Genomic DNA, 48,491 nt, shown 5'->3' with positions numbered 1-48,491 from the left:
TCCGCGTCATCGAGGGCCCCCGCGGCATCTGAGCCCGAGCCCGAACCGCCCGGAACCCCCACCCGGAGAACACCATGACGCTCTCGATCCGCACCATCAGGACCCTTCGCCGCCTTCGTCCGGTCACGGACCCCGGTACCGGCCGGCACCGCGGACAGCCTTCCCCCGAGCGCCCCTCCGCCCCGGACGCCCCCGCAAGCGGCCGCCACCGCCGCACCCAGACCCTCGCCCTTCCCGCGTCCGCCTGACACGCCCCGCCCCGCCCGGCCGACGGTGCGATGAGCCCCCGCCGCGCACGCCCGGCGCCGCGAAGCACCAGGGCCCTCGACACGACACGGCAGCGCCCGACCCTGTGAACAACACCGCCGACCACCGCCCGCGAGCCGAGCGACACGGACACCCCATCACCCGGCCGGCACCCTGCTGAGCGTCAAGCCCCGAAGGGCGCGCACCTTCGCCTCCTCCTCCACGGCGGGAGCGGACCCGGGCAGCGGTCGCCCCGCGGACTTCGCCGTGAACCACCTGGCCGCGCCGCCGATGGCTGCGGCCGCCATCCTGCAGCAGGCGGGCACCGTCATATCACCGGCCGCGCCGATGAGGGCCGTGAGCACCAGCGGCGTCGAAGGGTCAGACCGACCCGTCGAAGCCGGCGCGCAGCAAGCCACAGCGGACGCAGGTGGGCAAGAGAGAGCCAGGACAGCCGACGGTATCGCCGCGGTGCAGCAGACCGAAGCGGCCCCAGCGCACCCACGCCGAACCCGACGGCGAACAGACCGCCCGTGCGGACCAGCAGCAGCGCGGGTACGGGCAGGCGGAAGCAGCCCGCGCAGCCGGCGGCGTCACCGCTACCACCGACGCGGTCGGCGACGTCACTGGGCTAACCACGAGGCGGCCGACGGGACAGCCCTGGCGCCGCCAGTGAGCGGTGCTACGCACGCCGGCGGTGCCGAGCGCCGTCCACGTCTCTCGGCGCAGACCAACGGGGTTTCTGGCATGGCTGGTCGACTCGCCACGGCGACCGGTACCCAAAGCCGGCCTCGTCACGTTTATTCGTCGTCGAAGCCGTAGGGCGGGATGGTCCACCGCATCACCGTCTCTCCCGCCTCGCCGGCTTCGAGCGTGACCGGATAGACCTGGCCGGTGTGCCGCTCACCGCGGTGCCTCATCGAATGGTCCCCTGGTCCCATTCGATACCGAGCAGATGGCAGCCTCCGACCTCGATCGCACCGGCACGGAGCGGATGGTGCCACCCGGCCCGCCGAAAGCGATAGTTGTCGGTGTGCTTGTCGACCAAGACCATGAGGCCCTTGCCATGGAGGCGGTCGCGCCAGGCGGTGAGTTCGGCCGCACGTGCGGCTGCCTCAGCCACCGGGAGGTCCAGCCACCCGCGTGGTCCGTCGGTGCCGTACCGCGCGATCTGCTCACCACCGAACTGCGCGTGTGCGCCGTCCGCGTACAGGCCCCGGTAGAAGACATCGGCGAGCCTGTCGGCCGGCTCGTCGTCCATGCCCGTCCAGGCGTCCAGCGCCGTGGCGTCGCCGACAACCATGCGGCACCGGTCGACGGGCAGGTCCCCGAGCCGGACCGGTACCGGCCGGCCCGCGCTCTCGGGCCACGGAGGACCGAGACCGAACTCCAAGGTCGCGATCGCCGGTTGCTTTTCGAACGGAGACGGCGAGGTGCTCGCCCGTACCGTCAACGGCCGGTCGCCGGCTGCCGGAACCGCGACCGCCTCGCACAGCCACTCACGAAGGTGGCCTCCTCCTGACGCCGCGGCCGTCCTCGCGCGCTCGGACAGAGGCTGTCCCAACTCCCGCCACTGGTCGATCCACCCGGCCATGCCGAGCACGAGCACACCCGACGGTGCATCGACGTTCCCCAGGCCGACGAAGATCTCAGACATGCGCCGATTGCGCCTCCCTCGTACGACAACAGGCCGCACAAGGCGCCGACGCCCGCCCGCAACGCGACCGGCGGGTGCTGCCACCTGCAGTGGGCATCTCCTTACCCGCAGGCGGCCCACGAGGTTGGGCCGGAACATCCAGCGAGCCTGGCAGGCGGGCAGCGCTGCATCGCGGTTCCTGTGGGACCGAGGTGGGAAGGGCCGACCCGGCAACACCGGCCGCCGAGAGGCAGAACGCACCCATCGGTCCGGAAGCCGTCGGGCAACACCTCGAGCCGGATCAGGCGGTGATCGAGTGCCGGCACCCAGCCGCGTTCACCGATGGGCGGCCAGTACGGCCGTGAAGCCCTCTTGCAGGTCCTTGACGAAATACTCGGGAACCTCCAGTGACGGGAAATGTCCCCCGCTGTCGGGCGACCTCCATCGGACGATCTGCCGGTACCGCTCCTGCGCCCAGGGGCGCGGACACTTCTCGATGTCGCGGGGATACATGCTGATTGCCGACGCTACGTCGACCCGAAGTTCAGGGTCCAGCGAGTTGTGGCTTTCGTAGTAGATGCGGGCCGCCGATGCGCCGGTCCGCGTCAGCCAATACAGGGTGACGTCGTCAAGAATCCTGTCTCTGGAGATCGTCTCGAACGGACTGTCTTCGGTGTCCGACCACTCGGCGAACTTGTCAAGGATCCAGGCGAGAAGCCCGACCGGCGAGTCGACGAGCGAGTAGCCGATGGTCTGTGGTCGGGTCGCCTGCTGCTTCGCGTACGCCGCGCGGTGGCGCCAGAAGTCGCGGGTTTCTTCGGTCCACTTTCGCTCGACCGCTGTCAGCCCGTCGGTCGTCAACCCTGGCGGCGCCTCCGCGAACAATGTGTGGATGCCGAGAACGTGTGCCGGGAACCTGCCGGCGAGAACCGTGGTGATGTTGCCTCCCCAGTCGCCGCCGTGGGCTACGAACTTGCTGTAGCCGAGCCTTCCCATCAGTTCCACCCATGCGGCCGCGATCTTCTCGGTTCCCCATCCGGTGGTGGCCGGCTTGTCGCTGTAGCCGAAGCCTGGTAGCGACGGAACCACGACGTGGAACGCCGGCGCGTCTGCGTCCTTCGGATCTGCCAGATCGTCCACTACGTCGATGAACTCAGCAATGCTGCCCGGCCAGCCGTGCGTCAGGATCAGAGGAGTGGCGTCTGCGCGCGCGGATCGGCGGTGCAGGAAGTGGATTCCCAGGTCATCGATGGTGGTGCGGAACTGGCCGATCTGGTTGAGGCGTTCCTCGAACGACCGCCAGTTGTACCCAGTGCGCCAGTAGTTGACGACATCGACGAGGTCGGCGAGAGGAACGCCCTGCGCCCATCGGCGAGGGTCGGGCGCGGCGCGATGGACCGTCTCGGCCTCCGGTAGTCGCGCCGCGGCCAGTCGGGCGCGCAGATCGTCGAGGTCAGCGTCAGTCGCGCGGGCTTCAAATGCTTGCACGTCGCTGGTTGGACGGGGCATGAGACCTCCTGGCCATCGTAGAACCGTCTAAGACGGTTCTAGCAGTCCTCCGAGCGGCGTTGCAACCGGCTAAAGTGGTTCCATGCGTGCTGCGTTCCCTGAATTCCGCCTCGGCAACGTGCTGGCGACCAGCTTCACCGGGACTCTGTCGGAGCGTCATGGCAACGCCGTGGAGCGCATTCCCACGCCGCAGCGACTCGTCGACTGGCTGACGGTGAACGGCCTTGCCGTGGACTCCTGCACCACTGCCCAGCTCGACCTCGCTCGGGAACTGAGGGAGTCGATTCACGCCGCCGCGACAGCGGCCGCGATCCAGGACGTTCTCCCTGCATCTGCCGTCCAAGTCATCAATGACCGCAGCGCTCAGAGCCAGGCCGCCGCGATCCTGACGCCCGAGGGCAAGCGGCGATGGCGGCTCAGCTCGCCTTCCTGCGTGGAAGATGCCCTCGGCGTGATCGCCGCCAACGCGATCGACATCATCGCAGGCGAGCGGGACGGAAAACTGGCCTTGTGCGCATCACCGACCTGCCGGGCCGCCTTCTTCGACGCCAGCCAGAGCCGCACCCGCAAGTGGTGTGACATGAACACATGCGGGAATCGCCAGAAGAAGGCGCGCTTCAATGCCAACCAGCGCAAGAACCCCGGATCAGCGGAGTGATCGTGACCTCGGTACATCCAAGTGGGCCCCACGCCTCGGGGAGAAGCGTGTCGACAGCCACATCACGGACGAGATGACGGGACCATTCCCCGCGCGAATGGGGAGCAGGATGTCTCCGGACTGGGGCCATCCCCGCGCGTACAGGGAGCAGATGGACATCCCCGACGTGGTCAGCGGCGAGTTCCGGGTACGGGACTCGGCCGAGGGCGGTCGCCATGTACGCGGGGCGGGGTCAGACGCGGGTGGTGTGTCGGTCCAGGAGGGCCCGCAGCCGGTCGACTTCGGCGGGCGTGCTCAGCCCGTGCTTGGGCAGGACCTCGAGGCACATGATGTTGGGGTCCCGGCTGAGCAGGACGAAATGGCCGCGCGTCTCCCGGTATCCCTGCAGGACCGACCACACCCCGCCGGCCGCACAGCACTTCATGCCCTGTGCCGGCGCGTGACGGTGCGGCACGAGCAACAAGGACCGCTCGTCGTAGCGGTCGTCGAGGTCGCACCCGCGCTCCGCCGATGACGGCGCCCGCGTGAACGTCCCGGCGGCCCCACCCACCGGCAGTGGAGGGAGCGTCCCCCCTCGGCGCCCGTATACGTCTCCAGACATCCGGCCACGCGTCGCCCGTGCCGGACGGCAATGCCGCGCCACGGTGCTGTCTCAGCCGATGGTGACGACACGCGCCCAGGGCGGCGGGGTGTCCGGGACGTAGTAGGGGTTCTCCTCGTCCACGGCACGCGAGGGACGGGGGAAGAGGCCGACGACGGTGCGGCAGGGCGGCTGCGCGGAGGGCCAGGGCGTCTGGCCGTCCGTGAGGGCGACGATCACGTCCGGGCGGGGACGAGAGCGCAGCGCCCGCGCGAAGCCGGAGCGCAGATCCGTTCCTCCACCGCCGACCAGTGCGATGTTCTCCGCGCGGCAGAGCTGCACGGCGACACCGGCCGCCGCGTCGCACGAGACCACCGAGACCAGGTCGCGCCGCCCGCCCACCGCCCGCGAGATCGCCGCCACCTCCAGCAGCGCGCTGCCCAGCTCGGCGTCGCTCACCGACCCGGAGGTGTCGATCACGACGCAGACCCGGGGCGGTGTACGGCGCAGGCTCGGCAGCACCACTCCGGGGATCCCGGCCGAGCGCCGGGACGGACGCCGGTAGCTGTGGTCCTCGCCCACCCCCGGCGCACCCGCCGCCGAGCGGACCGCCGCCCCCAGCAACTGCCGCCACGGCTGCGGCGGATGGAACGCCTCGTCCGCCCACCGGCGCCACCCTTCGGGCGCGTCGCCCGGTCGGCCCTTGATCCCCTCTGCGACCCGGAAACGGACCGCGTCCCGCTGCTGCCTGGTCAGCCCGTGCGCCCCGTCGGGCCCCAGCTCCCACGGGCGGTCCTGACCGTCGGCACCACTGCCGCAGTCCAGCCAGGCCAGTGACGAGTCGAGCCCGGACATCGACGCCGCCCGCAGGTACTCCTCCATCAGCAGCCCGTCGGGCAGCCGGAGCAGCGACGGCAGCACCGCCCCGGCAGGCCGGGGCAGACCGTCACCGTAGATGTCGTCGTTGATCTCGAAGTCGGCGGCGATGTTCCGCCGCAGCCTCCCCCAGCCTTCGGCCCGGGTAACCCCCGTCTCGCTGCCCTCGCCCGGCCCGTGCTCCTCGTGCTCCCGCGCGTACCGCTCGCCCCGCCCGTGGTGGTCCCGGAGCAGATGCGAGACCTCGTGCACCCAGACGCCCGCCAGCTCCTCCAACGGTGTGCGCGCCACGAAGCGAGGGGAGACGTAGCAGCGCCAGTGCGCGTCCACCGCCATCGTCGGTACCGACCGGTCCTCCACCACGTGCAGTGCGAAGAGCGCGCTGGCCAGGTAGGGACGGACCTTCACCGCGTGCAGTCGGGCGGCCAGCAACTTCTCCATGTCCAAGGGGAGTCCGGGCCGGCCGAGCGGCTCGCCGGAGCCGGCCGGGGGGCCCGGCACGGTCGGCCGCACCGGGCGCGGCGGCGCGGGCGGTGACATCGGGCGCGGCTCCGGGCGCTTCACGGCCCCCGTCATCGGGACGCCGTCGTCGCGCGCCCTGCGTCGGCCGCCGCTGCGGCCCGCACCACCGACCGGTCCGCCCGGCGGGCGAGACCGACCACGCCTGCCAGTCGCTCCACCGCCTCCGGCACCTCCCAGTCGTCGCGTCGCAGCGCGGCCAGCGCCGTCGCCGGGGCGACCAGCAGGTCCGGGGCGCCGGTCTCCAGCGCCCGGACCAGCAGCGCCCAGGCCGCCTCCCACCGCTCCCGATCCGGCCGTGCACCGACGGCGGCCACCACCGCCTCCAGCGCCGCCTGACGCAGGTCGCCCCGCACCGGCAGAGCCGCGGAGGCCGGATCGGCCAGCAACGACTGCGGATCCGGCAGGTCCATCCGGTCCAGATGGGCGAGGAGTTCGAGTCCCGGCCCGTCCCCCACCGCGCCCCGCACCAGCAGTGCCAGCACCTCCCGGGAGACGGAGGCCGCCGTGCCGAAGGCCAGCAAGGTCAAGGCGGCCTCCCAGCTCCGGGGCGAGGGCCAGGCACCGCCGCGCCGGGTCTCTGTGCTCGGCATCCGGTGGATCAGCGTCGGCCGTGCTTCGAGGAAGCCGCAGACCGCGCGCCGGGCGAAAGCCACCGCTTCCGGCAGACGCTCGTGCACCAGCCGGGGCAGCTCAGCCCGCGGCCACACCCCTCCCAGCCCGCGTACCACCACCTCCCGGTCGTGCACCCAGTACAGATGCACGAACCGGTTGGCCAGCGGCGGGCTCAGCTCCCATCCGTCCGCCGCTGACGCGCGCGGATTGGCGGCGGCCACGATCCTTACGCCCGGCGGGAGTTGAAGGGCACCGACTCTCCGTTCCAGGACGACGCGGAGCAGTGCGGCCTGGACGGCGGGGGTGGCGGTGGAGAGTTCGTCCAGGAAGAGCAGCCCCCGGCCGGCGCGCACGAGGTCCACCGCCCACTGGGGCGGTGCCATCGGCACCCCTTGCACCGCCGGGTCGTCGCCCACGATGGGCAGCCCGGAGAAGTCGGACGGTTCGTGGACGCTGGCGATCACGGTGGTCAGCGGCAGGTCGAGGGAGGTGGCGAGCTGTGTCAGGGCCGCGGTCTTGCCGATGCCCGGCTCGCCCCAGAGCAGCACCGGCAGGTCGGCTGCGACGGCCAGGGTGAGCGCTTCGAGCTGCTCGTCGGGGCGCGGCTCGGTCGTGGTTGCCCGCAGGAGGGTCAGGAGGTCGTCGGCGAGGGTGAGTTGGGTGCCGGCTCCGGATGTGTCGGCGGAGGTCGGTGCGGCCGCGCCGACGGCCGCGACCGTGGCGGGCAGGAGTGTATTGGAGGTCGTCATGGCATCACCTGGGTGCGATAAGGGAACGGGACGGGACGGCCCGTCCTGGACGGCATGGGGTGTGCGGCGCGGAAGGCGCGGCGCGGGAAAGTGACGTCGGTGGGGGCAGCCGGTCAGCGGTGCAGCCCGGTGCGGGGCCGGGCCCGACTACTGTGCTTACGGCTCATGTCGTATGGCGTACGCCGGCCGAGCCGGGGACGGTGGTCCGCCTCCGAGTGCCGCGCACCCGAGGTCCTCCCGTCCCTGACCGCACGGGCGGCTGGGTGTTCGGCGACCAGTCCCGAGCGGAAGAGGCCGTGGTCGATACGGCGGGCCGCGGCCGACTCCAGCTCCTGCCGGAGCGGTCCGTCGCGCAGGATCGCACCGGGACCGAGCAACCTTTCGACCACGTCGAGCGCCCCGGCGACGTCACCGTGGGCGAGTCGTTCCCGGACCGCGGGCAGTTCCTCCGGGTTGCGGTGCACCGCGTCGATCGCCCGCAGGCACGGCAGCGCCGGCCCGCCGAGAGCCACCAGCAGTTCTTCCCTGCGCAGTTGGGCCGGGTCGTGATCGACCGCCGTCAGCGCACCCTCCCGTAGCGCGATCCGGTGGATCTCGCCCCGGCACTCCACTCGGTGCGGATCGCCGGTTCGGTGGGCGGGGCCGGCCACCGGTGCCGTGCCGGAAGCTGCCACCGGCCCGGAGCCCTCCAGTGCCGCAGCGACGAGCGGATGCAGCCGCTCGGCCGCGACCAGCCCGGCCCGCAGCAGCTCCAGGTCCGGAAGGACCCGGACCGCCGCCTCCGGCAGCACCGGAAGCGCCGCGACCTCCTGCGGCGGCAGCGTCTCGCGCAGCGGCCGGAACGTCGGGGCATGGCTGTCGTCGGGTGCGACGAGTTCGAGCACTGTGCGGCTCCGCGCACCGAGCCGCACGGTGAACGGCCCGAGGGGGCGGCCCTCGGCCCGCAACAGCAACTCCGCCTCGGCGGCCCAATGTGCCACCGCCCACGCGGAATCGAGGAGGTCGAGCGGATCGGCCCGACCTGGCAGATCCGGCCGGTCCGGCAGGACGGGCCGGCCGGGTGCGTGCGCCCGGGCGGGCGGCGCCACGGCGGGTACTGCGCCCGCACCGCACCGCCGCGCCAGTTCGCCGCTCCGCCCGGAGTCCCAGAGGTGCCGGTGCAGGTCGAGCCGGAAACGCCGGTCGGGATGCGGGTGCGGATGGTGCCTGTGGACACCGTCCCCGGCCCCCTCCCACAGGGCCAGGGACATCCGCTGTCCGGCGTCCGCCCAGGTAGGGGGTGTCCGCACCACCAGATGCAGCGGCGTGGTGCCGGAACTCCGGTAACAGGCCAGGGAGAAGGTCAGGCCGGGCCGAAGCCGCCCGTCGGGGGCGATCCGGGGCATGTGCCAGCGGAGCAGATCCGGGGCCAGCAGTCGCAGATCTGTACGGAGTCGGGTGACGAGATCGGTGCCGTGGCGATCACGCACGGCGCGCAGATCGAGATCGATATCGAGCCGGGCGGCGGCGCAGGCCCCCGCCCAGTCGCCGACCGCACGCCGCGCGGTCGCAGTCTCGATCATGGACGGTGGCACGGCGTACTCACGTACGCGCTGCCACATCAACAAGCGGGTCGGAGCCTCGTTCGCGAAGTGATGTGCCATCAGCACTCACCTTGCGCGAACGATTCCCCCGTTCCATACGAGGAGTGATTCTTCATCGTCGGCATCGTAACCACGCCGACGACGATCTGTCAGGCCCATTTGGACGCCACCTCATGTGGCTCGATGGGGTGTCGGTCGTGGTGCGCGCCCCGAAAAGGGGGACCTGACAGGTCCGAATCATGTCGGCAGGGGTGAGCACGGTTCGAAGATCCACCTGATCACCGAGCGGACCGGTCTGCCCCTGTCCGTCGGAATCTCGGGTGCCAACGTCCACGACAGCCAGGCCCCGGTCCCGCTCGTGAAGGGTGTACCGCCGATCCGGACCTGCCGGGGCCGTGTCGTCGCAGGCCCGGCAAGCTCCACGCCGACCAGGACTACGACCACCGCCACCTGCGACAACAGCTGTCGCAGTGAGGCATCCGGCACCGCGTCGCCCACAAGGGCGCCGAGACCTCGCAGGGACTCGGCCGAGGCCGTTGGACCATCGAACGGACCATGGCCTGGCTCGTCGGCTGCCGCCGCCTCCACCGCCGCTGCGAACGCAAGGCCGCCCACTTCCTCGCCTTCACCGGCATCGCCTGCACCCTCATCTGCTACCGCAGACTCGGCGGCATCCCGCCGCGGTAATTCGATGGCGCGCCTGAAGCGGTGTGATCACCCTGGTCCAGTGATCGGCAGCGTCGCCGTCAGAACCCAAGCATCAGATCCGAGCCCTGCACACGGACTCCACGGCCACCGTCTACCAGGCGTACGCGCCGGAGATAGCTGTGGCGGCGGCCCGGGCGGGCCGCTTCCCGACGGTGTGGCAGCGGGACCGGATGACTTGGATCACCAAGCCTCGTTCATAGCCTCTCCTGGTGGAAGCCTCCGCGCCAGCCGGGACCCGAATGGGGCTACCGCAGTAGTCGTTGCTGCGGGTGCCGTGCGCGAAGTCGGGTCGGCCGCTGGGGGGGGCCGCCTCACCAGTGACTCTCGGGAACACGGGGATCCGGCTTGCGCTGTGACAGCCACAGGGCGACCTCCTTCGAGATCGGCTGCCCGGTCTCCAGCTCGACGAAGCCGAACTGGCCGCCCTGATTGCACTCCAGGAACCACCAGCTGCCTTCCTTGTCCTCGGCGAAGTCGAAGGCGGCGTACGCCAATCCGGCAAGGGCGACGTACTCATGCACCGACTTGCCGATGCGTTCGGGCACCGAGACCGCCTCCCAGGCGTGCCCGGTGTCGCCGTACCGCCCGTCGACCTGGCCGGGCTCGGCCGTCTTCCGCGCGGCGAACATCCTGGCGCCGACGCAGGTCAGACGAATGTCGGCGCGCTTGTGTATGTACCGCTGCAGCAGCGCAGGGCCGGCCGCGACGGCAGAGAAGTCCGCGTCGGGGCCAATAAGAGTGGTGGGCAGGGCCATTGCTGGGTCGCCGGGCGGCGGTCCCGAGGCGGACTTCACCACTACGTCCCGGTGCTCCTCGGTGAACTGCTGGGCCAGGCGCGGGGAGGTGGTGAAAACGGTCGGTGGTACGGCGAAGTCGCTTAGGTGAGCGACCCTCAACTGCCATGGTTTCAGGCGGGCCAGGTCGGCGCTGCGCGGATGGTTCATCCATCGCGTGGAGGCGGAGTGGAGCATGCCGAACAGCGCCTGACGGGTCTCGGCTGTCAGCCACGGTGAGGGATGTGCCGCGTGCGCGGCCGGTTCGCCGGGCCTGCGCACCCATACGGAGCGCAGGCCTCCCATGCTGAGCACATGCCCGTTCACCGACAGGTGGCCCTCGAAGTCGCCGTGGGCGTAGTCGGCGGACAACACGGCCTTGCCCGGCAGGTCGGCGGGGTCCAGCCGCATCACGGCTGTCCCCATCCCGTGCAGCTTCGCCACCACGATGTCGGCGGTCACGTCCTCTTCGGACGTGAGAATCAGTACGGTCATTTGGTTACGGATCGTCAGTCGTCGAAGTGTGTCTGGGAACCTGCGGTGGACGTCGTCGTGCCGACCGCGAGGAGGAGGTCCGGGTCACTGACGGCCGGGCGGCCGTCGGGAAGCACGTTGAGTTGACGCGACTCGTCGAAGTGGTACGGCGTCACCACGGTCGAAGGCCTTCTGGGAAAGGCGTAGTTGAGGGTGAACGGTCGCACTCGAAACCTCCACGGTCAGACAGTCCCTTGTGTGGGAAACACATAAGGAATTCATTGCTTTCTGCCACATCAGGGTGAAGGTCATCACATCGCACGTCACATCATTCGCAACGCCTGCATCAGCTGCACAAGTTGTCTGCACCTTCCCCACGAATCACACATCGGATCGAGCATCTCAAGTGTCACAGGGCCGCTGGGGGTGACTGTCTCCTTACTCTCCGGAGGTTCTTGCGGGTCCATTCGTGCGCAAAACAATGGTCATGCGACTGACGTCGGGCTCGTGGTGGCTTGGTGCGGCTGACCCGAAAAAGATCGCGAAAACGAGCTAGCACGGGTCATAATCGGAACGCCGACGAGGACGCCCTCCGGCTGAGCGCGCTCTTCGACGCCAGCCACGACGACTCCGACCACGCGGAGAAGTTGCGTGACACGGTCATAGATCTGTCTCCCCCCGATATCGGGGAGGGCTTGATCGTGGCCACGGCGCGCAAGGCCGATCCGTTCTCCGCCTTGGCTCATGCGCTGGGTCCGGTTGCGATGCTGCGCCTCCCGGGCCGGCGGTTCGGGGACCTCCCCACGAAACCCTGTGCGCAGGCTCCGCTACCTCGCGAGAAAGGTCTGTGAGCAATGCTTGACCTGGATCATCAAGCAGCGTTCACAGACCTCTGCCGTCATGTGACCGGTGGTTCATGCCAGCCGTTGTGCGGTCAGGGACACAGGTGGGCCAGTAGCTCTTCGCCGGCGGGGTATCCCTGCTCCTGGGGCAGCAGCCGGGCAGCTGAGTCCAGTTGACCGTCCTTGACGAGGGCATGGATCTCGTGCGCGAGCGGGGTCACGTCGCGGATGGACACGATCCACTCGTCCGCGTAACGCACCGATGCCTCACCCGAGAGCCCCAGTTGCAGGGAGCGGTACGGCAGGGGACGCAGGTGCAGATCGCGTTCGGGATCCCACTGGACACGGGCCGGTGCGCGCTTGAGGTCACGCTGCCAGGTGCCGCGATCGGGGTGCAGTCCGCGAACGTAACTCGACAGGCAGGCATGGCGCAGCGCCCAGTCGAAGCCGTCGCGAGTGATCTCGACGGCGAGGACAGTCTCCTGCCCCTCCTTCGTGCCCCAGCCGGAGCGGTACATCATCCACGTGAAACTGGGTTTGATCCACGTCATGCGGTCAGGCTTCCACGCGGCGGGGAAACGGCCCTTGCGGGCGGCGGGTCCGCCGATCTCCGGGCGGTACGCCTGGTACACGGTGATCGTGGACACCGTGTGGAGCGCGCGGATCCTGCGGAGCGGTTCTTCCATGGCGTACAGCGTGGGCTCGGCCAACTCGGATGACCACCGAATTTCGACCCGCTGCTCGATCCGCCGGAGCACGCCAGCCGCAAGCGGCAGGCAGTCGTCCATGCGAGCCGAAGCGCGTCCGGCGCATGGAGCGACATCTCGGCAATGCCGCATGCGAGGTGGCGGACGTCAGAGAGCCGATTATCGCAGACTCTTACGCTGCCGAATCCGACAGGACGCTTCTGTGGACGGTCACGTAATCGGTTCACCGCAGGTCAGTACGAGGCGGAGGTCCTGCGAGCCGGAGAGGACCGCAGTTGGGAGTGGCCGGCAGGAGCGGTTGCGCAGCTGCTCGAGGCTCGACTGAAGGGACGCGGGGACTGGCTCTTCAGGTGGGACTGCGAATTGGAAGGTGTCTGGGCCTCCCGCAAGGAACCCGATCGAATCCACGTCGTCCTGAGGCATCCCCGTGACCGGGCCGATTCAGATCTGCCCTGGCTCCAGTTCGGGATGGCCCTCCCGATCTCCGCGGACGCCCCATTGGACCAAGCCCAGCGCCTTGAAGCGCGGCTGACCGCAGACGATCCCCGTGCCACCGCCGCAGTCTGGGGAGGTTCGCATGATGCCGAGCAACTGGGCTACCCCTGGCCACCGGTCGACCCGCTGGTCATGTGAAGGGCAGGAAGAGGCGGGGGTCGGCCTTCCCACGCCGTTGGGCATCCACTCGCACCCGCCATCCCATGGAAAGCGTGACCGTGCGGGTGGGGAATTGCGTGACGCCGACCATGTATAGCGCGGGGAAAAGCGTGACCGCTGACAGCCCCGGCAGAAACCCGATTGCAGCGCATTTTTGTACCGTGTGAGAGTGGGACGCATGGGTAACTCCCGGGCGTATCCCGTCTTCCGCACCAGTGACGCCGTCGAGGCATGGACGCAGGCGCTGCGCCTGAAAGCTCTGCTGGAGTATCACGACGACGAGGTGACCTGATGGCCGAGGTGCTGACTGTCGAGGACACGCGGCGGATGGCGGCGGTGCTTCCCGACGCCGAGTTCCGCTACGTCGATCCCCCGATGGACCCCGTGACACATGACTACGCGGAGTTCAGCTTGACGATCGCCACCGCGGAGGACTCCGCGCTGGAGCCAGAGCTGCCTCTGGAGACCCTGCACTACGTTAAGGCAGGCACCGTGGAGGAGCGGTTCGTGCGAGCTGTCGGGAAGGGAATGGCCTCGATCGGTTGGGGCGGCAGTTGGCCGGACGACGCCGAGGCGGAGCGGCCCGGCGTCGCCAAATACGACGGCGTGGAGGTCTTCTTCAACGGCGACGAGATCGACGGGTCTCGGCCGGCCGACCACCACACCGTCTTCGTTCACGTGGATAAGTGGGGCGATCTTCCGAGGGCGGAGAAACTCGCCGCACACGTCGGCAGCACCGTGCTGGGAGACGCCCAGGTCGGCTGGTGAGGAGCGCGGCTCCATCAGTCCTGTCGACCTCTTGAAACTGCTGGACTGGAAAGGTCTGTCAACGCGGCTTGACGTGGATCATCAAGGCGCGTTCACACACCGCATCAGTGGTGCTGTAGTTGTTCGCACCCAGGAGTGGGTTCTTCCCGCCTCCAGGGCCGTGACCGATGGTCCGGCGGGCTCTGCGGGAGCGCGCGTCCATCTCGGCCAATCGGGAGCGCCGGAACCCGGCCGGAGGACTGCGGGTAGTATCCGCGAGCGCTTCTGGCCTGTTCGGGCTGGTGAACCATGTGGGTGGGGGTTTCTCGATGACGTTTCGGCTGCGCGCTGTCCGCGCGTTCGCGTTGCTGCTCGGCTTCTTTCTCATGGGCGTGGTTCTGCTGTCGGCCATGGCGGTGTTCGACTGGATGGTGATGACACGGCTGGTCACCGCGCGGGCCGCCTGGGTCGAGGGCACGGTTCTGACCCTCACCGTCCTGCTGGCGGCGGCGATTGTGCGTGGCCTCTTCGCCTTTCTACGGGCCGGCCGTCTGGGTCCGGTCCCCCACGCGGTGCCGGTCATTCCTCAGGAGCAGCCCGAGCTGTGGGAACAGGTACGGGCCGCTGCCGAAGTGACGGGGCAGCGGCCGCCGGACGAGCTCTACCTGGTCGCTGAGGTCAACGCGGGGGTTGCCGAACAGAGCCGCCTGCTGGGACTGCTGCACGGACGACGCCGTATGTTCCTGGGCCTGCCGCTGCTCGCCGGGCTGACCGTCCCGCAGCTGCGCGCCGTCCTCGCTCACGAGTTCGGGCACTACGGCAACCTCGACACCCGGCTCGGGGGTGTCACGATGCGCGGCCGGGAAGCACTGATGCACACGGTGGAGGCATTTCAGGAGGGCAGCACCCGGCTGCACCACGCGATCGGCGCCCTGTACGTCGGCTACGCCCGGATGTTTCTGCGGACCACCCAGTCCGTGGCTCGCCACCAGGAACTCGCTGCAGACCAGATGGCGGCCCGGTACGCGGGCCGTGAGGCGACGGCCGCTGCGCTACGCACCCTTCCGGTGCTCGACGGCGCGTACACCCACTACCTGGAGACGTACGCCGCGATGGGCAGCTCGCTGGGCGCGCTACCGCCCGTCGGCGAGGTGCACGGCGGTTTTCGTCGGTTGCTCGCCGCCCGGACCGGGGAGCGGCTCGCTGCGCTCTCCGCCGGTCAGCGGCCGCCGCGGCCGCACCAGTACGACTCGCACCCTCCGATAGCCGAACGGATCGCCCTGATCGAGAAGCTGCCCGCCGATGACCGACCGGATCAGTCGACCGATGAGACGGTCGGGCTGACCCTGCTGCGCGACTCGGACCGGGTGTTCGCCGCGCTGGAGGCGTGCACGCTGTCGCAGGAGTCGGCGAGGCTGCGGCGCATGAGTTGGGACGATCTCGCCATGTCCCGCGCGATCACCGACGCCGAGGTCTGGTCCCGGCCGCTGCGGGTCGCCGTGGCCAGGGCGCTTCGTTCCTCGGCGCACGACACAGACGGCACGGTGACCGTACGCCGAGATTCCACGACGGGCGAGGTGGCCGACGACCTCTTGCCCAACTTGGAGGAGATACTCGACGCGTTCGACCGCGGGCTTCTCTGGATGGAGGTCGCCGACCGCATGCCCAAACCTCATCAGGCGGCGCGACTGATCGGGCCGTCCGCCCGCAACTTCATTCGCCCCAGGATCTTCGACGGGCTCGCGGGCATGGTCCACCTGCGCCTCGCTGAGTCCGGACACGCCAAGCCTGACATCGGCTGGTCGGGGCAGCCCGGACTGATCCTCCCCGAGTCGTGGGAGAAGGGCATGGACGACGCCATCGACGCGGCCGTCGCCGACACGCCCGACACCGCTCCGCTGCGCGCCCTGCTCGCCCCCCGCCGCGTCCCTGCATAGCCGCCGTGCGACCGGGCTTCCGGTCGCAATCCTGCATTCCCTCGTCGCCGGCATGAAGCGGGACCTGGATGCGGTGACCGCCGCGCTCTCGACCCGATGGAGCTCAGGCCAGGTCACCAGGATCAAGCTCCTCAAACGCATGGGCTACGGCCGCGCGAACATCGACCTCCTTCGGCTGCGCGTTCTCAGCAGCCCGTGAGCGCCTGCTTCTGAACTGCAGGAAACCGAGGTCAGTACCAGCGGCTGAACGCAGCAGCGCCGAATCCTGTCTCTGCGGCGTGTCGAATAACCCTCAGCGGCGCCTCAATGAGTTCCACCACATCGAAATCGGGGGCGTCGCCCACTGCGGTCATCCAGGCGGTGATCCGAGTGAGGGCCACGCTTCGCGGTGTGCTGGAGAGGAGGAGGGCTTCCTCGGCCCGGGGCAGGGCGGTCCGAACCTCCTCGGCAGACAGTAGAAAGTTCCCAAACCAGCCGGGAAGCATCGCCGATCGCTGTGCGCCAAGTCCGTAGCACAGGGCCGCGACCGGGTTTGCCTTACGGGCAGTCGCGACAAAGAGGCCGACGCCCTCCGTCTCGGGCATGAGAGTCATGCTCGCGTCCCGCATGGCCTCCGCCGCCTCGGTAGGCGCGTTGGCGTCCTCAACGAAGCCCGCGAATCGCTGGGCGGCCGACGTGGGTACCAAGGGTTTTGAGGGATCGCCGGGAAGCTCGAAGAAGGGCTCTTCGTCGCCGCCGTTCGACCACCACGCAAGCGTTTCACCCGAACCCGGCGGCCTCTCCCAGTCGCCTGGCCGTATGAGATGGATGTAGCGATCCGGTAGTGCGCGGGCCTCCTCGTCAGGGATGACGCCGAACATCCACAACCCTGTTGAGCTCACCGTCACACCTCTCAGTCTGCGGGGGAACTGTATCTGCCCCGCATCACAAGATCAGCAACAGAGCCGACTTACGTAACCGTCCACACAGCCAACCCGGGCATCCACCAGAAGCGGACTTGACGCCCCCTCAGATGAGACCGTACGTCAGGGCGTACGCCACCGCGTGGGTGCGGTTGCGCACACCGGCGCGGCTGATGATGCCGTGAATGACGTTCTTCACCGTTCGTTCCGAATAGTTGAGCGCAGTGGCGATCTCAGCCGTGTCGAGGCCCTTCGCCAACATTCTGAGGACCTCGGTTTCGCGGGCGTCGAATGGCTGCAATCGTCCGCACTCCGGCATCCGGCTCTGCATGGCTCGGAGCTCCTCCAACAGGACCCTGGTTAGTTCTGCGGGGAGTTCGGCGCGTCCTGACCGTGTGCCCAGGACCGCGGCAGCGATGCGAGCCATGCCGGCGCATGACCGGAGGAGGACACTGGCCAGGCCGTAGCCGACGGCGCGTACGAGCTGTGACTCGGTGAGGGAAGCCGCCACCAGCACCATCCGCATCCCGTCGTTGGTGCTGTTCACCGCGGCCTCCCTCATCAGCACCATGGTCGCCTCCGTGACCTGACCCGCAAGCACGAGGACTACATCGGCATTTGATGCGGCTCCGGGGGACAGAACGCGGATCCGCGGCTGGGAACGCAGGTAGACGGCGGTGCCCTCCTTGCTGATCGGATCGTGCGCCCGGATAGTGACGGTGACAACGTTCTGCGCCTCCAACGAGGACTCCTCCACCATGATTCGGTGCTTCCCTGCGGACGGGTGACAACGGCCGGGACCAGGGCGGCCGTCTACGGGTGGTCAGGTAGGCAAGGGGGCACCGCGGGCGTGGCCAGCCGTCGTCAGTGTCTACTCCGGCGCCAGGCCTACCTGGGTGTGTGTCAGGCAGACTCGAAGCCCCCCGTGCTCTGGGCTCAGTCCGTTCGTCTCTTGACCGCCGGGCCTGGCGACAACGCGTGCGTACGTGGGAGAGAAGGTGGGGCCCAACACAGCGCGCTGCGCATGGCCGTTGAGCCGGGCTACGGCTTCGTCACGTGCTCTCTCCCGGATGGAGCTTGCTGACGGGTATCACCAGTGGGCCCGAAGAGGCCTCTGAAGGCGCGCGGGACCTCGCGGCGCACATGGGCGCTGCGCGACATGGGGCGAACCCGGCTTGGCCGCCGGCCGCTTGTCAGGTCCCGCGCTGACGGCTTCAGAAGCCGTCTGGCCCGTAGACCCTTCTGGCGTGCGACGCGAAGGCGCGCGGTCCCAGCATGGGCATGATGATGCGCGGCACCAGGGGGGCGGTGGACAGCATCAGGGTGACGACGGCAGGCTCTGCGAGGGAGGCCAGCATGCCGAAAATGATGGGCAGTTTCTTCTTGGGAAGTCCGTTGATCGCGTGATCGCCCAGCTCGTGCCACTCGACCGCGGACACGTACTGGTCGACGAGGGGCAGCACCTCTGCCTCTTCGACGGCCAGGTGCTCCGTCAGCGTCTCGGCAAGCGCCCGAAGGGCCCTGGCGAGTTCATCACGGTCGGATGCGCCGGCGTTCCTCCGCCACCGCGCCAGCGAGGACGAGCACTCGACGAGCAAGCCGTCGATCTGTTCGTGGTGCTTCTCCATGAGCTCCAGGGTGGGGAACAGGTCATGCGTAGCCCGTGCTGCGAGCTTCGGCCACAGCAGGACGTCCTCGCCCTTGTGGTGCAGGTGCAGGAACTCCTCGATCATCTGGATGTGGTCCGCCACAACGGCGGCGCGGACTGTGTCCCCGGGCGCGACGGCGAGGACGAGGCCGGGCATCCTGCCGTAGGCCCTGCGGAACGCCTCATGGACGACGAGCATGTCGCGGACGTCGGCGCGGTCGAGCTGGTTGGTCACAGTTCTCCTTCGGTCGGTGAGCGGTGTGGGTCCGGTCCTGCCTTGGGTCGACGGGCGGGCAGGTGGCGGTGGTGTCCCCGTAGCAGGTCGGGGGTGGACCCACGGCCGGCCGGTGAATGGCGAACGGGCCGCGGACCGGCTCTGGCCCGGTTCGGCGCCACCCCTTCACGGCCGCTGTACGGGTGTCGGGGCGGGCCGTGGACGGTCAGAAGACATAGGGGATGTCATGAATGACGTCCTGGTGGCGGATGCGCCACGTTCCGTCGGTCCGGCGGAAGGTGAAGCGGTAGTACCCGGACTCGATCGGCTTGATGGTGCCCTGGGCGCCGAAGGTGCCGGCGGGCCACCCGCCCTCGGGCGTCTTGGTTCCGACCACGTCGAAGGTGATGAACTGGGTTTCGATGCTGGCTTCGTCGCCGTCGATGGAGGCCAGGTGGTCGTAGGTGGTGTGGTGGCTCCAGCCCAGGGGCGGGTGCGGCGCCATGGCCGTGGACATGGCCGCGGCGATCTGTGCTCCCCCGGAGAGGGTTCCCAGCAGTTCCATCCCGTCGGGGCCGCGGTAGTGGATCTCGACGACTGCGTCGGCCTCGTAGAGCTTTGCCAGCGCCTCGCCGTCGCGCCAGTCCGCGGCCCGGGTGTACCGGGAAACGATCTCCCTGAGCTTGCTCTCAGTGTTCATGGTGTTGTCCGCTTCCTTGTGTGTGGGTGTTCGGGTTTCCGCGGCGAACGGCCGCGGGGTTCCTTGCGTGCCGGGCCCTTGCGCAGGTGACTGCCGGGGCACGCAATATGCATGCGTGAAAAGTACATATCCTCGGACGGAAGTGCAACTTTGATAGTTGCTAATATGGGTGCGTCGGGAACCACCCTGACCAAGCGGCGGAAGGAAGGAGTGAGGGCATGCTGGACGTGAGGTTCTCCAGTGCGCTGAAGGCCATGCTCCTGCTGGGTCATGCCGAGGAGGAGGGCAGTCCCGTCCTCAGCTCGACCCAGCTCGCCAGGAGCCTGGACACCAACCCGAGCCTGGTGCGCAAGCTGATGGTCCCGCTGGTTCGGGACGGTCTCGTCGCGTCCATCAAGGGACGCAGCGGGGGTGTCCGCCTCGGCCGGCCCGCGGACCGGATCACGCTGAAGGAGATCTACCGCTCGTCCATGGGCGACAAGCCCCTCTGGGCCCCCCGGCCGGAGGGACCGCGGGAGTGCCTGGTCACCAACCACTCCGCCGAGTACTTCGTCAGGCTCACCGACGAGACCGAGGCGGCCGTCCTGGGTGCGCTGGCAGACCGCACCCTCGCCGACAGCCTCGACGAACTGCGAGCCATCGACCGTGCTGAGGGTGCTCCCGCTTCACGCACCCGTGACGGGCGACCTGTCTGACCGCGAGCCCCGGCCGGGGACGGGACGCAGCGATCCCTCAAGATCGGCTCACCGCTGACGTGCCGGCTACCGGGGTCTCGAGCTCGAAGACGGCGCGCGCCGACGCGATGCCGTTGACCTGCAGCGCAATGGCGCGCGGGCCTGGTTGGCAGCAGCCTGTGGTGATCGGCCGGGAGGAATGTTCGCGACTCACCCCCATCGTCTCGCCGGGGGCAAGGGTGCGGGTGGTGAGCTTGAACGTCTTTGCGGTCTGCGAGCCGTTGGCCTTGCGGTGGTGGACCACGTAGTCGATCGCCAGCCGGGCCTTCTCGGCGCCGACGTTGCGGATGGTGGCGGTGAAGCGGACGTTTCCGTCGAACGGCACCGGGGTGCGGTCGAGTACGGGGCCGTCGATCTCCAGTGTCGCCGGAGTGAAGCCGAGCAGTTCCAGGGCGCCGGGATGGCCGCGTTTGACGAGGCTGCGCAGTCCGTGGCGCACGAGCCGTCCGGTGGTGGGGGCCGGGGCGGCAAGCCAGCGTCGAGCGGTCGTGACGGCAAGGTCGGCGTGGTCCCGGCTGACGTCGTGGAGGTGGTCGGCGACTGACCTGCGGACGTACTCGCTCTCGTCACCGTAGAGGGCGTCGAGAACAGCCACGGTCGCTCCGGGGAGAGTGATGAGCTCCGGAACCCGGAGTGCCCGGGGAAGGTAGGGCCGGGTGCCCTCCACGGCCAGGCGGCGCACATCGGGGTCCGGCGACCCTGTCCATTCCTCGATGATCCCGAGGGCGCGGTCGAGGTTGTGTCGCAGCAGGGTACGCAGAGCCAACTCAGAAGTCAGCCGCCCGGTGAGGCCGGCCAGGATCGCCATCGCGTCATCGAAGGCATCGTCGCTGCGTTCGGCTACGGCCTTGGTGGCGATGGCGCTCGTGACCGGCCAGATCAGCCACCCGCCGAACACCGGGGTGCCGTCCTTTGCGGCCCGCACGACCCGCGCCAGGTCACCATAGTCCCCAGGCACATCCATGAGCAGGGCGTTGGTGAGCAGATCGGCCCGTTCGCGCAGCTTGAGGGAGCCCAGTCGCTGATCGGTCTCCCGCAGCGAGGTGAGTGCCGCACCCGGGAGCGCGGCATGGACGGCACGGGTCAGGGACCGTGCGGTGTAGCCGTTGATGAGTTCGTCGGCGAAGGGAATGGTCGTCTCCTCCAGGGTGGCGGCAGGGCAGGTCACTCGACGTGCTGGAGCACGGTGGTGAATTGCCAGTCGACACTGCTGTGGTCGATCGCTTCGTGAACTGGCGAGTCGCCCATCTCGCCGGTGATTCCCGCGGCTCCGGAGCGGGCGTGCTCGACGCTGTCGTAGGAGACGATGTCCAAGATCGTGCCGTCGCCGCGCAGGACGATGCGGCGCCACTGGAAGCCCGGCTGGCGTTTCAGATACTCGTTGATGTCCGCGTTGGCCGCGACGAAGTCCTCCGGCGTAAGGCCGGGCGCGGGCCTGAGTGCGGTCACTTCCAGGATCTCGGTCATGATGGGGATTGCCCTTTTCCGATGGTGGCTGATCATGGTCGGCGGGGTATCCCCGCCGGCGTCCCCATCAGCGTGAAGGACGGATCGCCGGCCAGGAAGGCAGCGTCTTCCTGGGTGTGGGACACCTAGGAAGCGGCCGAGGACCCGGCAAGGCGACTGAAGATCAGGCCGGCCCGACTCCGAAGGCCAGCTAGACCGCAGCCTCCTGCTTCGGCTCCCCGGCTCGGGCGTCCCGACGAGCAGCAGTTGCCCCGGGGCGTCGACCACGCCGAAGGTCTGGTACGTCAGCTTGATGCGCCCCACTTCCAGGGGCACGAACACCTTGAAGGCCCGGCGCAGTCCTCCCACGCTGTGCTCCTCCCCCAGCGGGCGGAACTCCGGCGAGGTCCTCGTGACCTCGTCGGCAAGGTCACTGATGCCCGCGCCGCCGGGAACCGTCCGGCGGCCAGGCGCAGCGCGTGAACGGTGCTGCGCTGCAGCAATGGCCAGTCGGTGAACACCGTCTCGGCCCGGGGGTGGGTGAACAGGAGACCGGCAGGTTCCACTCCGCCCCGAAGGGCGACAGCAGTGCACCGGCGACGGGGTCGGTTCCAGCACGTCGAAGGCGGGGCCGAGCACGTAGGCGGCTGCTTCCGGGAACGCTTCCAGGAATCACAGGAGGAACGGGTGCACAAGATCGCGTGGGCTATCCGGCGCGAGCCGGGGGTGCAGTCCCGCCAGCCGGTGCAGATGCTCGCACCCATCGGGCGCAAGACGAAGCGCCCGTCCGATGGCACCGATCACCTGTGCGGAGGGATTGCGCTCACGCCCCGGCGCCCGGCGGGCGTAGTAGTCCGCGCTGACGCCCGGTGCGTGCGCGCCTTCGCAGCCGCCGGAGCGGAGGGGTACGGGCACGGATATCAGCGCATGCCACAACCAGTACTGTCCCGGCTGCGCCAGCCGGCCCCGCGCGTTCCGGCCGCAAGCGCAGGCATGACGGCGGGAGACGAGGCGACTGCGCTCAGCGGTGCCAGCAGCCGCCCGCGCAGGCCGGGGCCCGCGACGAGAACGCTCGTGGCCCCGGCTCGCCACGGAAGACCGTACAGGTCAGTTGCGACGGCACCGGCTTCGCGTGCGATGAGGACGCCGCCCAACAGGTTGGCGTCGTCCCGCCCCACTTGCCAAAAACCGTCCAGACGGCCCGCCGCCACGTCGGCGAGCTGCCAGGATGTCGGACCGAGGTTGCGCACAGCCCCCACGCGCGGCAGCACCGCCGCCAGCGCCCTGCCGGCCGGCTCGGCAAGCCCCGGCTCCCGGGCGGCGAGCAACGGCGGATGGCTGGTCGCGAGCACGGCCGCGGCCGGGTCCGTTTTCATCGAGGGACGGATTCGCTCACCGTTGCGGGCCGCGCCCTCACCGAAGGCGGCCGTGTAGGTCTCGCCGAGCAACGGTGCATGCAGTGCCGCAGCAACCGGCTCGCCGTCCCTCACCAGGGCCAGGCTGACGCAGAACTGCGGAAGTCCCTGCAGATACTGCACGGCGCCATCGATCGCGTCCACCACCCATACCTCACCCCGGTCGGGCACGCACTCATCGAGTTCGGCCGCCCAGGGCACCCCCGGGCGCAGCGCGTCCAGCCGCTCGCGCAGTACGGGCACCAGTGGTGCCTCGATCGCATCCAAGGCCCGGCGGAAGCCGGCCACGTCGACGGCCGGCGCGGGACGCGACGCCCGGAGCAACAGCGTGCCGGCCTCGCGGGCGGCGTCGGCGAGAACGGGGAGGACAGCGACGGGGTCAGTTGGGGTCACGGGTGGACCTGCCTTCCAGATGTGAGTGGACTGATCGAGCCGCTCACCATCCTCGGCCGCGCCCGCGGGGCTCCGTCCTCGTCCGCGTCTTCGATGAGCGAAACTGGCGTCTATGACTGCTCTACCGGCGGAATCCGACAGCCTGCTGCTCGACCTGCGCGATCAGCGACTCCTCGCCGCCCTCCAGTGTGATGGGCGCCTGGGCGCGGAGCGCGCTGCGGAGGTGCTCGGCCTCGGTGTGCGGACGGTGCAGCGGCGCTGGCGCGCGCTGCTCGACGACGGAACCATCCGGGTCCTGGCCGAGCCGCCGCGGCCGGCCGGGCTGGGGGCGACGATGCTGCGCGTCCGGGTGCTACGAGGCAGACTCGACGTCATCGCGGCGGCGCTTGCCGCGCGTGAGGACGTGCCGTTCGTCGACCTGTCCGCCACAGGGGACGAGATCCTCGCCGTCCAGTTCACCCGCCCGGCGACCGGCCACCGGGACCGCCTGCTCTTTCGTCAACTGCCCGGTGCCCAAGCCGTGACCGCCGTGACCGCGGCCACGGTCCTGCACGTCTTCGCCGAGGCCCGCGACTGGCGGCTCGACGTACTCGCCTCCGCCGAACGCGAAGCCCTCACCCCACCGCCCGTGGCGAACCCCACCGCCGGGACCCGACACGCCGACCCCACGGATCACGCTCTGCTCGCCCAACTGGCGAGCGACGCCCGACTGTCGGCGACGGCGCTCGCCGCCCGGCTCGGCCTTCCCGAGTCGACCGTCCGGCGGCACCTGGCCGCCCTCGCCCGTACCGGTGCACTGCGCACCTACGTGGCTGTGGATGTGCGGCGGCTTGGCCTCACCGTCGACGCCAACGTGTTGCTGCGCGTCGCGCCCGGCAGGCTCGACGCTGTGGGCCGCGCCCTCGCGGCGCACCCGGCCGTCCACGGCGCCGTGGCGACGACCGGCGAAGCCAACCTCAACGTGGCCGTGTGGTTCCGGGATTTGGCCGAGCTCTACGCCTTCCTCACCCGGGACCTGGGTGCACTCGGTGTCGACGCGGCCGAGACCGTGATCGTCGGAGAGGCCGTGAAGCGCCCAGGAGCGACCCGCGTTGTGGCGCGGCAATCGTGACAGGCCCGATCCGTGAGGACCACCGCGCGCAGCCCCACGGCTGTCGGACACCGCCTCTACGGTGACCGGCAGCCCCTGACATGGCCTGGCAGCGCCCCCTATGCGCGCCGCCGGCACCGGCCGTCCCCGCAGAAGTCCGCTGCGTCGTTGACGTGAATGCCGTCGATCGCCTCGACGTCCTTGCGGGTGCGGGCTGCCAGGTCGAGGGCCTGGCTCAGGAGTTCGTTGCCGTGCTGGACCATCTGCCGGCGCCAGGCGTCGATGTCTGCATAGATCAGCACGTTGGGGCTGGTGGTGCCGAGCAGGTCGGCACGGGAGGCCACTTCGGCGGGATCGATGAGGTCGCCCTGGAGGTGGAAGACAGAACCTTGTTCCAGGCCGCTGCCCATCTTGTGGATGCTGGTGACGCAGACGTCGGCGCCGGCATCCATCGCCCAGGAGGGCAGCTCGTCGTGAAAGGGGAGGTGGGCTCCCCAGGCCTCATCGACGATGAGTGGTTTGCCACGGCGGTGACAGACCTGGGCGATGGCGGTGAGGTCTGCCGCGGCTCCGTACGGCGTGGGGCTGGTGACCAGGGCCCCGTCGGCATCCGGATGCTGCCGAAAGCCCTCCTCGAAGGCCGCTGCGGATGGGGGGTGAGCCAGGTGCCTTTCGGTGTCCCACTGAGGCTCGATCCAGGCCGGCCGGACTCCCGACAGGATGAGTCCTGCGATCACGGATTTGTGCGCGCCCCGTCCGACGAGGAGCGTGTGGTGGGGGCAGGTCACAGCCAGCATGGCCGCCTTGACGGACAAGGAGCTGCCGCAGGTCGAGAAGAAGGTGTGCTCGGCGTGCACCGCATCCGCCATGAGCTCTTCGGCACGCGCAAGGACCCGGCCGCGTGTCAGGCGGTCGTCGAGGCCCCCATTGGCCAGGACATCGCCGTAGAAGACCGCGTCTCCCAGAACCTCCCTCGCTCGCGGGTCCGCGCCGCGGGCCTGTTTGTGACCGGGCGGAGTGAAACCGAGTTCGTTGGCGTCGTGGTATCGGGCGAGTGCGCCCATTACAGGCGCCTCGTCGTGGTTGGGGCCCATGCATCAGCGGTTCCCGCTCCGGGCCCGCGCATGCATCACATGCGCTCTGTCCGGGGCATCCGGGCCCGAACGGCGGGAGCAGATAGCAGGCGCAGTTTCCATTCTCCCGCCATCCCGACAAAGTCTGCGCGGATCCGGATGGAGGCCGCCGGGCAATTCGCCGCAGGTGTCTCCGACGCGGAGGTCGCCAAGGACTTGCGGGTGAACGTACGTTCGGGTCAGGCGGTGGCGACGGGCCTGGCAGGACGCCGGCGCCGAGAGACTGCGATCCGCTGGACCGGTGTCAACGCGAAGCTGAGCGACACACTGTTCGCCGCGCTGGAGGTCGAGCTGGCCACGGACGCCGTCGCTCACGGCTGGCCGGGCCAAACCCGGACCCCGGCCCGGATCAAGACGCTGTCCCCGCGAAGCGCGCGGTCGAGCGGGACGAGGCAACCATGAGGAGCCTTCGGATTCTGGGATCGGCAGCATCGCGCGTCGGCTTATCGTGTCGGGCGCTCCTATCGCGATCCGCAGGGCTCCCCCACCGCTGTCGGAGCCCTGGAGAACCCCCGTGCTTTCCGGGGGCCCGGCATGGCGGTAGCCCGCCGCATAGGTTGTCGGACTGGCAACTGCAGGCCACGCTCCGTATCTGGGTGAACACACGCCCTACACCGGGTGATTCGCCGGTCGATCAGCGCCGCCCAGGGCTGCCGGTCAGGCATGCGTGGCCTGCCCGAATCAGCCACTACTCGGGGCATCGTCGGCGCGGTCGCGACGCGCGCGTACGCAGCGGATCATCTCCTCCGCGTACGGAAGGGCGACGCACAGCCCAACCCCTGCGGCGATCGCAGTGAGGTAGCCGGCCGACAGCGGACGCTCCTTGGGTACAAGCTTCCAGTCGTCGGCCCTGCCGCCGCCTCTCAACGCTTCCCGGACCTGGTCCCAGTGCAGGCAGGTGGTGAACGCGGCAGCGGTCAGCGGCAGCACTTCGAGGAAGCTGTGCAGGTGTTGTTCGACAGGCCGCACTTCCCGCTTGTCGGTGGCCAGCGACACGTCCCACAGCGCGGTGGCTCCGTGCACGACGGCGGCCCCACCCATGAGTGACAGCACCAACGGGTTGACCTTCGCAATCAGACCCGCGACGACAGGTACACCCGCCTCGGTCATCATGAGGGCGTGAACAGCGGACTCCCGCACTCCACTGGTGTGCTCGATGTCCGAGCGGCGGTGCATCACCCAGTCGGCAACAGCAGGGACGAACCACAGCGGCAGGACGCCGTACAGCAGGAATCTGCGGTTGGCGTTTTCCACGTCGTCGGCCCCGTGGGGGATCCGCAGCGCGGGCCTGGAACGCCAGCCCTGCCAGCGGGAGAGTGTGGAACGGCGGTGGATACGCATGGATACCTTTCATCGCTACCGGTGTCGGGCCGGGTGGTGTCCGGATGAACGCAGTGACCACGCTGATGTCGAGCACCACCTTGCACTGATCACCCGTGGCGCGGCATCCGGGCGTCCGGAACGGACGGGTCTCTGCTTGCCGGATCACCCGTAGCCGGGCGGGCCGTGTCTTTCAGCCAGGGCAGGACGTGGGCGCGGTAGAACTCGAAGAAGCCCTCCTGCGCGGGGCCGACCTAGTTCGACGTAGACCTCGTCGAAGCCGGCGTCGGTGGATTCCCTTACCGCGCGAGGTGAGCGTCCTCATCTTCCCCACAGACCACGACGTCGGCCGCCATCTCCTCGATGACGAGCGCGCGGTGGCCTCCTCGACCCGGGTACCCGCCCTCAGAGGACGGCTCAGCATCCAGGCGACGCGGCAGTGGGCGGCGTCGGTGGCGCTGAGAACCTCTGCCGTGATGAGGCTGGCTCTCGGCGACGACAGGGAAAGTGGCAAGGGTGCCATCTCGGCTGGCGGAGTCAGCCGGACAGATCGCGGTGGACTCGGTCACCGATGGGGGTGCCCCTGCTCGGGATCGTCGTCGGGTGTGGTCCATCCCTCGCCTCGGCGCGGGGGATGCGCCAACTCCCGGCGCGCCTGAGCGGCTTGTGGAGTCGACGGCGATACCCGGCGTTGCGTGGAGCGTCGGCTGCCTATGAAGAATGCCACGAGCAGGACGAGGACGACAGCGATGCCGCCGACTGCCAGCCACATGGGACCAGCGATGGAGGCCGCCATGAACCTGTACATATTAGTGTCCATGAGTGCCATGTACCCCAAATAAGTCTTCTATGTCGGCATGACGCCCGGTGCCCTGAGCCGTCTCACCCGACGTCGGTTCAGCGCCCCAGTGCGTTCTTCAGCTGCTGCTTGCTCATGGACGAGCGCCCATGGATGTCACGCTTCTTGGCCTCTTCGTACAACTGGTCCTTGGTCGGCCCCTGTGCTCCGGAGTGCGAGCGCTGCCCGCCCCGCTGTGAGGCAGACTTCGGATCTCGTGTGGACGTCTTGCTGGCGGTCTTCGACTCGCCCGAGCGAGCCCGCTCCTTGTTCACCGTGCGTGCCGCGATCTCCTTGGCCCGGCTGGTTGATTCGCCCCGGTCCTCCGCGCTCTCCTTGATGTGCTCGTACTGCCGTTCCCGCTTCTTGCTCGACCCAGCAGGCATGTCGCAACCTCCTCACCTGCGGCTGCCCCGTCGGGCACACCGGATACACCTTCGGGTACCCCATGAGGCGGTCAACCCACTACCGAATGCCACCAAACCGCTCCCACGGGCCAAGCCCTGCCACCTGCGCGGAGCACACAGAAGCGTGCAGGTGTCCTGACGCCTCAACCGTCCGTGTATCCGGTCCCGTAGCGCTGTCCGGCACCGCCGTCGACACCCGCGACGTCCGCAGCAGCGCCGCAGGCGACCACCGCGGGGCCCTCGCACTCGACGTCGTCACCCACCACTGCCGACGCGCGACAGCCTCGATGGCCGCCTCCCTCGAACGGCTCGACGCTCTGGTCTTTCACCGGGGGAGATCGGCGAGGACCAGCCCGTGGTTGCGGGAGGAGGTGCGCCATCGGCTCGCCGCACTCGGCGTGGAAGCTCGGCGTGGAAGGCGGTCTGAGAACCCACATCCCTCGAGGCCCCTCGATCGTCAGCGCTCAGGAATCTGCGACTCCGGTCATCGTCGTGCCAACCGGGGAGGCCCAGCAGGTCAACCCGAGCACTGCTACGCGAGCGGTGTCGCCAACTTGGCCCTTGCCACCGCGCACGCTCGGCCCAGGCCGATGACCGTCACCACCCGCCCAAGGTCGGCCCTGGGTAGGATTCTCGTCCGCCCACTCGCTGGGGCAGGCTGATCGTGGCACATACGCAGAGGCGGTGCGTAAGCGTGAGCGGCACCGCTTCGACGGCAGCGCACCGCATTTTCGGGTGGCCTGATCAGTTCGAGACGAGCCGGATCTCCAAGTGGCCGTCTGGCGCGGTCCTGCATTCGAAGCGAGGCTGCGGGGCGGTCGCGGGACCTCGGACGTTCTCGCCGTCGGCGAGCCGGAAGCGGCTGCCGTGCAAGGGGCACTCGATACAGTCGTCGACTATCTCGCCCGAGTGGAGCGAGCCGTCCATGTGACTGCACCGGTCTGCCAGCGCGTAACAACGGCCGTCTTCATGGCGTACAGCCAAAACCGGCGTCTCCCCTGCCATGCGCCGCACCGGTTTACCTACCGGTATGTCTTCCAACGGGCCCACGTCGTACCAGTCCGTCTCCACGACGAGGGGTACGGCCGCCGCATGGTTGACTCCCGCGGCCTGCCGGTACGCGAGGTGGCCGCCCAGGACACCGCCCGCACTGGCGACGGTCAGGCCTCCGAATCCCAGCATGCGGCCCAGCATCGGACGGCCGGTGTAGCGCGCGGTCAGGGAACCCGTGTATACCGCGACAGCCGCAAGATTGGCTGCCGCGTGAACGAGGCCGGTGCGCGCAAGCCGTGGCGGCTGATCGGCCCAGTCCACCCAGCCGGCTGCGGCGGCAGGCGGCGCGGCGAGCAGGCCCGCCGCTACCAGGCGCCGCGCCGCCCGGCTCTCGCCCGGCATGAGGTCGAGGATTGCGGCTGCCGTCCAGGTGCCGATCGGTACCTGGACCAGCACCGGGTGCAGGGCGTGCCCCAGCCAGCGCCCGTGCAGGACATCCCGGGCGCCACCCAGTGGAACGGCCCGGACCACCCTGCGCACACCCTTCGCGAGGCCGTCGAGCCATGCCTGCCGCTCGACGGTATCCAGCAGGTTGGGCAGCACATTGGTCTTCGCTTTTTCATCGGACATACGGGTCGAGTGAGCGAGGCGGCGCACGATAAACGTCCCTTCGGCCCTCGGACCATGGTATGGCGGTCAGCGCGTGCTCACGGGCCGCGATGTCGGCAACGGTCCAGTTGCTGGCTGTCCGCACGAGTGGCCCACAGTTCGACGGCGTCGCGGAGGTTCTGCATGCCTTCGCCGCTGCCGACTGGCGGACTGCCACTGCTCAGGGGTCGGATGCATCGGCGCGGTTTGACCGACCTGTTCTGGCTTCGGCAGCCCGTATCACCGCCGGTGTCACCGTCGAGGTCAGCTGCCGACGGGGTACCGGCTGGTGATCGCGACGCGGTTGAAGGCGTTCATCACGGTTGCCAGCCAGGCGATTGCAGAGACCTGGTCTGCGGTGAGTACCGCCGCGGCGGCGTTGAAGTCCTCGTCGCTGACGTGTCCGTCCGCCACGCGTGTGATCGCCTCGGTCAGGCGGAGGGCGGCACGGTCCGTCTCGGAGAAGTAGCCGGTCTCCGCCCACGCGGGCAGCACGGCGATCCGGTCAGGGTTTTCGCCCTTCTTGAGGGCGTCACGGGTGTGCATGCGCAGGCAGAACGAGCAGCCGTTGATCTGCGAGGTGCGGATCCTCAGCAGTTCGATCAGGAGCGGGTCGAGGCCCGCTGCGGCGGTGGCCTCTTCCACCTGTGACGACAGGGCGATGAGGGTCTCGTAGGCGGCCGGGTGCTGCTTGCCGATGTTGACGCGCTGAGGGTCGGTCATGATTCCTTCGATTCGTTCGGGTGGCCTGCGCCGCGCACTCGGCGTGCGTGAGGGTGGCCGGTCGGGTGTGTTTGGCAGGGGTCGAGTGGTGGGCGGGGCGGTGCCGCCCGCTGCTGCCCCGGGCTACGCCGCCGGGTCGTCGACCTTGAGCTCTTCTCCGGTGTCGGAGACGAAGACGACCAGGAGCCTGGCCCGTTCGGTCGGGCTGGCGTTCTCGGTGAGGACGTGGTGGGCACCTGGCGGCTCGACCCAGTTTTCGCCCTGGTGGTAGGTACTCACGGGCTTGCCGGCGAGCTGGCTGCGCACGGTGCCTTCCAGGACGTAGGCGTAGACGAACGCCTGGCCGTGCCGGTGCGGCATCGCGCGTGCGTTTGGCGGGAAGTCGACGATCACCGAGGTGAACGTCTTGCCCTTCACATTCGGAAGGGCTTGCTGGAGCAGCGGCTTGAGGGTTTCGGTGGGGCGTGTCGATGCCATGGTCGCAGGCGATGCCACGGCCGACGTCGTGCCCTTGGCGTGGGTGGGCTGGTCCGAGGTCGAGCAGGCCGTGGCCGCAGTCAGCGTGGCGACAACCACGAGGCCAGCGGCGATTCGCAGTCCCATCACGAGCAGTCTCCTGATTCAGTCTTGCGTGACGCGGATGATCGTCATGCCAGTCGCGTCCGGCGCGATCGGTCCACGTGGCGGGCCAGTCCAGCTCGCCAGGGGTGAAGCCGGCGGCGTGCACCCGCACGATGACGTCGTTCTCGGCCGCGTGGGGGTAGGGCATGTCCATCAGGGCCAGCCCGGCGGCATGGCTTGCATACAGATCCTTACTGGAGAGGGACGCACAGCGCTCGCGCGCAGGGCTCATTGAGGCTGCGGGTGGATATATGCCGTGCCGCATGATCGATTTCACCTGTTTCTGGCGTCTTCCCTCGTCGCCCGCTGTGCGCTCTCATCAGGGAGACGAGGTGGCCCCTACATGCGTGACAGCTCAGACGCGCACGAGTTTGTCGGGATTGAGGACCCTGCGGTACGCGGTGATCAGACCGTCTGTGATCTGGACCGTGTCGACGGAGTAGACCCGGCCTTCCCGGTGGAACACGAGCGCGCGCTCGCCGCCGACCTCGGCGAAGTCGATTCGGTCCGGGTGCCACTGACGCCCCGTACGCACCATGACTTCGGCGACGCGCTCGCCGCCGTGAACGAGCTTGCGTGCCGCCAAGACCTTGCCGCCGCCGTCGGTGACGTAGACGGCGTCCGGGTGGAGGAGCCTGACCAGGCCGGCCAGGTCCCCGGCCTCGTAGGCGGCGCGGAAGACCGTGAGGACGCGTTCGCGCTCCGCCCTCGACGCCTGCGGCGTGGACTGCTTCGCCTTGGCCACCCGCCGCCGTGCCCGCGAGGCGAGCTGCCGGGCACCCGGCACGGAGACGTCCAGCACTTCGGCGATTCGGCCGAACTCAAGGCCGAAGACATCGTGCAGGACAAAGGCCACCCGCTCCGGCGGGCTCAGCTCTTCCATGATCAAGAGCATCGCCGAGCCGACGGACTCGTCGACGAGTACCGGCAGCGACGCGTCCGGCCCTGTCAGCAGCGGCTCCGGCAGCCACGGGCCGACATAGGTCTCCCGGCGGAAGCGGGCGCTCTTGAGAATGTCGTACGACCGTCGCGCGGCCACCGTCACCAGCCAGGCCCGCAGATCACCGATGTCCTGCAGGTCCGCTCCGGCCGCCCGCAGCCACACGTCCTGGGTGACATCCTCGGCATCAGCCACAGTCCCCAGCAGCCGGTAGGCCACGCCGAACACCGCTGGCCGGTGCCTTTCCCATTCGGCTCCGAGCGGGTCATCCTGCTCAGATCGTCCGGGCCCATGCCCGTCACCCATACAACCTCCTCCAGCTTGCAGATGCAGCACAGCTATTTCGACCTCGGGATCTTCGAAGACACCTCCGCAGAAGCGAGCCGACCCGCTCCGACACGGGCAGCCGCAAGTCCTGATCAAACTGCTTCGGGGACGGTGTCGGCGTATGGCGTGCGGCGCACTCAGCAGCGGGACCGTTCGCTGCGAGGTTCGCTTTCCCAGCCCGTGCGTACCGGATGGCCGGTGGGCCTGTGAGCACGTGATCGTCCGGCGTGCAGGGCCGCACCCAAGGACAGAGCCCCGACGAAGCCGACGTACAGGTAGCCCGTGGTCTCCAGTCCCCATGAGGGCGCCGCGAGCCCGGCCGAGAGGGCCGGAAGACTCAACGCCGCATAGCTGATCACTTAGACGGCCGAGAAGACCTCCGACCGCGACTTCGCGGTAGTGACCGCGCTGATGGCGCGGAGGTTGCCGTTGAACGTCAGGCCGACGCCCAGCCCTGCGACGACGGATCCGCCCACGTATACGGCCGGCGACGCAACAGCGATGGCCACCGCCAGCCCGGACGCACCCAGAGCCAGGAGAACCGCCCCCAGCAAGGTGGCGAGCCGAGCCGCATGCCGAACGGACCACAACCCGCCCACGCTGTTGGCCAGAAACAGCGCCGCGATGCTGAGCCCACCCGCAGCACCGGACCGCACATGCAGGACACTGCTCACCAGGGACGGAGTGAGCGCGAGGAACAGACCCGTGACGGACCACGCCGCGACCAGGGCGGGAATGGAGGCGAAGAACTCCGGCCGGACTTCCCGAGGAACCCGGACTCTCGGTCGCAACGACGCCAGTCCCACCGTTCGCGGGACGAGTGTCTCAGGGATCGTGAGGACGACCGCGGCCAGAACGACGAAGGTCAGCGTCAGGACGGGAAAGACATACGCATCGGGGCGTGAGGTCGACTGAACCAGCAGCCCCATCACTCCGGCGCCGGTGGCCATGCCGATACTCGTGCCAACCGCTGTCGTCGTGGGCCCCATCTGCGGACGTCTCTTGGGTGACAGCTCGACCAGTCCGGCGGCAAGAGCGGCCGTCGCCGTCCCCGTAGCGATGCCCTGCACCACCCGGGCGATCAGGAGGGAGACGACGCCGTCGGCCGTCCAGAAGATCGCCGTGCTGGCCGCCGCCACCAGAAGGGCTGCGACCAGCACCGGGCGGCGACCCAGCTGGTCGCTCAGCGATCCGACCGTCAGCAGGGCGCCGAGCAGACCCACTACATACACCGCGAAGATCACTGTCAGCATCGTGACCGACAGGCCCCAACGCTCCCGATACAGCGGGTAGATCGGGGACGGTGCGCTTGCCGTGGCCATCATCATCACATTGGCGCAGGCCAGCACGGCGAATGCCGCACCTCGCCCGAGACGACGCCCGTCGTGAGGGCCACTCACACGTCTCATCACGTTTTATGGCGCCTTGATCAGCTCGTCCAGGGGGCGCCCATGATGCGCTCGACCGTGGTTGTGCGCTGGAAGCCGGGAATGAAGTGTTCCAGCACATCCGAATTCACGGTTCCGTTCGTGGTCTCGGGGCGGTGCTTGAGTCCCTCGACGAAGGCCTGCAAGAACTCGTTCTTGAAGTCACCCCGCGGATGGACGGCGGTGATCTCGTCCACCTGGCTGCGGTTCAGCTCGTTCAGGCCCAGGCCGAGCACGTCGGTCAGAACCCCCAGATTCGTGATGGCGATCTCCGGGCCCATCCGCCCGGGAACTCCCGGGGTTGTGTGCAGCGCGATCGCCGTCCACACCACGTCGGCGGCCGTGGCCGGGAAACCGCGGTCGAGCATGAACTTGCGTGCGTGGTCGGCACCATCGACCTCGAAGCGCTGCTCAACGTCGGAAAACGGCGTCAAGAGACCCGTGTCGTGAAACATGGCGGACAGGTAGAGAAGCTCCGGGTCTGGCTCCAGGCCGAGCCTGTGAGCATGTATGGCGCCGAAGACGAAAACGCGCCGGGAGTGGTGGTAGATGAGGGGGCTGGTCATTTCCTGCATGAGGCGGGTGGCCTCGGCGACCGCCGCCGTTTCAGGAATCTCTACCCCCGCGATGATCTCGCTCATGACCTCTGCTCCTTCCGATATCGGTGTGTTACGAATGGGCGGTGCGCCCGTCTTCCACACTGCCAACCACCCGGCATCCGGCGCTCCCTCGGTCCGGCCATGAGTCACCCGAATCCGGACAGGCGGGCAGGCGGGCAGGCGGGCAGGCGGGCAGGCGGGCAGGCGGGCAGGCGGGCAGGCGGGATTGTGGGCTCCGCCACGCATCGGGTCGCGATCCTCGTCTAGGACGGGGTCAAACTCCTCGACGTCGTCGGCCCCGCGGAGGTGTTCGGGGAAGCGAACCGGCCCGGTGCCGACTACACGATCGTGCTGGTGTCACCGACCGGTGCCGATGTCACCTCGTCCATCGGGATCCGTATCGCGGTCGCCGCCGCCACGGAGCCTGCTCCTGACAGGTTCCTGGTGGCCGGCGCTGACTTCTCCCCGCGCACACCTGTGCCCCGTGATCTGATCGAGGCCGCGCGAACGCCGGCGGTCCGGGCCGGCCGGGTCACGTCCATCCGCACCGGAGCATTCATCCTCGGCGCCGCCGGCCTCCTGGACGGCAAGCGCGCGACCACGCACTGAAGGGTCGCGCACGAGCTCGCCGCCCGCTGCCGGGCCAGCCGCGTCGAACCCGACGCCATCTACGTCCAGGACGGACCACCTACACCTCGCCAGGCGTGATCGAAGGCATCGACCTGGCACTGACACACGTCGAGGAGGATCACGGCCCTGATCTGACCCGCAAGGTCGCCCGCGCCCTGGTGGTCCAATTGCAGCGTTCGGGCAGCCAAAAACAGTTCTCCGCCCCACTGCAGGGACCGCCGCCCCGATCTCCGGCCCTCCGCAGAATCACCGACGTGATCACGGCGAATCCCGGGGGAAACCACTCACTCGGCGAACTCGCCAAGCATCTCAATGGGTCCAGTCGCTGGCTGTCCGCACGAGTGGCCCTTCGACCTCACACAATGGACAGCCGGCGTGAGCCGGTGGTGGGTCAGAGCGCCGGTTCGGGAAGCTCTCCAGGCTTGACCACGACAAGCTCGACACACGTACAGCCGATTTCTTCCAGCGCACGCCGGCGCCGTGCGGCGGCCCGCTTGTCGTAGCGGCCGGCAGAGGCCTGCGGTGCACCGTCCGGGTCGGTCCACGTCAGGCTGTAGCGGCGTTTCGCGGTTGCCATCTGGCCATCCTCTCCGGCGCCCCCGGTTCGTGCGGGGCACTGCGACGGGTTCGTGCTCCGTTCGATCCAGCACCTTCACACGTCCGGGCCCGCAATGGCTAGGTCGCCTAGGTCGTCCGGCCAGGACGGCTGGAGTTTTCGCCGTGGCACGGGTGACGGCCTGGGGTTCGTCTGCCCATGAGGTCCAAGGCCGACATCCAGGCGTGGCCAGCAGACGAAGAAGAACCCTGAGTGCTGGGCTTGCGGTCAGGATTCCTCGACGCGCTGAAGCGGTGCCCCTCGGTTAGGGTGAGGGCGACGATGCGATCACTCTCAGTCACTCTTCGTTGCTGACATATCCGTCGGTCCCCCGCACGCCGGAGTCGACTCTTGGCGTCGGGACCAGTCCGCACCGGGCACCGAACTCGCGCGACCTGCGGTGTTCTGGACCGGTTTCGAAAGGAACAGCCTTCATGCCCTTCGCCACCGCCAAGGACGGCACACAGATCTTCTACAAGGACTGGGGATCGGGCCAGCCCGTCGTCTTCTCCCACGGCTGGCCTCTCACTGCCGACGCCTGGGATCCGCAGATGAAGATGATGGCCGACAACGGCTTCCGCGCCATCGCCCACGACCGGCGCGGTGGCGGACGCTCCGGCCAGCCCTGGGAGGGCAACAACCTCGACACCTACGCCGACGACCTGGCCGCGGTCATCGAAGCCGAGGACCTGCACGAGGTCATCCTCGTCGGTCACTCGACCGGCGGCGGCGAGGTCACCCGCTACATCGGCCGGCACGGCACCGGCCGCGTCGCCAAGGCCGTCCTGGTCGGCGCGATCCCCCCGCTCATGCTCAAGACGGACGCCAACCCCGAGGGCCTGCCGATCGAGGTCTTCGACGAGATCCGCAAGGGCGTGGAGACAGACCGCTCGCAGTTCTACCAGGACCTCAGCGCAGCCTTCTACGGCGCCAACCGCGACGACTCGACCGTCACCCAGGGCACCCGCGACGAGTTTTGGCTCTGGAGCATGACCGTCGGGATCAAGGGCGCCTACGACTGCATCAAGGCGTTCTCCGAGACGGACACCACCGAAGACCTCAAGAAGATCGACGTGCCCACACTCATCGTGCACGGCGACGACGACCAGATCGTTCCCAAGATCGCAGCGGGAGACAAGTCCTCGAAGCTCGTCAAGGACGCGATCTACAAGGTCTACCCGGGCGCCCCGCACGGTCTCGCGATGGTCCCCAAGTTCGCCGAGGTCTTCAACAAGGACCTCCTCGAGTTCGCCCGCAGTTGAACGCCGCACTGCCGGAGTAGCGAAACCTCCGTCACTACTCGTCCATGTCGGCAGGCGACGTGTCCCAGCCATCGCTTGCCGCATCCCTGCAAAACGCGGCGGCAGCGTAGAAGCCTCCGCCAGTCCCCTACAAGTACCAGAGGTCACTTCACCCGGACCCGTCGCCCCTACCTCCGCCACCGCTGCCGCCGGAGGTAGGGGCGACGCTGGACGTCGAGTCGGCGGTGATCAGACCCACCACGAGGACCCGTCAGTCAGCCGACCGCGTTCCAGTGGCCGCTGAGCCAGGCCCCGACTGCCCTCGTGCCGACGGATCGCGCGTCCGACACGGGCGCGACGCGCGGCGATCGCGTCCCAGGGCTCACTGGCCTTCGAGTGGTCTCCGCCAGCCTCGGCCGCAGGACGCCGACTGGCTAGCGCAACGCACAGCGTCGGTGGACTACATGACGGTCTTGCCTCCCTCAGTTGCGGTGACCCCCTTCTCCGACAAGTGGGTTCAACTCACGTCAGCAGTCGATCTCTCGGTCTTTCGCGCCGGGTCCGGATCGCAGCTCCTCCGCACCGAAGAATTCCGTGTCGAACAATGACCGAGACTGCGTCGCCAAGCTCACCGAGTGAGGATGGGTGGCTGGCTGTCAGCCGGGCAGATTTTTCCGGCCCCAGAGGAGCGGCCGCGCGATCGCCGGCCAGGGACCTCACCCGGATGTACGGATGAGACGTGCGGTACTTACGGGACGGGAGCACCGTGGAGTGCGGGCGGCCCGGCGCAGATCCTCAAGGCCTCCCCGGCCTGGTCGACGTGTCTGCCGCCCCCGGCCACGTACATCGGGCACCGCGCACCGGTCGATGCGCGAACGGTGAGGACCCGGAACCGTGACGGCACCGGGTCCTCACCACCGACTGTCGCCCCTCCCCCGCACCACGCCGATGTGGGGCTACCAGGGGCCCTTCCTCTGGATGGGGTCGACCTCATCGAGCGCGACCCCTGCTACTCGACACACACCAGCGCCCCATGAGCGCGTTAGTCGGCCAGAAGGGGCATCGAAAAGCTTGCGCCGCTGCAGCAGCCTCCCTGGCGGCCCTCAGATGCCTCGGTCAGGGCGCAAAGAGAGAGCCGCGATACCGGAGGTCATCAAGGCTGGGTGAACCGCAGGTGTCGTCGTTCGGCCAGTTCCTCTGCGCTCACCACGGTCAGAACCGGGGTACCCGGCGGCGCGAACATGGTCACCACCAGTTCCGACTGCGCGTCCGGAAGGTTGTTGGCGCCCAGGTAGTGGATCACGTCGCCCCCGGGCTCGAACACGGCGTCACCGGCCTTGAGGACCCGGGGCGGCTGCCCCTCCAGCTCGAAGAGGATCTCGCCCTGGGTCACGTAGCCGAAGAGGGGTCCGGGGTGCCGGTGAGGCGGCGCGCCGGGGTCCCCGGGCGACAGGGTGACCCGGACGGTCCTGGCCTCGGAGCCGGCCGGCATCCCGGCCGTCGCCTTCGGCAGGGTAGCGATCACCTCGACGCCTGGGGGCAGATGTGCCTGTTCAGCACTCATGTATTTCTCCAATCAGGAAGTGTCCCTAGTGAAGACAGGACAGCCTCCTGATCTGTGACAGCCCTGCGCTCCGAAGCGGCCCAGGGCTGCCGCGCTGTTCGCCAGGCCCGGCATCCCACCGGCAGCTCCTGGAGGTCATTGACCCGTCGGACAGGACTGTCAGTCCCCTGCGGCGTGCTCGCCGGCATGAACGAGGACGCGTTCTGGCACCTCATCATGGACTGCACGCCCACATAACCCGAACCGGACGCCGAACTCCTTGCGGCCACTCTGGCCGCCGCTGCCTCGGTGTGCACGGTGGGCATCGGTAACACGGACCGTTCAGGGCTGCTGCTCTTGCTCGGGTTTCCTTCCGGTGGGCTACCTGAGCTCGACGGAGTAGGAGCCTCCGTCGAACGTCCATCCGTCGGTGCCCTCGCCGATGTCCTCCACGATGACGTCGTCGATGAAGTGGTCCTCGAAGTCGTCGTCGCTGAGATCGCCGGCATTCCAGAGCGCTTCGATCTCGCCCCAGTTGCCCATCTGGCCGTCGATCCGCAGAGGCGCGGCGGCGCGTGTCCCGCGCCGGCGCCGGTCGCTGCCGGTGGTGACCCAGCCGCTGATCTCGAAGTCGCCGTTCTTGAACTGGTCGGGAATCGGCTCGGCCGGGACGACGGCGACGTTCTCGTAGGCGGTGTGGATGAGGTCGCGGCAGCTGCGGCGGACGTTGTACTCGGGGTCGGAGAGCCAGTTGAGAAGGGTCTTGACGTTGACGTCGAGTCCGGCGTCTTCCAGGGCCTGGTGGCCGCGGTGGGTTCCGGTGAGCTGGCTGAGCTGGGCGTGCCAGTGTTTGGCGTTGTAGGAGGACAGCCGGTGGCGGGGGGTGACCTGGGAGCGTAGGAGGTCGTTGAGGGCGGCGCCCAGGGAGTTTCCGTGTCCGGTGGGTCCGGCCATCAGTCGTCACCCTCGGGGATGAATGCGCCGGGCTGGACGAAGTCGGCTTTGACCTCGCCGAAGCCGGTCCCGATCCGGTAGGTGGCAGGCGGTGTGTCGTCGGGTGTCCAGAAGACGGCGGCGTCGACGTTGCGCAGGGCGATGAGTTTGTGCCCTTCCTGGACTGCCCTGAAGGCGACGGCCCAGTGGCGGACGGATGCCTCGGCGACCATGCTCATACGCCAGTCCGGCCGCCAGAACGGGGACCGCATGTCCTGGCGCTTGGGCCACAGCAGGCGCAGCGCGATGGACAACCTGGTCTTGTACGCCTTGTAGGGCTCGCCGCCGGCCTGGACGAGGTCGGTGCGTGCCTTCCGGGTGGCCTCGTAGAACGGTTTGAAGAGGGACTCGTTGGCTTTCCCGGTCCAGGAGTCGTGGATGGCCGGCATCGCGGCGAGGTGGCCGTCTCGGACGAGTCTTTCCAGCTGCTTGATGTGCGGGGTGGTGACCCACACGCGGCCCTGCTCGTCGGGCCGGTCGATGATCCGTCCCAGGGGGTGTGGCATGTCCGTGCGGGTCCACTCCGGGATGTCGATGAGGTAGATCCCGGCGCTGGCCTTGTCGAATCCGGTGAGCGGTCCGGTGTGCAGCAGCTTGTTCGGGGCCAGGGGGACGGCCGAACACGCGGACGGGTAGCTGCCGTTGCGGTCGATCAGGCACATCACGCCCTCCCCGAAGGAGTCGGGCACGTCGAGCTGGTCTCGCCGGACGCGCTTGCCGTTGGCGCGGATGTAGGGCACGCGGGTGCTGGTGACGTCGGGGTGGACCCAGCGCGGTTCGCCGTCCATGCGCTCACTGATCAGCGGCCACGGTCCACTCTCCCGCTCCTCGACGCGGATGACCGGGATCGGATGCATCTTGGAGCGGGCAACCCCCTCCTTGAGGATCTTCAGCGCGGGGAAAACCGCTCCTTCCGGCTCCTCCTCATCGCCGGGCGCGAGTCCGTCCTCGTCGTCTGCCGTGTCGTCTTCGTCGCCGTCGCCGGGAACTTGTCCGCTGCCCGCGGCGGGCTGAACGGCGGCAGGCTGCCCGGGAGCGCCGGCGGACACGGCGGTGTCGTACGCGTGCAACGCGTCGGTCAGGCGACGGCCCTCGGCGGTGTCCGGCATCCGCGATACCGCCGCCGCGGCCTGGAGCAGGGAGGGCAGGATCTCCTTCAAAGCCTTGTGGTCGCCGCCGGTGGCTGCCGTGCGCCAGGCCGCCAGTTCGTGGGTGAGGGCTGCGGGCAGGCCCTGGGTGCCGCCGGAGGTGTAGGGCAGGGCGGCTTCGGCCAGTTCCAGCGCCGCCGCATCGACCGTGGCCGGCGGCGCCGCGGGAGTGGCCGTGCTGTCAGTGCGGGCGAGGGGTGCGGGGCCGGCGTCGAGGAAGCGGGCGTGCAGCAGGTCGGGCTGCAGGTAGGCGGAGCCGATCGCGCCGAAGTCCCGCTCCGCGACCGTCACCTGGACCTTGGACGGGTCCTCGGCCGGTGCGAGGGTCAGCAGGACGTCGGCGTCCAGGAGAGCGAGGAGGGTGGGGTCGTCGCTGTCGACGACGGCCAGGACCGGGACACGCAGGGTGCGGGCGAGGCCTGCCAGGACCTGGGAGGCGTCGGGGAGACCGTTCCCGGACAGCGGGAGTCGGGCACTGTGGGCGGCCTGCAGCCGGTCGACGACCACGAGGGCCAGGTCCTGGACGTGCGGGGCGGTCTCCGCGATGGCCTCGGCCGTCAGGTCGCTGCCGTCGTCGATGAGCAGCGGTGCCTGGACCAGCTGCTGGGCGACGTCCTGTTCGTGCTCGGTGAGGCGGCCCTGCTTCAGGCGCGGGTAGTCGCCGCCGGTCTCCGCGGAGACGATCCGGCGCAGAATGTCGTCGCGGTTCGGTCCCGACGCCGCGTACAGGACCCGCCGGTTGTCGACGAGCGCGGTCTGCCGTGCGGCCGCCAGTCCCAGCAGGCTCCCGCCGACATTCGGCGGGGCCGCGACCAGCGTCAGCCGCCCCTGCTGCAGACCGCCCGTCGCACCGTCCAGACCGGCCAGCCCGAAATTGGGGCCGCCGACCGGGCCGGAGGCGAACATGGCGCCGATGGCATCGCCCAGGGTGGCGAGCCTGCGCCCGCTTTCACGACTGGGACTGGGCTGGCTGGTCACCGCGCCTCCTGCGGTTGCCGCGCCATGCTGCGCGGTCGTGTCGAGTGGGGTGAGGCTGATCGGCCCGTCGGCGGGCAGCAGCACTGCGACGGGGGTCTTGTACCGCTTGAGGACCTGCGGCTGACCGTCCGCGGCCAGGGCCACGAGCTCGCCGAGGTCCCTCTGCGCGGAGTTCAGGGAGTGAGAGGGCAGACTGCCCGAGTGCCGGGCGGCAGGGAACCGGTCCAGAGGTGCGAGCAGGGCGCGCACGCCGCGATTCTCGATCACCGTGGGTCGCGCATCCGGGCCCTCGGCCTGCTTCACCAGGGCGTGCAGTTCTTCGCGGGCCTCGGTCACGTTCTTGACGGGCGGGGTGTGCTCACTGTGCGGCGACTCACTCATCTCCCTCAACTCCCGCCAACTCACCATCATCATAGACTTAACTCACTACGAATCTCGGGCAGTCTCATAATCCACAGCGCCGAGCACTGTTCTCCACCCATGGTCCGACGGTAGGCGCGCACAGCCAGGTGTACGAGCAGGAGCACGCCGTCGAACGCGGTATGACGACGGATGAGGCTTGCATGGGCGAGTGGCAGCGATCTCGGGCCGAGGTGTTGTCCGGGGGATCGCCGACATCGGCGCCATCCTTTTCGGAGCCCCTCGGGTTCACCACCGCCCAGCCCGCTTCGTCGGCTGGATCCGCCGCTGGGCCGCGAACAAGCCCTGGCACGAGGCAACATGACAGTCCCGGGCAGCGACACGAGGCCTGCATACGCCGACGGGCGCGGAGATCACAACACGGCAACACGACGCACGTGTCCGGCCGTCTGCGCACAGGATGCACCCTGCTGATCACATTCACCTTGGGGGACCATGTACGCCCGTCATGCCGCTTGCGCCGCCCTGCTCGCTCTCGCTGCAGCGACGTCAGGATGCACCTCTGCGGCAAGGGGTGAGCCCGCGCCGCCCGTCGGCATCGCCTCGGAGATGCCCGGGCAGAACGAGGTAGCCAGCCGGAAGGCATGCATCGACGCGTGGGCCGACGCCATTCTCGCTCATCCCGACGACTGGAGTCCGGGGGAAGAGGCGACGCCCGAGGAATGCCCCGGTCAGTTCGGAAGCGACTGGGCGGACCTGTACATTGCGGGGCAGCAGAAGGCCGAGGAGAGACGACTGGCTGCCCCGCCGATCGACGACGGCGCCTCGCTCACGGCCTCCCCAACCGGCCAGCGGTGATGCCTCCTGCGGACGGCACCGCCGGGGCTTCGCCGCCGTGTGCTTTTGTGGGGAACGCTTGATCCGAACAGCGAGTTGGGCGAAGGGCAATGGCCCCCGCAGGAACTGGCCGGTTCCTACTGGCAATCAGTGAGAATGAAGCTCGTGCGACCGCAAACACTCAGTGGGCGGCGGCAGTTCCCGGGAACGAGGCGGCGGCGTCTGGGCCACCGTCAACGTCACGTCGTGCACCATCAGGATCACACGCCGCGGACTTCGAGGAAGCCGTCACGGGAACGCCGAACAAGAAGCCGGCGCCACCCGCACCGGCCCCCGCGGTGAAGGACACTCCGACGTCTCCGGCTCACAGCACGGCCGGCGATGCCTTGCGTGCATGGAGGCCGTGGCGCTTGGGTTGGCCGGTTCGGGCTGTGGACGGGCGTGGTTGCCCTAAGGTGCATGGCCGTGACAACCGTTTCGGGTGGGGCATCGTTGTGGCGTGACCAGCAGTTCGCGTTGCTTGCAGGTGCGCGGATCATCTCGGTTCTGGGCAACGGGTTTGCGCGGGTGGCGTTGGCGTTCGCGGTACTGGCACTGCCGGGGGCCGGTGCGGGTCGGCTGTCGCTGGTAGTGACGTGCCAAGCATTGCCGCAGTTGGTGCTCATCCTGGTCGGCGGTGTGATCGCGGATCGTATGTCACGTGCGCGGTTGATGGTCGTGGCCGATGTGCTGGGAACTGTCGCGTATGCGGGGCTGGCCGCGATGGTGCTGACTGCTCACGCGCCGCTGGTGGCGATGTGCCTGCTGGCGGTGGCGGCCGGAACGGCCACAGCGTTGTTCGCTCCGGCGATGGACGGCCTGGTGCCGCTCGTCGTGGCGACGGACCGTTTGCAGCGGGCCAACGGCCTGTTGCGGATGGGCACCAACAGTTCCATGCTGCTGGGGCTTGCCTTGTCCGGAGTGACCGTGGCGCTGATCGGTGCCGGTTGGGCTCTCGCGCTCAACGCCGCTTCGTTCCTTGTCAGTGCGGCCCTGACTGCCCGGTTGAAGGTTGTCGCGCGGCCGCGTAAGAAGGCGTCGGGCTGGGACGATCTGCGGGAAGGGTGGCGGGAGTTCGCCTCCCGGCAATGGCTGTGGGTCGTGGTTGCTCAGTATGCGGTCGTGGTGGCCGCGCTCAATGCAAACGTCGGAGTCCTGGGCCCGCTGACGGCCGAGCAGCATCTGGGCGGAGCGCGGGCGTGGTCGGTGATCGTTGCCGCGCAAGCGGCAGGCACTGTCGCCGGTGCCGGACTCGCCGCTCGCGTCCGGGTAGAGCGTCCCCTTCTGGTGGCCGTGCTCTGCACATTTCCGGCTGCCGCACCGATCGTTCTGCTCAGCGCCGCAGCTCCCGTCTGGCTGATCGCCGTGGCCATGTTCGGCGCCGGCGTCGCCAGTGACATCTTCGGTGTCCTGTGGACCACGACCATCCAGCGTGAGGTCCCCGAGGAGGCTCTGTCCCGTGTCAGCTCCTACGACTGGTTCGGCTCCTTGGCCTTCGCTCCCCTCGGTCTGCTCTTCGCCGGCCCGATCGCGACCGCCGTCGGCACCGGCCAGGCCCTGGCAGGCTGCGCAGCCCTCATCGTCCTGGCCACCGCGGCAACACTGCTCTCCCCACAGGTACGCACCCTTCGCGCCCCCGCTCAGACACCGGCCGCAGCCCGGGCCGAGAACCACCACAACGGCGCAAGCACGGCAGATACAGACGCTGGGCCGGCAAAGGCATAGAGCGCCGGTCCGGCGGGAGAGCATCGCTGCCACCGACGCGATGATCGCACCGAGACCGCTTGAGAAGCCCCACGGCGACCTGCCACGGCAGCCACCGCACCAGCGTCATGGCCGGCCATCCGGCAGGGGCTGTGCAGAGAGTGGGCCTCCGTCCCCGCTCGGGGGAAACACGGGACGGAGGCCCACCTCCCCATCATCCAGTCCGACTGCCCCACTCCGCACTTCGACGACGCATGCGGGTAAGCGCCGCCTTGCCGGATTCCGGGCCCTCGTCTTCCCGGCGGCCGCCGCCTGCGCGGGCTTGCCTCCTCAACGCTGCCTTCACGGCGCTCTTCTTCTTCGGCGTCTCGTGGACGGCGGCCTTACCTCCACCGGGGTGGCGTGTGCGGGCCCTCGTGGCTTGTGGTGACGCTGGCGGGAGAAGCCGCTGAGGCGGGCAGGTGAGCGGCGGCGCCCTCAGCTGTCGCCGCCGCGCGAACCGCCCGAGGGTCAGGGGGCGAGATTGTCTTCCGCCCAGGCGCTCAGTTCTCGGAGGGCGGGAAGCAGAGCCTCGCCGGCTGGAGTCAGCCTGTAGATGACGGAGACGGGCGGCCCTGCGTCGATGACGCGCTGGATCAGGTCTGCGGCTCCGAGCTGGCTGAGGCGGTCGGAGAGCATCGAGTCGCTGATCCCTTTGATGGATCGCTTGAGTTCGGCGTAGCTGGCTGAGCCTTCCATCAAGGTGCCGAGGAGAACGCCGTTCCAGCGTTTGCCGAGGAACTCGAAGGCACGTTTTAGCGCCGCGTCGCACGCTCGCTCGTCATGGGCATCACGGTTTCGTCTCGCCTGCATCCCTCCATGCTACCAAGCCACTACTCTGATCTGAGCTACTCTGTTTTTCATAGTTACTCCAACTGGGAGGTTCCCATGTTCCTGGCCACGTCCATCGTTTCGATCCTGCTGGCCGCCGTCCTGGCGGCCTCGGCCTCCGGCAAGCTGCGGCACGACCCGAAGCAGATGGAGACGATGCGCAAGGTCGGCTTCCCTGCGAGCAAGCTCTGGCTCCTGGCGGCGGCGGAGTTTGCAGGCGCCGCAGGTTTGGCCGTCGGCCTCTTCTGGTGGCCGCTCGGGGCGGCTGCAGCCATCGGTGTCATCGGATACTTCATGGGTGCGGTCGCGTCACACGTGCGCGTTCGTGATTTCAAGGTCGCCCCCGCCGCCATCCTGCTCGCGGTCGCCGCGGGCGCCCTGACCCTGCGCCTGCTGTCGGCGTGAGGTCGTGTCAACGCCCATCGAGAAATCAAGAGGTCCATAGCGCGACCGCGATCCGGACCGCCCGGCCGTTTGCCTCCCCTGGGGCGTCCACCAAGGGCCGATCACGTGATCAACGCGGCGTCGCCTGTGCGGCCGGCCTTCCCCAGAGGTTGTTGCTCGAGTCACCGACGGAACGCCCCCTAACTTAGATGCAACTCTGATTTTACTTGCCACTCTTGTTTTAGGAGTAGCATCCCTTCGACGGCGTTGTGGTTTGCAGGCACTCCGCTCGTTACCTGCTGCGGCCGGTGGCGAGCGGTCTGTCACCTCTGCAGGAAGGCAAGAACATGGCCTCACCGATGAAGCTGGCGCACGTAGTTCTGTGGACCAGGCAGGTGCCGCAACTGCGGGACTGGTACCTCAGTGTTCTTCAAGCACGTGTGGTGCACGAGAACCCGGCCGCAGTGTTCCTCACCTACGACGACGAGCACCACAGGATCGCCGTGACGGACCCCGATGGCGCGGCGAAGATGGCGGCTGAGCACGCTGGCGGGTACGAAGGCATTGTCGGCGTAGGCGCGACGACTGATCTTCCCGTCGACCTCGCTTCTCTGCCCCTCCACGGCCTGGCGCACATCGCCTTCGCCTACGCGTCTCTCCAGGATCTCCTCGAGAACTACGAGCGGCTCAAGAAGGAAGGCATTACGCCGACCGCGACGATCAATCACGGCACCACCACCTCGATGTACTACGCGGATCCTGACGGCAATCAGATCGAACTTCAGGTGGACAACTTCGAAACCGCGCAAGAGGGTACGGAGTTCATCGAATCGGACTCTTTCACCAGAAATCCGGTCGGAGTTCCTTACGACCCCGATGACCTGCTGGCCCGGCTGCGAAGCGGCGAGTCCGCTGCCGACCTGACCGTACCGACGTGGTAGCCCCCAACGGGGCCGCGCCCATCGGCGCTGAACCCAGCCCGGAAGCACTCGCCGCAAGTCACCGGCCCGGGGCAGCAGCCGCGCGGCGAACTGCCCCGGCTTGCACGCTGTCGGTATGCGCGCGCTCTGGACCGGCTACGTGAGCTTCGGCCTGGTCACCATCCCGGTCCATCTCTACTCGGCGACCGAGGAGCACGGCACAGGGTTCCACCGCTCCACGTGAGCGACGGAGCTCGCATGCGGCTGTGGCTGCGGGCGGGTTCGCACGGGGCCGGCTCCTCCCTCAGGCCTCAAGACCACCCGCAGGGCCCGGCAGGCCGATCGGCTGCAGCCGCCAATGGGCGCAACCGTGGGAATGTGCCCGGCGTGAAGGGCCGGGAGTCACGACGCCGTCGGCGTGGCCGGCGCCGCGGACATAGATGACGCCGCCCGCATGCTGCTTCGCAGACCGCAGTGTCCACACCCTCAACGCCCCCACGGACCAGGCGCGCTGCGGGCGTGCGCGGACGTCCTGGAAGGCCAGATGCGCAGTGCGGGCCGCCGAGGCCGCAGAGCGGGGCGCATCACGGTCGCCGGCCGTGGGCGGCCTCGAGGCCCCACTCGCCCCCCGCTGATCGGCCAGACCTCAGCTGAACAGCACGCCCCAAGGAGGGCCATGAGGCCGGCGGCGGCAACCCGAGCAGGGCGCATGCCGCAAGCGGCGGCCACCGACGCGCCCGTGTGGCGTTCGTCCTGTCCTCCAACCAGCGGTCCACAGCCGTGCAGGCGGCTGATCGCCATGGGCCGCTCCGGACAGCCAGCTTTGCACGGCAGCCCCCATCCCCACCGCCCGGTTTCCGGCGCGGGCTCCCGCGCGCGGTCACGGAGATGGCCGCTTCCCCCGACCTCACCGAGCCCGGCCGACCGGCGTCGCGGACTGTCACCGGATGCCACGACGTGGGTTGCCGTCGACCTTCCCGGAGTCAGCGGTGTTTGCGTCACACAGACAGACAGCTCTGTCTAGCGTGGCCCATTTCGGTCCCGTCGAAAAAGTGATCATCTCGCCTTGCCTCTTCGGACGTACCGATCAAGCAGCCCCCAGGCACGCGACTCCCGGACGCCGGGTCTTGGGCCTGGAGCCTAAAGCCTCGCTAGGGCGTGCTGACCTCCATCGTCACCTCGCTTCCGGCCTCCTCCGGAGTACCGACCCCTCCCTGCGCGACTTACCAGAGAAACATGGTGGACAGATCTGTCTACTGAAGGCTGATTCTGTGCTACAGTGAACAGCACCGTCTACAGGGAAGGAGATGGCCATGGTGACCAAGATCGAAGCCAGGGCGTTGACGCGCGAGCGGCTGCTCGATGCGGCCAATGAGCTCTTCTACGGTGAAGGCGTGCAGACCGTCGGCATCGATCGCGTGATCGAACATGCTGGGGTGGCCAAGGCGTCGCTGTACAAAGCATTCGGGAACAAGGAAGGCCTTGTCTGCGCCTACCTCGAACGCCGCTTCGAGCGCAGGAAGGAGCAGATCGCCCGCACCCTGACTCGTTTCCGCACTCCGCGCGAGCAGCTGCTCGGCGTCTTTGACGCGCTGGGCGAGGTATTCACAGATCCTCAGTTCAACGGCTGCGCCTTCGCGCGGGCGTCCGCCGAAGCGAACCAGGACAGCGCCATCCGCAAGGTGGCCGACGACTACCGCGCATGGCTGCGCGACCTGCTCACCGAACTGGCCGCCGCGTCCGGGTACACCGACCCCGAGACGCTGGGCCGCCAACTCCTCCAGTTGTACGACGGGGCGGAACAGTCCGCACGCTTGGACCGCGACCCCTCCGCGGCAACGACCGCCCGAGCCGCGGCAACCGCCCTGCTGAATGCCGCACCACTGGTGGCGGCTGCACCCACCGGGCAGTGACTCCG

The 48,491-nt window shown here is 68.8% G+C and carries 47 protein-coding genes and 4 pseudogenes; 17 read left to right on the top strand and 34 right to left on the bottom strand.

Annotated features, from left to right (window positions below; all coding sequences use genetic code 11):
* Window positions 1-404: 404 nt before the first annotated feature.
* The 3 genes and pseudogenes from H305_RS55415 to H305_RS0140205 all read right to left on the bottom strand — a co-directional run.
* Window positions 405-868: pseudogene (locus H305_RS55415) on the bottom strand (MFS transporter); the annotation flags it as partial.
* Between the two features lie 294 nt (window positions 869-1,162).
* The gene (locus H305_RS51620) at window positions 1,163-1,903 is read right to left on the bottom strand and encodes a hypothetical protein (protein WP_234021400.1); all 741 of its coding nucleotides are present in this window, start codon (window positions 1,901-1,903) and stop codon (window positions 1,163-1,165) included.
* Window positions 1,904-2,218: 315 nt separating this feature from the next.
* Window positions 2,219-3,391, bottom strand: coding sequence for an epoxide hydrolase family protein (locus H305_RS0140205; protein ID WP_028805448.1), 1,173 nt, complete (start codon window positions 3,389-3,391; stop codon window positions 2,219-2,221).
* Window positions 3,392-3,473: 82 nt separating this feature from the next.
* Between H305_RS0140205 and H305_RS0140200 the strand changes: the two genes are divergently transcribed.
* On the top strand, window positions 3,474-4,049 hold the full coding sequence (locus H305_RS0140200; protein ID WP_028805447.1) for a CGNR zinc finger domain-containing protein: 576 nt from the start codon (window positions 3,474-3,476) through the stop codon (window positions 4,047-4,049).
* Window positions 4,050-4,281: 232 nt separating this feature from the next.
* On the opposite strand, the gene H305_RS0140195 is transcribed toward H305_RS0140200, so the two are convergent.
* From H305_RS0140195 to H305_RS0140180, 4 genes are all read right to left on the bottom strand, one after another.
* Window positions 4,282-4,599: a hypothetical protein gene (locus tag H305_RS0140195; protein ID WP_028805446.1), complete on the bottom strand. Its 318-nt coding sequence runs from the start codon at window positions 4,597-4,599 to the stop codon at window positions 4,282-4,284.
* A gap of 102 nt (window positions 4,600-4,701) precedes the next feature.
* Entirely contained in the window at window positions 4,702-5,946 is a 1,245-nt protein-coding gene (locus H305_RS0140190) for a DUF2201 family putative metallopeptidase (protein ID WP_028805445.1), read from the bottom strand.
* 131 nt (window positions 5,947-6,077) lie between these two features.
* Window positions 6,078-7,388 (bottom strand): AAA family ATPase, encoded by a 1,311-nt coding sequence (locus tag H305_RS0140185; RefSeq protein WP_028805444.1) that lies wholly within the window; start codon window positions 7,386-7,388, stop codon window positions 6,078-6,080.
* A gap of 113 nt (window positions 7,389-7,501) precedes the next feature.
* Window positions 7,502-9,031, bottom strand: coding sequence for a hypothetical protein (locus H305_RS0140180; RefSeq protein ID WP_028805443.1), 1,530 nt, complete (start codon window positions 9,029-9,031; stop codon window positions 7,502-7,504).
* Window positions 9,032-9,176: 145 nt separating this feature from the next.
* Between H305_RS0140180 and H305_RS55410 the strand changes: the two are divergent.
* Window positions 9,177-9,658 (top strand): annotated as a pseudogene (locus tag H305_RS55410) (IS5 family transposase); the annotation flags it as partial.
* Between the two features lie 77 nt (window positions 9,659-9,735).
* Window positions 9,736-9,879, top strand: coding sequence for a DUF4291 family protein (locus tag H305_RS56215; protein ID WP_078629476.1), 144 nt, complete (start codon window positions 9,736-9,738; stop codon window positions 9,877-9,879).
* A 111-nt stretch (window positions 9,880-9,990) separates the two neighbouring features.
* Here the strand turns inward: H305_RS56215 and H305_RS0140170 are convergent, their stop codons facing one another.
* The 3 genes from H305_RS0140170 to H305_RS0140160 form a co-directional block, all read right to left on the bottom strand.
* Complete coding sequence (locus H305_RS0140170; RefSeq protein ID WP_028805442.1) at window positions 9,991-10,947, bottom strand: MvdC/MvdD family ATP grasp protein; 957 nt, start codon at window positions 10,945-10,947, stop codon at window positions 9,991-9,993.
* 14 nt (window positions 10,948-10,961) lie between these two features.
* Window positions 10,962-11,153, bottom strand: a complete 192-nt coding sequence (gene tgmA, locus H305_RS0140165; RefSeq protein ID WP_028805441.1) for a putative ATP-grasp-modified RiPP — start codon at window positions 11,151-11,153, stop codon at window positions 10,962-10,964.
* Window positions 11,154-11,860: 707 nt separating this feature from the next.
* A complete protein-coding gene (locus tag H305_RS0140160; RefSeq protein ID WP_028805440.1) occupies window positions 11,861-12,454 on the bottom strand; it encodes a DUF4291 domain-containing protein in 594 nt (197 codons plus the stop codon).
* Between the two features lie 966 nt (window positions 12,455-13,420).
* Between H305_RS0140160 and H305_RS48435 the strand changes: the two genes are divergently transcribed.
* The 3 genes from H305_RS48435 to H305_RS53705 all read left to right on the top strand — a co-directional run bounded on the left by H305_RS48435 (window position 13,421) and on the right by H305_RS53705 (window position 16,012).
* Window positions 13,421-13,897 (top strand): hypothetical protein, encoded by a 477-nt coding sequence (locus tag H305_RS48435; RefSeq protein WP_234021399.1) that lies wholly within the window; start codon window positions 13,421-13,423, stop codon window positions 13,895-13,897.
* A 308-nt stretch (window positions 13,898-14,205) separates the two neighbouring features.
* Window positions 14,206-15,813 carry a M48 family metallopeptidase gene (locus tag H305_RS0140150; RefSeq protein ID WP_028805439.1) on the top strand — a complete coding sequence of 536 codons (1,608 nt, stop codon included), beginning with the start codon at window positions 14,206-14,208 and terminating at the stop codon, window positions 15,811-15,813.
* 52 nt (window positions 15,814-15,865) lie between these two features.
* The gene (locus H305_RS53705) at window positions 15,866-16,012 is read left to right on the top strand and encodes a hypothetical protein (RefSeq protein ID WP_158690660.1); all 147 of its coding nucleotides are present in this window, start codon (window positions 15,866-15,868) and stop codon (window positions 16,010-16,012) included.
* 31 nt (window positions 16,013-16,043) lie between these two features.
* Here H305_RS53705 and H305_RS0140140 read toward each other — a convergent pair whose 3' ends face one another.
* From H305_RS0140140 to H305_RS0140125, 4 genes are all read right to left on the bottom strand, one after another.
* Entirely contained in the window at window positions 16,044-16,673 is a 630-nt protein-coding gene (locus tag H305_RS0140140; protein WP_028805438.1) for a hypothetical protein, read from the bottom strand.
* Between the two features lie 148 nt (window positions 16,674-16,821).
* On the bottom strand, window positions 16,822-17,457 hold the full coding sequence (locus H305_RS0140135; protein WP_037766879.1) for a response regulator transcription factor: 636 nt from the start codon (window positions 17,455-17,457) through the stop codon (window positions 16,822-16,824).
* 472 nt (window positions 17,458-17,929) lie between these two features.
* Window positions 17,930-18,598: a hemerythrin domain-containing protein gene (locus tag H305_RS0140130; protein ID WP_028805436.1), complete on the bottom strand. Its 669-nt coding sequence runs from the start codon at window positions 18,596-18,598 to the stop codon at window positions 17,930-17,932.
* A gap of 205 nt (window positions 18,599-18,803) precedes the next feature.
* Window positions 18,804-19,277 (bottom strand): nuclear transport factor 2 family protein, encoded by a 474-nt coding sequence (locus H305_RS0140125; protein WP_028805435.1) that lies wholly within the window; start codon window positions 19,275-19,277, stop codon window positions 18,804-18,806.
* A 218-nt stretch (window positions 19,278-19,495) separates the two neighbouring features.
* Here H305_RS0140125 and H305_RS0140120 point away from each other — a divergent pair, with 218 nt between their 5' ends.
* Window positions 19,496-19,972 (top strand): RrF2 family transcriptional regulator, encoded by a 477-nt coding sequence (locus tag H305_RS0140120; RefSeq protein WP_028805434.1) that lies wholly within the window; start codon window positions 19,496-19,498, stop codon window positions 19,970-19,972.
* Window positions 19,973-20,009: 37 nt separating this feature from the next.
* On the opposite strand, the gene H305_RS0140115 is transcribed toward H305_RS0140120, so the two are convergent.
* From H305_RS0140115 to H305_RS48425, 4 genes are all read right to left on the bottom strand, one after another.
* Window positions 20,010-21,179, bottom strand: coding sequence for a DNA alkylation repair protein (locus H305_RS0140115; protein WP_234021398.1), 1,170 nt, complete (start codon window positions 21,177-21,179; stop codon window positions 20,010-20,012).
* Complete coding sequence (locus H305_RS55400) at window positions 21,176-21,478, bottom strand: hypothetical protein (protein WP_028805432.1); 303 nt, start codon at window positions 21,476-21,478, stop codon at window positions 21,176-21,178. Before H305_RS55400 ends, H305_RS0140115 begins: the two co-directional genes overlap by 4 nt.
* 284 nt (window positions 21,479-21,762) lie before the next feature.
* A complete protein-coding gene (locus H305_RS56530) occupies window positions 21,763-22,221 on the bottom strand; it encodes a hypothetical protein (protein ID WP_420708206.1) in 459 nt (152 codons plus the stop codon).
* 156 nt (window positions 22,222-22,377) lie between these two features.
* Window positions 22,378-23,139, bottom strand: a complete 762-nt coding sequence (locus H305_RS48425) for an inositol monophosphatase family protein (protein ID WP_234021397.1) — start codon at window positions 23,137-23,139, stop codon at window positions 22,378-22,380.
* 238 nt (window positions 23,140-23,377) lie between these two features.
* Here H305_RS48425 and H305_RS0140100 point away from each other — a divergent pair, with 238 nt between their 5' ends.
* The gene (locus H305_RS0140100) at window positions 23,378-24,376 is read left to right on the top strand and encodes an Lrp/AsnC family transcriptional regulator (RefSeq protein ID WP_037766860.1); all 999 of its coding nucleotides are present in this window, start codon (window positions 23,378-23,380) and stop codon (window positions 24,374-24,376) included.
* Window positions 24,377-24,495: 119 nt separating this feature from the next.
* On the opposite strand, the pseudogene H305_RS48420 reads toward H305_RS0140100, so the two are convergent.
* Window positions 24,496-25,449: pseudogene (locus H305_RS48420) on the bottom strand (aminotransferase class I/II-fold pyridoxal phosphate-dependent enzyme); the annotation flags it as partial.
* A gap of 201 nt (window positions 25,450-25,650) precedes the next feature.
* Here H305_RS48420 and H305_RS48415 point away from each other — a divergent pair.
* Window positions 25,651-25,890, top strand: coding sequence for a hypothetical protein (locus H305_RS48415; RefSeq protein WP_158690658.1), 240 nt, complete (start codon window positions 25,651-25,653; stop codon window positions 25,888-25,890).
* Window positions 25,891-26,169: 279 nt separating this feature from the next.
* On the opposite strand, the gene H305_RS0140085 is transcribed toward H305_RS48415, so the two are convergent.
* From H305_RS0140085 to H305_RS0140075, 3 genes are all read right to left on the bottom strand, one after another.
* Complete coding sequence (locus tag H305_RS0140085) at window positions 26,170-26,829, bottom strand: hypothetical protein (protein WP_028805430.1); 660 nt, start codon at window positions 26,827-26,829, stop codon at window positions 26,170-26,172.
* Window positions 26,830-27,373: 544 nt separating this feature from the next.
* On the bottom strand, window positions 27,374-27,604 hold the full coding sequence (locus H305_RS56525; protein WP_420708207.1) for a DUF6479 family protein: 231 nt from the start codon (window positions 27,602-27,604) through the stop codon (window positions 27,374-27,376).
* A gap of 101 nt (window positions 27,605-27,705) precedes the next feature.
* The gene (locus H305_RS0140075) at window positions 27,706-28,032 is read right to left on the bottom strand and encodes a hypothetical protein (RefSeq protein ID WP_028805429.1); all 327 of its coding nucleotides are present in this window, start codon (window positions 28,030-28,032) and stop codon (window positions 27,706-27,708) included.
* Window positions 28,033-28,094: 62 nt separating this feature from the next.
* Between H305_RS0140075 and H305_RS52990 the strand changes: the two genes are divergently transcribed.
* Window positions 28,095-28,715 carry a hypothetical protein gene (locus H305_RS52990; RefSeq protein WP_107440198.1) on the top strand — a complete coding sequence of 207 codons (621 nt, stop codon included), beginning with the start codon at window positions 28,095-28,097 and terminating at the stop codon, window positions 28,713-28,715.
* Between the two features lie 82 nt (window positions 28,716-28,797).
* On the opposite strand, the gene H305_RS0140065 is transcribed toward H305_RS52990, so the two are convergent.
* From H305_RS0140065 to H305_RS0140040, 7 genes and pseudogenes are all read right to left on the bottom strand, one after another.
* On the bottom strand, window positions 28,798-29,676 hold the full coding sequence (locus H305_RS0140065) for a Rieske 2Fe-2S domain-containing protein (protein ID WP_234021395.1): 879 nt from the start codon (window positions 29,674-29,676) through the stop codon (window positions 28,798-28,800).
* A gap of 282 nt (window positions 29,677-29,958) precedes the next feature.
* Window positions 29,959-30,417 carry a carboxymuconolactone decarboxylase family protein gene (locus tag H305_RS0140060; protein ID WP_028805427.1) on the bottom strand — a complete coding sequence of 153 codons (459 nt, stop codon included), beginning with the start codon at window positions 30,415-30,417 and terminating at the stop codon, window positions 29,959-29,961.
* A gap of 123 nt (window positions 30,418-30,540) precedes the next feature.
* The gene (locus H305_RS0140055) at window positions 30,541-30,894 is read right to left on the bottom strand and encodes a cupin domain-containing protein (RefSeq protein WP_234021394.1); all 354 of its coding nucleotides are present in this window, start codon (window positions 30,892-30,894) and stop codon (window positions 30,541-30,543) included.
* A gap of 154 nt (window positions 30,895-31,048) precedes the next feature.
* A pseudogene (locus H305_RS55395) lies at window positions 31,049-31,192 on the bottom strand (NADP-dependent oxidoreductase); the annotation flags it as partial.
* 201 nt (window positions 31,193-31,393) lie between these two features.
* Window positions 31,394-32,284 carry an RNA polymerase sigma factor SigJ gene (sigJ, locus tag H305_RS0140050; RefSeq protein WP_028805425.1) on the bottom strand — a complete coding sequence of 297 codons (891 nt, stop codon included), beginning with the start codon at window positions 32,282-32,284 and terminating at the stop codon, window positions 31,394-31,396.
* 380 nt (window positions 32,285-32,664) lie between these two features.
* Window positions 32,665-33,654 carry an MFS transporter gene (locus H305_RS48410; protein ID WP_051371489.1) on the bottom strand — a complete coding sequence of 330 codons (990 nt, stop codon included), beginning with the start codon at window positions 33,652-33,654 and terminating at the stop codon, window positions 32,665-32,667.
* A gap of 80 nt (window positions 33,655-33,734) precedes the next feature.
* Window positions 33,735-34,373, bottom strand: coding sequence for an HD domain-containing protein (locus tag H305_RS0140040; RefSeq protein ID WP_028805424.1), 639 nt, complete (start codon window positions 34,371-34,373; stop codon window positions 33,735-33,737).
* Between the two features lie 264 nt (window positions 34,374-34,637).
* On the opposite strand from H305_RS0140040, the gene H305_RS54195 reads away from it, so the two are divergent.
* Window positions 34,638-34,940, top strand: a complete 303-nt coding sequence (locus H305_RS54195) for a DJ-1/PfpI family protein (RefSeq protein WP_028805423.1) — start codon at window positions 34,638-34,640, stop codon at window positions 34,938-34,940.
* Between the two features lie 412 nt (window positions 34,941-35,352).
* Here H305_RS54195 and H305_RS54190 read toward each other — a convergent pair whose 3' ends face one another.
* Window positions 35,353-35,538: a hypothetical protein gene (locus H305_RS54190; RefSeq protein ID WP_028805422.1), complete on the bottom strand. Its 186-nt coding sequence runs from the start codon at window positions 35,536-35,538 to the stop codon at window positions 35,353-35,355.
* 452 nt (window positions 35,539-35,990) lie between these two features.
* Here H305_RS54190 and H305_RS0140025 point away from each other — a divergent pair, with 452 nt between their 5' ends.
* Window positions 35,991-36,818 carry an alpha/beta fold hydrolase gene (locus H305_RS0140025; RefSeq protein ID WP_028805421.1) on the top strand — a complete coding sequence of 276 codons (828 nt, stop codon included), beginning with the start codon at window positions 35,991-35,993 and terminating at the stop codon, window positions 36,816-36,818.
* A 1,132-nt stretch (window positions 36,819-37,950) separates the two neighbouring features.
* Here H305_RS0140025 and H305_RS0140020 read toward each other — a convergent pair.
* The 3 genes from H305_RS0140020 to H305_RS0140010 form a co-directional block, all read right to left on the bottom strand.
* A complete protein-coding gene (locus H305_RS0140020) occupies window positions 37,951-38,361 on the bottom strand; it encodes a cupin domain-containing protein (protein ID WP_028805420.1) in 411 nt (136 codons plus the stop codon).
* 360 nt (window positions 38,362-38,721) lie between these two features.
* Complete coding sequence (locus H305_RS0140015) at window positions 38,722-39,294, bottom strand: hypothetical protein (protein WP_028805419.1); 573 nt, start codon at window positions 39,292-39,294, stop codon at window positions 38,722-38,724.
* A complete protein-coding gene (locus H305_RS0140010) occupies window positions 39,294-41,840 on the bottom strand; it encodes a DnaB-like helicase C-terminal domain-containing protein (RefSeq protein WP_051371487.1) in 2,547 nt (848 codons plus the stop codon). The genes H305_RS0140015 and H305_RS0140010 overlap by 1 nt, the downstream gene beginning before the upstream one ends.
* Before the next feature lie 588 nt (window positions 41,841-42,428).
* Here H305_RS0140010 and H305_RS0140005 point away from each other — a divergent pair.
* Window positions 42,429-42,677, top strand: a complete 249-nt coding sequence (locus H305_RS0140005; protein ID WP_028805417.1) for a hypothetical protein — start codon at window positions 42,429-42,431, stop codon at window positions 42,675-42,677.
* A 438-nt stretch (window positions 42,678-43,115) separates the two neighbouring features.
* Window positions 43,116-44,420 carry an MFS transporter gene (locus H305_RS0140000; protein WP_028805416.1) on the top strand — a complete coding sequence of 435 codons (1,305 nt, stop codon included), beginning with the start codon at window positions 43,116-43,118 and terminating at the stop codon, window positions 44,418-44,420.
* 489 nt (window positions 44,421-44,909) lie between these two features.
* Here the strand turns inward: H305_RS0140000 and H305_RS0139995 are convergent, their stop codons facing one another.
* Window positions 44,910-45,251, bottom strand: coding sequence for a winged helix-turn-helix transcriptional regulator (locus tag H305_RS0139995; RefSeq protein ID WP_028805415.1), 342 nt, complete (start codon window positions 45,249-45,251; stop codon window positions 44,910-44,912).
* A 75-nt stretch (window positions 45,252-45,326) separates the two neighbouring features.
* On the opposite strand from H305_RS0139995, the gene H305_RS0139990 reads away from it, so the two are divergent.
* The 3 genes from H305_RS0139990 (at window position 45,327) to H305_RS0139975 (ending at window position 48,486) form a co-directional block, all read left to right on the top strand.
* Window positions 45,327-45,674 (top strand): DoxX family protein, encoded by a 348-nt coding sequence (locus H305_RS0139990; RefSeq protein ID WP_028805414.1) that lies wholly within the window; start codon window positions 45,327-45,329, stop codon window positions 45,672-45,674.
* A 287-nt stretch (window positions 45,675-45,961) separates the two neighbouring features.
* Window positions 45,962-46,594, top strand: coding sequence for a VOC family protein (locus H305_RS0139985; protein ID WP_234021393.1), 633 nt, complete (start codon window positions 45,962-45,964; stop codon window positions 46,592-46,594).
* 1,292 nt (window positions 46,595-47,886) lie between these two features.
* Window positions 47,887-48,486 (top strand): TetR/AcrR family transcriptional regulator, encoded by a 600-nt coding sequence (locus tag H305_RS0139975; RefSeq protein ID WP_028805412.1) that lies wholly within the window; start codon window positions 47,887-47,889, stop codon window positions 48,484-48,486.
* Window positions 48,487-48,491: the final 5 nt, after the last annotated feature.

The sequence above is a fragment of the Streptomyces sp. 142MFCol3.1 genome (assembly GCF_000424945.1).
GTDB classification, from domain to species: domain Bacteria; phylum Actinomycetota; class Actinomycetes; order Streptomycetales; family Streptomycetaceae; genus Streptomyces; species Streptomyces siamensis.
The sequence above is the reverse complement of the archived record's forward strand: the minus strand, read 5'-3'. Positions and strand labels throughout refer to the sequence as shown.

Bases quoted from the DNA above. Each gene is read 5' to 3' on its own strand.
- H305_RS51620 (WP_234021400.1), bottom strand. From the start codon at position 1,903: ATGTCTGAGATCTTCGTCGGCCTGGGGAACGTCGATGCACCGTCGGGT.
- H305_RS0140205 (WP_028805448.1), bottom strand. From the start codon at position 3,391: ATGCCCCGTCCAACCAGCGACGTGCAAGCATTTGAAGCCCGCGCGACT.
- H305_RS0140200 (WP_028805447.1), top strand. From the start codon at position 3,474: ATGCGTGCTGCGTTCCCTGAATTCCGCCTCGGCAACGTGCTGGCGACC.
- H305_RS0140190 (WP_028805445.1), bottom strand. From the start codon at position 5,946: ATGGAGAAGTTGCTGGCCGCCCGACTGCACGCGGTGAAGGTCCGTCCC.
- H305_RS0140185 (WP_028805444.1), bottom strand. From the start codon at position 7,388: ATGACGACCTCCAATACACTCCTGCCCGCCACGGTCGCGGCCGTCGGC.
- H305_RS0140180 (WP_028805443.1), bottom strand. From the start codon at position 9,031: ATGGCACATCACTTCGCGAACGAGGCTCCGACCCGCTTGTTGATGTGG.
- H305_RS0140170 (WP_028805442.1), bottom strand. From the start codon at position 10,947: ATGACCGTACTGATTCTCACGTCCGAAGAGGACGTGACCGCCGACATC.
- H305_RS0140160 (WP_028805440.1), bottom strand. From the start codon at position 12,454: ATGGAAGAACCGCTCCGCAGGATCCGCGCGCTCCACACGGTGTCCACG.
- H305_RS48435 (WP_234021399.1), top strand. From the start codon at position 13,421: ATGGCCGAGGTGCTGACTGTCGAGGACACGCGGCGGATGGCGGCGGTG.
- H305_RS0140150 (WP_028805439.1), top strand. From the start codon at position 14,206: ATGACGTTTCGGCTGCGCGCTGTCCGCGCGTTCGCGTTGCTGCTCGGC.
- H305_RS53705 (WP_158690660.1), top strand. From the start codon at position 15,866: ATGAAGCGGGACCTGGATGCGGTGACCGCCGCGCTCTCGACCCGATGG.
- H305_RS0140140 (WP_028805438.1), bottom strand. From the start codon at position 16,673: ATGTTCGGCGTCATCCCTGACGAGGAGGCCCGCGCACTACCGGATCGC.
- H305_RS0140125 (WP_028805435.1), bottom strand. From the start codon at position 19,277: ATGAACACTGAGAGCAAGCTCAGGGAGATCGTTTCCCGGTACACCCGG.
- H305_RS0140120 (WP_028805434.1), top strand. From the start codon at position 19,496: ATGCTGGACGTGAGGTTCTCCAGTGCGCTGAAGGCCATGCTCCTGCTG.
- H305_RS55400 (WP_028805432.1), bottom strand. From the start codon at position 21,478: ATGACCGAGATCCTGGAAGTGACCGCACTCAGGCCCGCGCCCGGCCTT.
- H305_RS56530 (WP_420708206.1), bottom strand. From the start codon at position 22,221: ATGGGTGCGAGCATCTGCACCGGCTGGCGGGACTGCACCCCCGGCTCG.
- H305_RS0140100 (WP_037766860.1), top strand. From the start codon at position 23,378: ATGACTGCTCTACCGGCGGAATCCGACAGCCTGCTGCTCGACCTGCGC.
- H305_RS0140085 (WP_028805430.1), bottom strand. From the start codon at position 26,829: ATGCGTATCCACCGCCGTTCCACACTCTCCCGCTGGCAGGGCTGGCGT.
- H305_RS56525 (WP_420708207.1), bottom strand. From the start codon at position 27,604: ATGGCGGCCTCCATCGCTGGTCCCATGTGGCTGGCAGTCGGCGGCATC.
- H305_RS0140075 (WP_028805429.1), bottom strand. From the start codon at position 28,032: ATGCCTGCTGGGTCGAGCAAGAAGCGGGAACGGCAGTACGAGCACATC.
- H305_RS52990 (WP_107440198.1), top strand. From the start codon at position 28,095: ATGAGGCGGTCAACCCACTACCGAATGCCACCAAACCGCTCCCACGGG.
- H305_RS0140065 (WP_234021395.1), bottom strand. From the start codon at position 29,676: ATGTCCGATGAAAAAGCGAAGACCAATGTGCTGCCCAACCTGCTGGAT.
- H305_RS0140060 (WP_028805427.1), bottom strand. From the start codon at position 30,417: ATGACCGACCCTCAGCGCGTCAACATCGGCAAGCAGCACCCGGCCGCC.
- H305_RS0140055 (WP_234021394.1), bottom strand. From the start codon at position 30,894: ATGGCATCGACACGCCCCACCGAAACCCTCAAGCCGCTGCTCCAGCAA.
- sigJ (WP_028805425.1), bottom strand. From the start codon at position 32,284: ATGGGTGACGGGCATGGGCCCGGACGATCTGAGCAGGATGACCCGCTC.
- H305_RS0140040 (WP_028805424.1), bottom strand. From the start codon at position 34,373: ATGAGCGAGATCATCGCGGGGGTAGAGATTCCTGAAACGGCGGCGGTC.
- H305_RS54190 (WP_028805422.1), bottom strand. From the start codon at position 35,538: ATGGCAACCGCGAAACGCCGCTACAGCCTGACGTGGACCGACCCGGAC.
- H305_RS0140025 (WP_028805421.1), top strand. From the start codon at position 35,991: ATGCCCTTCGCCACCGCCAAGGACGGCACACAGATCTTCTACAAGGAC.
- H305_RS0140020 (WP_028805420.1), bottom strand. From the start codon at position 38,361: ATGAGTGCTGAACAGGCACATCTGCCCCCAGGCGTCGAGGTGATCGCT.
- H305_RS0140015 (WP_028805419.1), bottom strand. From the start codon at position 39,294: ATGGCCGGACCCACCGGACACGGAAACTCCCTGGGCGCCGCCCTCAAC.
- H305_RS0140010 (WP_051371487.1), bottom strand. From the start codon at position 41,840: ATGAGTGAGTCGCCGCACAGTGAGCACACCCCGCCCGTCAAGAACGTG.
- H305_RS0140005 (WP_028805417.1), top strand. From the start codon at position 42,429: ATGCCCGGGCAGAACGAGGTAGCCAGCCGGAAGGCATGCATCGACGCG.
- H305_RS0140000 (WP_028805416.1), top strand. From the start codon at position 43,116: ATGGCCGTGACAACCGTTTCGGGTGGGGCATCGTTGTGGCGTGACCAG.
- H305_RS0139995 (WP_028805415.1), bottom strand. From the start codon at position 45,251: ATGCAGGCGAGACGAAACCGTGATGCCCATGACGAGCGAGCGTGCGAC.
- H305_RS0139990 (WP_028805414.1), top strand. From the start codon at position 45,327: ATGTTCCTGGCCACGTCCATCGTTTCGATCCTGCTGGCCGCCGTCCTG.
- H305_RS0139975 (WP_028805412.1), top strand. From the start codon at position 47,887: ATGGTGACCAAGATCGAAGCCAGGGCGTTGACGCGCGAGCGGCTGCTC.